This is a genomic window from Sphingobacterium sp. UBA7249 (assembly GCF_002472835.1).
Taxonomy (GTDB): domain Bacteria; phylum Bacteroidota; class Bacteroidia; order Sphingobacteriales; family Sphingobacteriaceae; genus Sphingobacterium; species Sphingobacterium prati.
Map to the genome: position 1 here is coordinate 1 of NZ_DKST01000004.1, position 57,671 is coordinate 57,671.

The window sequence follows — 57,671 nt, forward strand, 5'->3', positions numbered from 1 at the left end:
CGAACGCGTTTCTTTCTGAATATTAGTAAGCTTAAAACTATCATATTTTATGGTGGCATAATAGGTGGTATCGGATGTTGTATAGCTATATTTTCCCGTTGATTTAAAATAGGAATAGGCTAGCCAAAGATCGTCGTTTTCAATATCTACAAGACCGACGTGTAGCGCTCCATATTCTTTTGTGGCAAACGGCAAAATAATGGTGTTTTCTTTTACGATCTGCATCGCTTCAACATTGATTTGGTAGATGCGGGCTTGTTTTTTGCCACCTACAATATTTTCACGGCAGGCTGCAATGAGATTGCTATCGTCTTTCCATGTGATGGTTTCAAAATCACGGTTCTTTAATGGTATACTATCGATAAGAACTAATGATGACCCCTGTAACTGGTATTTGCTAAAGACATTTGTCTGGCTCGATAATCTATAAAAGAAGCCATTTTTATAAATATATTCTCTTTCCTGTATATGCGAGGTGGATAAGGGGATTTGAAGGGTAGTACCCCCGTCGTCATCTAAGCTTTCGGCAAACAATAAACTGCTCGGGCTTTCATCTTTGTTGAACAAACAAAGAACAAAATTCGGGTCGATTTTATTTGGGGAAATTTGCCTGCACGAAAAAATGAAAGTTACTAGAAAAGACAATAATAATAATCGCTTCATGCTTATTTTTTAAATGCTTTGAAATTGTTCTCTGATTTTAATTTGCATATTCGACGGTAAAAAAGCGAGGTCACTTTTTTGAAATGCAACGATTTTACCAAAATCTGGCGAATCAGATACAAAATATTCTTTTCCAGCCTTAAAGACCAAGATATTATGATTATTGTCCAAAAGCTCAAAATCCCTTTTAGGTTTGATGATAAAGTCTCCTGAGAAAGTTAGTTTTTTATTGATCAAATCAATATGGGCTGTACTATTTTTACTTAATTGCACATCATAGTGGTCTTCGGTGAAGAACTTACTGTTGTCCACAGACGTATTACTAAATGTTTGGTTATCTAAAGTAGGGTGAGAAAAATGGAAAATAGAACAGCCGAGCACAAAAACGACTGCTGCTGCTGCAGTAATTTTGATCCAGTTTATTTTGTGGTTGTGAGTAGCATCTGCTGTGATTTTATCCCATATAGCAGAGCCAACTTCTTCGTTTACTGGAGTGCTTTCAGCGATACTGTGCCAGGAATCATCGTTCAACCAGTTTTCGACTAAATGCCTATCAGCCTCAGAACATTGACCTGAAGCATATTTTTTTAGTATATCTTGGTTGATTTCCATTTTTTGATAATCCGTATACATTCAAAAGTACAAAAAAGTAATTAATAGGAATCGAGCAATATGGATATTACAATACTTTTTAAGTCTGATCTTGATCACTGATAATGCCTTGCTGATATGGTATTCGACCGCTCTTTCTGAAATCGATAGGTTTGTTGCGATTTCTTTATTGGTCAATCCCTCATCGCGGCTCAGTTTATATACGTTTTTACATTGCTTGGGTAAGGAATCAACAGCATCATCCAAATGATTCTTAAGTTCTTTGTAATAAAGGTTATTGTCTTCATAAAATTCAGTTTTGCTGTTTGAGATTAGGTCATGATGCCGTTGCTTGTTGCTTCTATTTCTAAGAAATTCCAGCGATTTCAATTTCACTGAGCGCAAAAGATAACGTTCAGCATCATTTAGCTGAAGATCAGATCTTCTTTCCCATAGGGATTTGAAAACATCTTGGACAATCTCCTTGGCATCATCTTCGTCCCCGATGCTTTTGAGCGCGAAAGCATACATCCTTTTCCAATACGTTTGGAAAAACTCTTCAAATTGTCGTTTGCTGATCGCTATTTTACGTATTGAGATTTTCAAAGCGAACAAATATACATTCTATTTAGACTTATTACAAATAAAGCTAACGGCAAATATCAATTCTTTGATCTTCTGAATACAAACAAGTTGTTATTTTCTTCTGATTTGAAATTTGATGCCCAATGCTAACCCAATGTAGTCGTCAAATTTTAGATATTTATTCTGTATACCACTGATTAGGTAAAGATCACTGGTATGCAGGTCATAATAAAATTTTAAGCCTTCGAAATAGGAGGTGCTTGATTTGAACTTATAGCTAAAATCCTGGCCAACAAAAATATTGATCCGTAACCTGGTGGAGAATTTATAATAACTACTTGGATATTTGTCCGGCTCCTTGTACCAGAACTGTTTGCCAAGTGTTGTATTGAGGTAAATGCCAGTGCGCAAGGGATGGTAGCTGAGCTGCTCATGAAGCTGCAGCGTCCAAGGGCTATAAGACTGCCGTATGGTCATGGTGAGCTTGGCACGGTCGGTATCGTATTTTGGTACATAACCCATCAAGAAGTCTGTTGACCATTGTTTTTGTCTACCATAATCCCATCCAGCACCCGCAGATAGTAAGCCGATGGAGCCAGCATATTGGATCATATAGCTGGAGGGGACAAGGCTGAGGGCTGCTCTTTTAAGTTCCTTGGTATTGCCCGCGCTGGACAGCGTATCGCGTTGCTGTTGATCGGATGACTGGGCTAGGCTGACTGTCGAAAGGAATAGAGAAACAAGCGCGATAAAAAGTTTTTGAGTGTTAATAAGAGACAAGTTCATGCGTATAGTGATCCTTGGTGATTGTAAAAATTAGATATTGACGTTTGCCGATATTGGGGGTACCGTAGTAAATAATCCCATCTTTAAAAATATCTTCCTGCTGATAGGTATGATCATGACCATTGCTGCAATAGAGTAGATTGGGGTATTGCCTGATACTATATTGAAAGACAGCAGCCACATTGTTGTTGAACTGGTCTGAAGTCGGCCTGGCGTGCATCACCACAACTGTTTGCTCAGAACGCCCTTTATCCGTTTGGCGTTCGTGCTCAATAAATGAAAAATCAGGCACCGGTGTCGAATAGTCCGATTCTAATGCATTGGTATTTAGACATAAAAATTTCGTTTTCCCAGCAATAAAACTATAATTAGGGCTGCCAAATACCTGTTCAAAAATCTCTTCGCCGTTGGCCAGGCAATCGTGGTTGCCTAGCAGCGCTACATAAGGTTGTTTTAGCTTTTCCAGGATGTCGCGTTGCCACAAAAATTCCTTGGTGAGACCAAAATCGCTGATATCACCCCCATGGATAATAAAATCAATATCACTACGTTTGTTGACTATTTTTACAAAATCGTCAAGATCGTCATGCCAGCGCTGCGAGTCACTGATAAACGCATACTTTATTGTGTCTCTGTCAGCATAATCACGTTCGATTTTTATAATGTTATCACGGTTGATGTCTTGTCTTCCTTCTATTTTACCAGAGTATGGGTGAATATCAAACATATTACAGCTATGAATAAGAAGTGAAATGGAAGCGAGTACAATATAAATCCAAAATTTTTTCATCTGAGCTCTTAGTTGTTGACTTTTTGAATCCAAAAGTAAGTTTTAAGAATAGATTGCTTCGTTTTTACAAATTATTATTACGCTTAAATGATATTATACAGACTGATTTTGACGCTATAACCTATATCAGTACATGATTATAACCCAAACGACTTTTTGTGGATTCATCTTGCAGGGAGATTGTTTTTCTATTGGAATTCTTAAATTATTTCCAGCTTGGGTGTTATTAATTATTATATTTGCTACATTGTCAAGACATGAAAGCGAAACAATTCATATGGATCTTATTACCTTTGATGCTCCTCCAGAGTTTCTCTAGTGTATGGATATGGTCTGTTTTTCAGATTAATAGAGATTACATTGCCAGGTATGAATGTATCAATCGCTTTAATGAAAAAGCGCTTTCCTGTCGAGGTCAATGTATATTGATGAAAAAGATGCGTGAGCATGAAGAAAAGGAGCAAAAAAATCTTGAAACACGTATTCTTGATGTTGTTTTTATCAATACTCCCCTGAATCTTAGCTTTGAAGCTTCTACTTTTGACGAAATAGCCGCTACACTGGCTTTTCCAGAAGTGAAAGAAGATTATGCTTACCGTCCCATCTTTTCTATTTTTCACCCACCGCTCGTTTAACGTTTCTAATAAAATTACTGGATACAGCGATTAGCATTTTATGCTAGTGGACTGCGCCGTATGTCTTATCCTTCACGGGATAACTATGCCCATACTGTCCTTTCGCTGATCAACTGCCTTGCGTATTCTTCGTCCGATAGAGGCTTGCCTATAGTGGGCTAGAAGGGCCGTCAGAAGAAGTTATTGAATCCTGAGCCGGCAGGAAGGACCTAGGAGCACTTCGTATTGTTTAAATGAAATTAATGAAGAGAGAAAAAAATGAAAAATAGATTCAATATTATTTTAACCTGTTTTGGTTTTATCGTATTTATAGCTTGCGCTGGCGATGGGAATAAAAAAGAGGCGTCGGAAAACAATGCTGCCGAACACATGAGTACGACATCAACGGTTGAAATGCTGGATTATAAAATAGATGGACCGAAAGGCGTCGGGGCCATCAAATCTTTTGCACATAAACCTTTTGATGCGCAGCTCGCAACTAAAGGGGTAGAGTTGTTTGTTTCGAAATGTGCTATGTGCCATGGCTTCGATCGGACATTGGTAGGTCCATCACTGAATGGCATCGTCACACGGCGTACACCGGAATGGATTATGAATATGATGCTCGATCCTGCGACAATGCTTGAAAAGGATCCAGATGCCAAAGCATTGAGCAAGGAGTTTGCATCGCCAATGATTAGTCTAGGCTTACAGGAAGAGGAGGCTCGCGCAATTTTGGAGTATCTCCGCGAGCGGAATAGCACAACGAAATAAGATATTGAATTGATCCAATGAAATCCTTTAAGGTGAAAACATTGTTTTGTGTACTTATTGCCTGGGTAATTTGTTTGCAAGCAACCAATTTATTGTGGGTGTTTGTCGCTTATGAGTGCAATCAGGACTATATTGAACAAAATCTATGTGTTTACCGGTATGAACCTGCTGCGACCTGTAAAGGTTTCTGCTACCTGAGTGAAAAGACTGTGGAACAGAAGGATGTTAGCGATGTACTTATCAAAGTGAAAAGTGCCGAAATATTGCTATTTGTCCAACTCGTCAATCCACTAACTTGGGAGCAACCATTTAGTTTATTTTTAAAGTTAAGCTGTCCTCCGACAAAAGGTAACAAGCTGTGCAAAGGCACGTTCATGCGGATTTTTAAACCCCCTATCGTATAACCGTTTCCCTTTAAATTTTTTATTGAAGAAAAGAATAAGATAATGGTAATACGAAAAGAAAAACTAGATTTTTTAAGACTAGAAGATATTGATTCGGCTTCCAACGGGATTGTTATTATGCCCATCGCCGAATATTTACATGCTAAAGGCAACCAGAATACACTGCATGCGCGCTCATTCTATAGTTTATTGTTGATTCAGGAGGGTAACCTCGTGATGATGGCCGATAAAAGAATGTATACCATGGGCCGGCATGATATCGTAAGTATAAGTTCTAATTGCGTTTGCAGTTTCCAGCATAATGTACCTGTGGAAGGATGCGTCATCCTTTTTACCGAAGCTTTTTTTATGCAGCGATACAATACCGAAGCGGTGCACTATTTTAACTTTTTAAAAAGCAACCGGATGAATGGCTTTGTACTGACTAGTGATGAAATCGAAAGATGCATCCACCTAATGGAACTGATGCAGGTAGAATACGATACAGCTAAACTGGGATCAAGGGAGGTCCTGCGTAATTATCTGAATATTTTGCTTCAGATGCTGGGTCGCCAAATTACAAAGAATTTTGGGTTTGTTCAGATGGACGAAAAAGAGGAAAGAATGGTCGCCTTTGAAACCTTAGTGGACGAAAATTATAAACAGCAGCGATTTCCATCCTTCTACGCCGGTCGATTGAATATTTCAGTCAATTACTTAAACCGTATATGCCGTGAAAAGCGGAGTATGAGCTGCGGTACACTCATTCGGGATCGGATTGTATTGGAAGCGGAGCGCTTACTATACCATACATTCAAAACAGTAAAGGAAATAGCCTTTGAACTTGGTTTTGAAAATGTGCCTTATTTTATCACATTTTTTAAAGCAAAGAAGGGACATAGTCCGGAAGAATTTAGAAAAAACCAATAGGATTAAACAAGTGCAAAAAAGCCTTTTCCCCGGAATGGAAAAGGCTTTTTTGTGCCTATGACCTAATAGGTACGAAAATGGAAACAAGCCGACTTTTTATCAAATGAGATCGGATAGAAACAGAAAGCATCCGAACTGTTATTTCTGCCTATCGGAGTGTTAGATGCAGATCTTTGTAAAAAAAGAATAGCGATGGATTTTCCAATGTTTCACTTAGATTGGTTGAACGACCGATTTTTGATCGCAGCGGTAGCGATTATACATGTAATGATCAATCACGGCCTTGCAGTAGGGTTTATCCCTTATATCACCTGGCTTGAGTTTAAGGGGGTACAACGTGCGGGTAAGGACCAGATTGCGGATTGGCAATGGGATGAGCTTATCCATAATAAGATGAAAGTAGGATTTATCATTACGACAACCATTGGCGCAATGACGGGTGTAGGAATCTGGTTTGCTGTCGCACTTGTAAGCCCCAGTTCGATAGGAAGTTTAATTCGGGTTTTTTATTGGGCTTGGTTTACGGAATGGTTGGTTTTCGTCACTGAGGTCGTGTTGATTTCGATCTACTACCTGACCTGGACGAGTGCGAATCGATCGCTCCGATCTAAATTAAAGCATATTCGATTTGGTGCATTTTTAAGTATTGCTTCCTGGATCACCATGGTCATCATTGTATCGATATTGAGCTTTATGATGGATCCGGGCAATTGGAATACACATAAGAGTCTGTTTAATGGCTTTACAAATCCGATTTATATCCCACAACTGTTTTTCAGGACACCTGTGGCCATGTTGATGGGGGGCGTATTCGGTATGCTGCTTACAACCTTGTTTACAAAAAAAGGGTCAATACTCCGGTCTCAAGTGATCAAATTGGGAGGTAAATGGGTTTTGGCCTGGACACCCTTCGCACTGGCTGGCGCAATCTATTATTGGAATGCCATGCCCAAAGCCATGAAGGCTAATATGAGTACCGCGGTGGGATCAATGGACTTTGCGCAGTATTATGATGTACTTAAATACGTTATTATCGGAGCAACGGCGCTTTCGATTCTGCTGGCTGGCTGGGCAATATGGAAACCCCAAAGGATAAATGTCGCGGTGGTCATCGTTCCTTGTTTATTCATCTTTGGTTTTCTGGGGATTTTCGAACGCGTGCGCGAGTTTGTCCGAAAACCTTATGTCATTGGTGGTTATATGTATTCGAACCTATTACGCGAAGAAGATTATCCTCTGTATAAGAAGGATGGAATTTTAAAACATGCAACCTATACATCTGTCCATGAGATTACGTCGGAAAATAAAGTCGAAGCTGGTCAAAATGTTTTTATGTTGACCTGTAGCCGTTGCCATACCAGTAATGGGATCAATTCCGTTGTGAATGTATTTGAAAAAATGTATGGAAGGGGTAAACCATTGGATGAAGAATCAATGACAGCGTATATCCCCAATATGCACCAAGGCCGTACATTTATGCCCCCATTTCCCGGAAATAAAAAAGAACTAGAAGCCTTAGTCGCCTATATCAAACACCTACAGGAGACTGGTGAATCCCTGTCAGGTGCGCAGGCCGATGGCATCGTGGTCAATCCGATGCAGAATAGTGAACAGTCCACTAAAATGTATGCGGATACCCTGTCAGTTTCAAAAAGATAATAACAGCGCTTTCAATTATGGATATAAATTTATTACAGGCATCTAATACGCCTGTTCCTAGGGATCTACCCTTGGATCTTCCTTTACCAGAATGGTTATTGGTTACTTTATTGGTGGTGTCATTTCTGCTCCACATTATATTTGTCAAACTGATGGTTGGAGGGAGCATACTTACCCTTTTTGCTGAGATCAAGGGATTGAGAAATAACGATTATGATGTTTTTGCTTATGAAATAGCTAAAACAGTGACCGTTAATAAAAGTATGGCGGTGGTATTGGGCGTAGCCCCTTTACTAAGTATCAATACCTTGTATACGGTCTATTTTTATTCAGCCAATGCACTTACGGGACTGGCTTGGTTTATGATCATTCCGCTGGTAACTATTGCTTTTTTGCTGACCTATTTACACAAATACACCTGGAAGGCGATGGTTAATTATAAGTATTTGCATATCAGTATTATCGCTTTGGCTGTGTTCATCTTTTTGATCGTCCCAACCATATTTCTGACCAATGTAAACTTGATGCTGTTTCCTGAACGTTGGGCATACATTAAAGGGTTTATGAGTGCATTGATATTACCTAATGTATTGCCTCGGTATATGGAGTTTCTTGGTGCTTGTCTGACAGTGACGGGTATATTTATCGTTTGGTACAATGGTCGAAAGTCGTATCCGGTGGGGCTACTGTATCAGACCTTTAATCGGAATACATTGAAAAGAATGGGTTATTATGTGACCACTTTTGGCCTTGGCCTGCAAATTATCTTTGGCATCGTTGTGATGATTAGTCTGCCTGCAAAGGGGATAAATTTTGAAGTCCTTGAGCTGATGGTATTTGGTGGTATCATGTTATTTGTGTCCTTGTGGTTTTCCTGGAAGGCTCTCTCTGCTGATAGTGAGCAAAAAAGGGATAACCAATTTTGGAAGGTAATGACTAGTATATTGTTTTTTATCCTGGTCTATGGCGGAAGTCGCCAGTTATATCGTGAACAAGCATTGCATAAACATCGCGATCTGATCGCTGCGAAGACAGAAGCGTTTGAGCGGCTGAGCAAAGCGGCCCGTGAGCATCAGGTCGGTGATGGTACATACGTGGAGATTGATCCGGAATTGGGCGATCTGGCGCAAGGCACTGCTCTATTCAAACAAAATTGTGCGAGCTGCCATAAGGAAAAACAACGTCTGGTAGGGCCACCTGTGCAGGAAATGGCAAAGATCTATAATGGCAATGAAGAAGGATTAAAAAATTGGATTAAAGTGCCGGGAAAGAAAAGAGCTGATTTTCCGCAAATGCCTGGTTTTCCACAATTGTCGGATGTGGAACTGACCGAAATAACGAAGTATGTACTGTCCGTAAAATAAAAAACGATGAAATTGAATGAATTAAACGGTAAAAAAGACCTCTTGTTGGATACGATGTTGATAACCATGGTATTGGGGCAAGTGATTTATATGATTTTGGAAATGGTAAAATAAACAGATTATGAGAACGTTTAACGTCACAAGAACCTATTTGTATTTTATGTACATGATGGATATCACTTTATTGGCCGTTTTTGCCTGGACATGGTACCAATACAAAGCGCCACTTGTCTGGATGGCCGTGCTGACAGGAATGTTTTCGATATTGATTGTGGCATTGCAGAGCATACACATCGCTAGCTTATATCTCTTTATACTAAAGGATAATACACTTCAGCATAGTGATGATCATCTTGAAGAGGACTATCAGTTTATTAAAGGACTCTATTAAATTTTTTTACATAACCCAGATTTGACAGTAGGCTAGAATTTAGCTCATTCGCCTACTGCTCAAATCCATTTCTAGTATGTGACCCTAATCAGCCAGCTCAATCTGTGACAGCAGATAGGCTTTTCAAAATTTTAGAGATTGGTCCGTACCTTTGATTTGCACATAACCATGACGTGGAGGTCTCCTACGGGGCTGTAATATTTGCGGTAAGTAGTATAATAAAGAACCCAGAATGAGCTGAAGGCATCCTGTCAATTTGCTGCCTATCGACTCACTGTTAGGTCGTTTGTGCAAGGTTTTAAACATTTTTACCCTTCTTTTAATTATTCGTCGCAAAGCTGTCTTCTCATAAACTATAGATTTGCTCTATAACCAATTGGCGAATTAGCTACAAAATTTAAATAGCAATAAATTTTAGGTCTGATGAAATCTCTTCCTAGTGATACGAATCGTTATCCGGTGCGTCTCCTTAGGAATTTCATAACTATAACGTGTTGAAAGAATAACCAATATTTTAAAATAACCAAGTATTTGCCATTTAAAGGCGAGTGCGACAATTTTATCTCAAAAAACGATTATGAACAAAAATTTTGCATCTTCTTTTTTTTGCATTGCCAAAGAAAGGAATAGGAAAGTGAAGTGGTTGTTGATGGTTTCCATGTTGATGGCCATTGGACGCCTATCTGCACAAGAGCGGGTAATCCATGGGAAGATCATAAGTGATCATGGAAAACCTATTATCGGCGCATCGATCAAAGTCAAGAATAAAGCAATCAGTACCTCGACAAATGAAAAAGGAGAATTTGAACTTAGGCTAAATCCGGGAGAGGTAATTATTGTGTCCAATGTAGGATATAATAATACGGAATATGTTATAGGCAATTCTGCTGAGATCAGTATCCCACTTGTTGCTGCTGAAATTGCTGTGGATGAAGTGGTGATCGTAGGATATGGTAAACAGAAGAAGGTAGATTTGACATCTTCTATTGCTGTTGTGGATACCAAAGATCTTGTGAAAGTACCTGGAGGTACAATTGCCACGCTTCAGAGTGCTGTGCCGGGAGTTCAGGTGACTAATGGAGCAATCCGTATTCGCGGCGTTGGATCCATTAATGGGACAGATCCTCTTTATGTGGTGGATGGGATGATTGGCGGAGCAATGCCTGACGAAAATAACATAGCCAGCATCCAGGTCTTGAAGGATGCTGCATCAAGTGCAATCTATGGCGCTCGTGGAGCCAATGGCGTTATTTTAGTGACTACCAAACGTGGTAAAGCTACGGATGTAAAGCTTGATTATAATGCATTTGGCGGAATTAAAGAGATAACGTATAATGTCCCCTTGCTCAATGGCCAGCAATTGGCCGAACTCATCAATGAAGAAATGTACAACAAGGATCCTAATCGTACGGATTATCTGCCAGCGCTTTCCAAACCCACGGAAATAGGACAGGGGTATAATATGATGGACGAGCTGCTACAGACTGGTAATTATCAGCGTCACAATCTCTCTGTTTCTGGTGGCTCCCAAAATGCTAATTTTAGACTTACTGGTCTTTATTCAACAGACAAGTCGATCATTATTCAAGATAAAAGTAAATATTATGGAACGCAGTTTATCTCTGATTTTACAAAAGGAAAACTCAAGATAGGGGAGACCTTATCGCTAGGGTATACTCGTCGGAACTGGAGTGATAAAAATATTATCGATGCTCAAAAATGGTCGTCAACATTACCCTTATTTGACGCCAATAGCAGCACTGGTTTTGCTGGCGCCGGGAATGGAACCGATGTGCAGAGTGCATTGGCAAATGCATATCTGAACAAGAATGTCAACGACAATTTCTTTGTAAATGGAAATGCTTGGGCCACTTATGAAATTGTAAAGGGGCTGGTTTACAAATTTAATATGGGAATAGATATTAGCCGTATTCGAAATGAGGGATATATAGGCAACTACTCGGTCGGCCAATATCAAAATCATAGTCCTGATGAACTCAATATTTCCAGTAGGCAAAATAATCGCTGGCTATTTGAAAATACCTTGACGTATGAAAATACTTTTGGCAAGCATGCGGTATCGGCGTTGGCAGGTATCACCTCGGAGGAGTCACGCTACAATGCCGTAAATGCCGGTGCTCGTGGTTTACCAAGTCCAGATGTATTGATCCTCAATTCGGCTTCTTTAGCAAGTTCCCGCTTGGTGGGGTCGGCTGTGGGACAATCCGCAATGTACTCCATGTTGGGGCGGATCAATTATAACTATGACAGTCGCTACCTACTGACATTTAATATGCGGCGGGATGGATCGGCCAACTTCAGCAATCAATATCGATACGGAAATTTTCCTTCGGTATCTGCCGGATGGCGGATTAGCCAAGAAGCATTTATGAAAGCATTTCCGTCTATTAGCGAACTGAAGCTGCGAGGTAGTTATGGTCTTCTTGGCAATTCGGATATTGCCCAATACCAATACCAACGGACTGTCAGCTTCGACCACGTATGGTATTATTTGAATAATGTAATGGTTACCGGTGCATTACCGCAGACTCCTTCCAATCCAAATGTAAAATGGGAAAGCCAATATTCTACTGACATTGGCCTCGACTTGGAATTGTTTGAGCACAAATTCGCTTTGACAGTTGACTACTACAATAAGAAAACCGAGGATATGCTGATCAATGTGCCAATTTCATTTACTGCTGGATATGTGAATAACTTTCCTGTGCTGAATGCTGGAAGTATACGGAACCGGGGCTGGGATATATTGGCGGCATACCGAGATAAATCGGGTAATTTTAGTTATAATTTTGGGGTAAACCTATCTTTGGTCAAGAACCGCGTATTAAGCCTGGGCAACAATAATGAAATTCTCTGGGGTAGTATCGCTCCGGGAGGGGAAAATGTAACAAGAACAGCGGTTGGCCGTTCTGTGGGTGAATTTTGGGGTTATACAACCAACGGATTATATACCGATCAGGCGCAACTGGATGCCGATAAAGCATTTGCACCGAATGCCGCTCTTGGTGATGTCAGGTTTAACGATCGGAACGGAGATAAGATTCTAAACGATCAGGATAAGGATTTTTTGGGAAGTCCAATACCTGACTTTAGCTACGGCTTTAACGCTGATTTAAGTTATGAAAGTGCTATCGGTACTTTTGACCTGTCGATGATGTGGCAGGGAAGTAAAGGCAATGAGATCTACAACAATAGTCGCTATTGGGGAGAGGGTATGTACCATTATTACAATAATTTTGCTTCTACTCTTGATCGATACCGATCAGAGGAACTCATCTTCAAAAACCCTGTATCAGGTGAAACGACGGTGTATCCAAAAAATACAGATACCAATATTCCACGCGCTGTACTGGGAGATCCCAATCAAAATCTAAGAGCATCAAATAGGTTTGTGGAAGATGGGTCTTATTTGAGATTGAAGGTGCTCAACATTGGGTATAGTATCTCAAGCCCCACGCTCCAGCGGTGGAAGATTGATCGCCTGCGATTTTATATTGGTGCAAAGAACCTGTTGACCTTTACCAAATATTCGGGCTATGATCCTGAAGTTGGCTCAGGGGATACGCGTTCTAACTTAAGCCGTGGAATCGACGGGCAGACTCCTTGGGGGCTGAGTTTTCCCAATTCGAGAGAATATTTTATCGGGATTCAATTTACATTCTAATTAATATAGGGTTACCATGAATAGACAATATATAAAACTAGGTGTCGTGGGTTTATTGTTACAGCTTTTGAGCTGCAAACCGAATCTGGATTTATCGAATCCACAGGAATTGTCGACAGATACCTATTATAAAACAGCCGATGAGTTGGAAAATTCGGTGATACCTGCCTATCAGGCATTGATTGGTCGCACGCAAGGGGGCTACGCCCGTAGTCTATACTACGAACTATTGGCTCCCGGAGATGACTATAACCATACCTTTAAGTGGGAACCGATGTACCAGGATACTTATAACACGCCTGCGAGCGATGGTATGGCAGCACTGACCTGGAAAGACTTTTGGAATGGCGTGTTTGCTGCAAACCTGGCCATCGAGCGCATAAATAATTTTTCTGGGGAGATAGACCAGAATAGAAAGAATAGACTTTTGGGGGAAGCGTATTTTCTGAGAGGACTGAACTATCTACATCTAGGGATGCTTTTTGGCGAGACAATTCCGCTGATCCAAAAGCCTGTTGAAACAAATGAAGACTATTATCCAAGTAATGCACAGGCCGGTGCAGTCTATGCATTGATCGTTGATGATTTTAAGAAAGCCGCCGAATTATTGCCCACTCGTGGAGCACTGTATGCCGACAATAAAATGATCGGTAGGGCAACAAAAGGCGCTGCTCAGGCGTATCTGGCTAAAACCTATATGTACAAGCCAATTTTAGCAAAAGGACAGGTAGCCGATTTTGCGAACGCCGAAGTCCAATTAAAAAATGTAATCGATAGCAAAGCGTATCAATTGATGTCTTCGTATCGCGATAATTTTTTGGAAGCGAAAGAGAATAATCAGGAATCTGTTTTTGAGGTACAGCTCTACAATGGACCAGGATGGTTAGGAGATGATATCTCAAGCTCATGGCGCTGGCAAGAAATCGGTATGTTTGATGGCACAGGTGGCGCATGGTGGAATCTGGCTCCCAACAAAATGGCACATGATGAATTTGAGGATGGGGACCCGAGAAAATACATGACGCTATGGTGTGAAAATGGAGCGAAGTTTACGCAACTGGATGGAAAAGTCACTTCTTATAGCGATTGGATGAAAAATCTAGCCACTAACAAAGATATGTATGGCACGAGAAAATATTGCCCAGATGTCCAGATAGCGGATTTTGATAATGGCAACAATGATCGTATTCTTCGTTATAGTGATGTCTTACTTCTATATGCGGAGTGTTTAAATGAACGTGGTGATATTACCGCTGCCAAACAATATATCAATCTTGTCCGCAAACGTGCCAATAACATTGTCCCAGATGAGCAGCCTCACCTTTGGTATCAAAAATCTAACGGCACAATTCCTGATGTAGACGGATTGATGGCACAAGGTCTCGTAAAAAACGGTATTCCATTGAATTCTGTCAAAAATATTATTGTGCATGAACGATTTGTCGAATTTTTGGGCGAATATCAGCGATATTTTGACCTGTTAAGATGGGGAATGGCCGATGCGTCTTGGTTGGCACCGCTAAAAAAAGCAGGTTGGTCTGCTAAAGCTATGTATTATCCTTTTCCACAGGCTGAACTGGACAACAATAAAAATTTGAAAGGAAATGATATGAACAATTGATTTCATAAATTAATGTTTTTTTATTCATAGTTAGTTTTAGGTGAAGGCGTCCGCTATTGGGCGTCTTTTTTGTTTCTGCCGATATGGCATACATTTTCTAAGCGGATCTAGTATTTCTTGTAGCTAATACAATTACTGGTGATATAAGAGTGAATCATAGACTACGCCGCATGACCGTGGTGCTCAATGCACGCCTAAAAAGATCGCTATAGCTTTGCAGTTGGTCAACATAAAGTTGCACTACGTCAAAATATTTCCGGCCACTGGGGCGCAAAGGCTTCCTTTGCTGAAAAAATATGAAGAAACAAGTTTTATGTGCCATTTTGTTCAATAGTTTGGCAACGCTGACAGCACATGCCCAAAATGCGGTATCAGGACAGGTTGTTGTCGACTACGTTCCCTTATCAAACTATATCCGACCAGAAGATAGTGTTAAGACTGGATCAAAAAGTGACTTTAGAAGGATCCAGTTCAATCTTGAAATACCGTTATCGACCAAAGTGGATTCCTTGGGTAATATCAAACGGTGGTCCTGGAAAGTAGGGGCTTCCTATGCGAAAATGGAAAATCGTGATTACGAGCTATCTCTCTTTCCAACTGAAATGTTAAATGCCGAAATCGGGCTTCAATACTTAACTTCCCTAAAGAAAAATTGGACGCTGTTGACCTTTGCATCGGTCGGTGTCTATTCGGATCTTGTCAAAGTAAATGGTAAAGATGTTTTAGGACAAGGGGGGGCACTTTTTATCAAACGGTTTAGACCTAATTTAGCTTTCGGCTTTGGACCTGTACTGAGCAATAGCTTTGGGGTGCCAATGATCCTGCCGGGATTATATTTTGACTGGAAAACAAATGGAAAAGTAAAGTTCAACGTGAATTTCCCACAGGGGATCTCCGCTGCTTATCAAGTAAATAAGTTGATGGATTTAAGGGCGGTGGTTAATCTGGATGGGATGACGGCCGAACGTGAAAAGAACGGAAAGTCTACGCTGGGCGGATTTATGCTGCTGACGGCGGGCATTCAGCCCCAATTTAATCTCGGCAAAAACCTCAAACTGCAGCTGACGGGAGGAAGCACACTCGCACGCATGTATGTCGAAAATGACCGTTCATTAAAGAGTCTCTTCAAAGAAAAGAAACAGGCAGATCCCAGGTTTTCGCCGACCTTCTATACATCAGTGGGAATTAAGTGGAATATGCCTTACTAACTGGTGATAAAAGCTGTCATTCAAAGCGGCTGAGGATGTTTTGAAATTTGCTTATGACGCTATCCAATAAAAAAAACGCTTGAACCGGGGAGATCCAAGCGTTTTAACCTAACCAATTATAAACCTAAATTATGAGTTTAATGTCTTGCACTTTTTGTGCCAAGTGAATTCCTGTGACAAATTGGCAGCGATTCATTTCAGTCAAAAGTATAACTGGTTCTTCGATCCAATTCCTGCGAATTTCTGGGACTGAACGACTGCGGAATGGTAATACATCCAATTAACGACTCAGAAGCTTCCTAAAAACAACGTTTTGGAGCAGTTCCTCCCTTTTTGTACGGGAGATCGGCAATTCTTGATCTGCAATATATACGCGCCCTCCGGAGATAATATCGATATGATTGACATTGACCAGGAAGGACTTATGTATGCGAAAGAAATGGTTGTTTGGTAAGGCTTCCTCCAGCGCCAACATGGTCTGGTGAATGGTAAGGATCCGCTCCTTAAAGTGTAGCTTGGTATAATTTTGCATACTCTCGGCATAAAGTATATCAGTCCAGGAAATTTTAACAAAAGCATCGCCTTGTCGGACAAAGAGCATGGTATCATTGGCACTGGATTCCAAGCGTGTCTTGTTGCGTTGCACAAACTGTTGATAGGCCTTGGTTGCTGCTTGAAAGAAACGTTGGAAGACAATAGGCTTTAGTAGATAATCGACCGCCTGTAGCCGAAACCCTTCTAAAGCATATTCTGAATAAGCCGTAATGAAAATGCATAAAGGTGGCGTTTCGAGTGACTCCAAAAAATCAATACCATTGAGGTAGGGCATATTGATATCTAGAAAAATAAGGTCTATATCGCCTTGCTGCAGTCTTGTTGCAGCCGACAGAGCCGATGGAAAAGTTTCTATAAGTTCCAGAAAGTTGACTTGCTCAGTCATCTCGGCAATATGCTGCCGTAATAGGGGTTCATCGTCCACGATGATACATCGCATCTTTTTTTGTTCCATTTCGCTTAGCAGTTAAGATCGATCGTCAACTCAACGCAAAAATCGCCATCTTGCTTTTTAATTTTTAGGGAGTAGAGCTTTTCATATTGCAAGTCTAGTCTCTTTTTGACATTTTCGAGTCCTATGCCAGAATGTCGCGATGAAATTTGCTGGGGATAATCTTGATAGCTGTTGCTGATCTGGAATTGTAAATGCCCGTCTACTTCAACACAGTTGAGGCTGATTTTACCTTTTTGATTCGGAAGCCGAGCTACATGTTTAAATGCATTTTCGACAAAACAGATTAGGAGTAATGGCGTGATGTGTAGATCTTCGGTTGATTGTGACCAGCTGCATTCGACCGTCAGCTCATCGCCCCAGCGCAATTGTCAATGCTGATGAAATTTTGTAAATATTGCAGCTCACGGCTCAATAGCACGAATGACTGATTACATTCGTATAATTGATAACGTAGAATGTCGGAAAATTTTAATAATAAATAATCGGCCATGTCTACATTTTTTTTCATCAGGATATGGATATGGTTCAATACGTTGAACATAAAGTGCGGATTGACCTGATCCTGTAAAATTTTGACCTGGCTCTCCAGAAAATTTTGTTGCAACTGGCTGTGATCATGTTGAATATTTGCATGCTCTTGATAGAACCGGATGCCACAAGCGGTACCATTGATTAGCAAGGAAGATGGGATAGCCTTATAGCTTTGAACGAACAAAAGCATGGAACGATCGCCGCTCGATACTTGCTGGTTTTGCAGAATAAAATAGGCGTCCACTGCACCGATCAGTATAGCTAAAATAAGGACAAAAAAGATGGCTTTGAAGACAAAAGGCTTCATTTTTTGTGTTTTAATAGCTTTTGGTAAAATGCTGTCACTCAAGAGTTGAGAGATGAAGATGGACGATATCATTACCCCGGAACTATGGAGAAGCGCAGCTCCTGCGCCTAGCTCCTGCTTCACCTGAATCCAAACCGCAAACCAGAGTACAAGCCAGAAGAGCATGAGGAAGAGATTCCGATAGAGATAGTTTTTTTTAAACATAGGACAAAAATAGCTAAATAGATTTGATGTTGAGTGGCCAATGGTGCGTAGTGGTAGCTTTTGGTCTTACACGTAGGTGTTTACTGATACCAATAGGTTATGGCTGTGATAAATCAATTTGCACAAATTGTGTAAAGCAATGTGCTGTTTGTTTTACAGTAAATACATATTTGTTTGCATAGTGTAGGTCCAGCCGTTTTGTGATCTGCTGAGATACCGCTTGCGTATACTTTTCAGTTGTGTCAACAGAGATCACCGGACCGCTATTCCTGATGGTAAAACGGAGCCATCCTTTTTCTTCCTGGAAGTCGATTGTCATCTCACCAAGTTGATCAGTATGGCGGGTTATGTGTTTGAATGCGTTTTCGACGAAAGGGACGAGAATCAATGGTACAATACGTAGCCCGGAAGTGCTAATCATGCAGTGGGTACGGATTGTTAACCAATCATCACATCGGGTTTTTTCCATAGCGATAAAATCTTCTAAGTATTGAAGTTCACGGGAAAGGAGCACATTGGACAGGTTGCTTTCATAAAGTTGATAACGCAACATATCTGAAAATTTTAATAAAAGATAATCGGCTTGTTTGATGTTCTTTTTCATCAGCTTTTGAATGTGGTTTAAGGCATTGAACATCAAGTGTGGATTGATCTGATCTTGTAGTGCTTTGATCTGATTTTCCAATACCAACTGCTGTAGCTGGTTGTGCTCCTGTTGTATGTCCGCATGCTCCTGATAAAATCGGATACCGCAGGCTGTTCCATTCATCAATAACGATGAAATAATCGCTTTATAAAATTGGACCAATAGCAGGGTGGTTCTTTCTTTTGTAGACAGATACTGATCTGAATAGATAAAAAAGAAATCAAGTGTCCCCATCCACAATGCCGATAGGAGGGTAAAGCAAATCGCTGGAAGGATAAAAGATTTCATTTGTTTCGTCTTAAGCGCTTTTGGTAGAACACTATCACTCAGGATTTTTGCAATGGCAATTGCTACGACCATCACGCTTGAAGTATATAGCAAAGCTACTGATGTGCCCAGGTCCTGCTTGATTTGGATCCATACGACAAACCAGAGCGCAGCCCAGAAAATAATGAAAAAAAGATGCCTGTATAGGTATTTGGTGCTCAGCATAGGTAAAAACAAAAGAACTTTGAAGGCGAATATGAAATTGCCTTCAAAGTTTGGCGTTAAAGAGTATGTTAGAATATGAAATAACCTACGCCAATGGAAAATGCTTGTGGCTTGGACTTGAAAGATTTGCTGAGATCAGAAAACCCCCGTTCGTAACGGACATCGATACTGAATTTTTGGATATCAACACCAAGGCCACCCGTAAACTGAATATTTGACTTATCGAAATGTTTGACACTCTCTTTGATCGCCTTGAGTGGTGATAAGTTGTCATTTAGCGTATAATTGTACACCGCCCCTGCAAATACGCGCAAATTCATGTCTTGCTGTTGAACGACTTTGTAGCCGAGCATGACCGGAATATCGATGGCATTCCATTTGAGTTTTGATTCGGTCTGCCCCTGTGGTTTGAGCGCAGCTTTACGTTTGCTGAAAAGTGCCTCACCCTGAACGTAAGCTCTTCCGAGATTGATACGTGCCATACCACCGATATGGAGGCCCAACGCATATTTGTCGTCTAAATCTGCCAGCTCCGTATTGAGCTTGTTAAGGCTGCTCCCACCTTTAATACCGATTTGAATGCGGGGCTGCTCCTGTGCAAACACCATTTTGCTTAACATCATCGCGAAGAGTACAACGCATGATAAAATTGCTTTTCTGTTCATTTTTATTGTTTTGATATGTGCAAAAAAACGTAGGAGTTGTTGCCTGCAGAAAAGTCTTTGACGAACGGCATGTCTATAGTGACGAAGGTAAAAGTGGTGGTGATTACGTCGATATTTTTTTAATTTAAGTCGATATAGCATAATTTTTATTCCACTTTACTTTGTAGTATTGACCATTTACTACAAAAACAGATAATGATACCGACAACAATCAAGAAATTGCCCTTAGTGCAACTTCCAAAGGTCATCTATGGGACGAGTAGTTTAGGTAACCTATACAATGAAATACCATTTTCAGACAAATTGGAAATTATACGAGCCTGTATTCAGCAAGCGAAAGGATTGGCCGTTTTCGATACGGCAGGTAAATATGGCGCTGGCCTATCGTTGGAATCGCTAGGTGCAGGACTCAAACAACTGGAAATTGATCCTTCTACTGTATTGATCAGTAATAAACTGGGCTGGTACCGGATTCCGCTGGAAGCAGATGAACCCACCTTTGAACCGGGGGTATGGCAAGGACTGAAATATGATGCAGAACAACGGATTAGCTATGAAGGGATCTTGCAATGCTTTTATCAGGGAAATGAAATGTTGGGGGATTATCCTGCACAATTGGTCTCAGTACATGATCCCGACGAATATCTGGCCAAAGCACTGAATCAGGCCGATGAAAGCCAACGTTATCAGGATATCCTGGAAGCCTATCGTGCACTGATCGAATTGAAAAATCAAGGTAAGGTGCTGGCAGTAGGGGTCGGGTCCAAAAGCTGGAACACCATCCAACGTCTTGTTCAGGACGTTGATTTGGATTGGGTGATGATTGCCAATAGCTTGACGATACACGATCATCCGGCTGAATTATTGACTTTTATAGCTGAGCTGGCAGCAGCAAATATTACTGTCATCAATTCGGCGGTATTCAATGGCGGATTTTTGGTCGGCAGTGATTATTACAATTATCAGCTGGTAGATCGAAACAGCGAGCAGGGCAAAGCATTATATGAATGGCGGGATCGATTCTGGAAAATCTGTCAGAAGTATGCTGTTACCCCCGCTGAAGCCTGCTTTGCTTATGGATTTGGAATTGATGGTGTCAAAGCTGTCGCCTTGAATACAAGCAAAGCTGAAAAAGTACAAGCTAATGTAGCCATGGCTACCCGAAAGATCTCGTCAGCATTTTGGAATGAACTGGCTACTGCAGGCTTGACTTAATCAAAAAGAGAAGGCTCCATTGGTTATTTTATCATGCTGCGTTTGTAACCAGTGGGGGTTTCGCCGGTTACTTTTTTAAATAACCTATTGAAGTAAGATATATTTTCAAAGCCTAACCTAAAGCTCAGCTCTTGGATGCTACTATCATCAGCTAGCATCATTAACTGGGCTTTTTCTATTTTCTTTCGGTTTATATAGCTCACTGGAGTTTCATTCAGGTGTTTTTTAAATAAACGGATAAGGTGATCCTTGGAAAGAAAGGTCAAATCGGCGAGCTGATCGATAGTAATGGGGTGCTGGATATGGTCGTCAATATAGTCAAGTACCCGGACGAGGCGTTTTTCGACCTGTGGCATTTTAGCGGTTGCCGCGGCTAAAAAACGGCTCATCAGCAATTGGATAATTGCTTGGCTTTCGGCCTCTAGGGCATATGGAGATGCTCCTTGTAGGGCGATACTTTTGATTATTGCAGCGGAGTTTTCGTAACTTTTAGGGTCGTAAATTGACAGGGCACTGCCAGGATTGATCTGATGAAGGCGAATGATGAGCTCATGCAATAACTGATTGACCTCGATGGTCTTTGGAAAAATGTAATGGTCAAAAATACTCGATCTGAGGGCAGGGTTTTCATAAATATGGATATAATACAACGAAAATTTACCGAGGCATTCGTAACCATGATGCACATGGGCTGGTGTCAGGTAAAGATGCCCCGGTTGCAATTTAATCACTTCGTTCTGTAAAATAATATGCGCCTCACCCTCACAAACATAGTGTAGCCGGGCAAAAGGACTTTTAATATTCTTAAAATTCCAGTCCGCATTGTGCTCAGCATAACCTATATTTAATAAAGTAAAATCAAGTCTGTTTTTTTGCCTATTTATCATGGTGGTCAGCGAAAATTAATTCAAGGCAATAATAACCATTATCGTTGAAAACATTGGGGTAATTGGATTCAGATCGATAATGTATCTTAAAAACAATTTGCAATTACGTGCCAGCTACTGTCGTACTTTTTTGATTTTTTAAATGTTCAGTTGGTACTTTGGATAGAAATTCCCGTACAAGGTCTCGAGGAATTGCTATGCAGGCTGTATGGCTAAAGCGCGCAATATTTATTCCGATAAAATTACCTTGATCGTCAACGATCGGGCTACCACACTCGTTGGCATGAATACGCGAATCATGTAAAAATACACTTGGAAAATTGTCTCTACGAATGGATTTGCCTCCGGGGATATTGTCCGCAGGATGTGGGTTTTCCCGAATTCGCCATTTAGACAAAATTACCTTTGTTTGGAGATCGGCTACCCCACGTCGATATTGAACAAGTAGTGTATCCCCGACAGAAAATTTTTGCATGGCAGCATTGATTTTTAGGGCACTGGATACATCATTGCCATTCAGCGCTGTAATCTGATCTCCGGATTGCAGGCCTGCGCGGCAAGCGGCTCCTAGGCTGTCTACTTTTGTTAAAGTCGGAAGACCATTCATTTCCTGCATCTGTGCATCGAAAGTCCCGGGAACAGGAATACGCGGAAAAGCTTGAGAAGACATGCCGAGCACACCTGTTTTACTTTGATTGGCCGTAAGCAAAGACCATAGATTTAGCCCGATCAAAGAGTCTGTTATCGCTTGGTCTGTCACCGTGTAAATAGCAAATGCTGGAAATAACTTGCTAGGTGCAGATAAGGCAATCAAATCGGTCTTTTCATCTCTCAGCAAGACTGTTAAGGGATAAGTGCTTTTCCCGATGTTCAACGTTGGATTTTCGGCTACTTCACTGCTTTTTGATACAATGATCTGTTTATTGTTTGATAGTTTAAATGCTGTGCCAAGAATGTGCAGGGTATCGCCATGGCTTATACTGTTTATTGGAAGCGACTGAATTGTGGTTTTTGGTTGTTCAGTCTGTTTTTTTAGGGCTATTTTTAAGAGCTTCGCTTTAGCGGGATCTCCCGCAATAGCATCTGTCGAGATAGGATAGGTATTGATCGCCACAGCGTGGGTCAAGCTGCTCCAATATTTGCGATAGCTGTCTACCGGAACTTCGAAATTGATGCCCTCTGGACGGTCTATGCGGCTATGAAGCCCGATCACTCGTCCCATTGCATCAAAGAGCGGACCGCCCGAATCGCCTGGTTCCATGATGCAACTACTCCACATAAAACCGTAATTATCCACTTTCTTTAAGATGCGGCCGGCGCGAAAAAAAGGAATGGTAAAAGGAACTGTTTCTGGATAAGATAGCCCAAAGCAAAGCTGTTTGTCACTTATGGAAGAGGACCAGCCCATTTCGGTAAAGGGCCATAGGCCCTGCCCCTGCATTTTCATCATGGCGATGTCGGGCAGGTTGCTCTGTTGGTCAACCACCAATCGCCCAAGCGCTTTGGCGATACCTTGTTTTCCGTCGGCAAATATTACCCGATAAAAGTTACCGGGTACTGTGGCGTGTGCCACCGTAAGAATATAACCGTCTTCTCGCACCACGACACCGCTGAATGGAGCACTATTTTGCTGTCTCGTCACACTGTCAATTCCAAACATCTTAATGGAGGCAGACCGAGCTTTATCGATAATGGTCTTGGGAATGTAATGGCTAGCGTTGCTTTGGCTTTGAGCCATGCTTTGGCTAAAGCAGGCAATTAAGCATAAAGTAATTGAGACGATAATAAGGTGGACTGCTTGGTTGTACGTGTTTGTTATGTAGATAGGTTTCATGTATTCTGCTGTTAAAGTAGATTTATATACGGTTAGGTATAAGCAGCGTTGCCGCTGTCCAAAGGTAGCAGATTTGCATGTAGAAAAACAAGTTGTAGATGTACTTCTGAATATATTACTGCCGCCCCAGTTATGCAAGGGGCATTCGCTGAAAAATTTATGGTGCAAACGGCCTATCAAGGTAAAAATAATAGGAAGAACTTATGCCTGTAACCGGAGTAGGAAGTATTGATTCTTTTTAATTATCTTTATGAACTGTAACTATCAACCTAGCTAAAGTAATCTATCCATGAATTATACGAGCGAAAAAGAACTGCTTGAAAACTTCCTAAAGGGGGAGGAGCAGGCTTGCGCGCATGTGTACAACCGTTATTTTAGTCGCATTTGTTTGTACGCATCCAGCTTTGTGGATGAAACCAAGGAAGCGGAGGATATCGCTGAGGAGGGTTTTATTCGGCTATGGCAGGGGAAACGTAACTTTGAGAGTTTGGCACACCTAAAAGCCGCACTTTATCAAACGACACGTCGTGTGGGACTCAACCATCAGATGGCACGTCAGCGCAGGTTGAATCGAGTAGATATGTATGCGACTCAGCAAGATCAAGATCAAAACTCCCATCTTCAAGAAATTATTTATGCTGAGACGATGGCCGAATTATATGAAGCGATTCAGAAGCTTCCGCCTAAAGCCCGTGAAATTATTCAGCTGGCCTACTTGCAAGGAAATAGCAACCAGGAAGTCGCAGATCTTTTACACATCAGTATCCAGACCGTAAAAAATCAAAAAATGCGTGCTTTGAGCCTTCTTCGCCAGCATTTGAATAGGGATTCTTTCAACTACCTCCTGTCGTTGCTTGTGCTTTTTGGGAAATTTTAATTTTTTTTAATTGTCTTTGGTACTTTTCTGAATCGGTGTTGTATCTATAATCGAAATAGCTCAATATGGACGCTCTAGAAGAAGAAAAATTTATCCGCATCAGTACACTGGTCTTAATGGAAATGCAGGGAACGTTAACAGACGAAGATCGGATTTCCTTGGACAGCTGGCTAAATGAATCGGAATTCAATAGACAAATCCATCAACGATGCATGGATGGACAAAAGCAGCGTGAGGCCTATAAAGGTCTTCAGTATTTTGAAACGCGACGTAGTTTTGATGCGCTGAAATCCAAAATCACATTCCATACCCCAAAGAAAAAGTCAATTGCATTGAAAAGGCTATTGCCTTATGTTGCCGCTGCAAGTATTATTTTCGCCATAAGTGGTGTATGGTATTGGAATAAGAAGGGAAATCAGCGAATGGATCTGCAGGTAGCAGCAGTCAACGATCGTCTGCCGGCTTCAAATCAAGCGGTCATTACACTTTCGGACGGCCGTCAATATCAGTTGAATAAGGCTGAAAGTCAGGTTGTGATCGATGGCAGTGGAATACGCTACAACGATGGCGGTGAAGTGGCGGAAATAAACGCGGCGGTTTCTGCTAAAATAGAAACCCCACGCGGTGGGACCTACGATGTAACATTGCCTGATGGTACGATGGTTAAGTTAAATGCGGGGACTGTACTAAGCTACCCGACAGTTTTTGCGAAAGACAAACGCGAAGTAACACTAGTGGGAGAAGCCTATTTTGAGGTTGTAAAGCGTAAAGGGCAACCCTTTGTTGTGCATGCTAAAAATCAGGATATCTTGGTGTTAGGGACACATTTCAACGTAAATGCCTATCGAACATCAGCTGAAATCAAGACAACATTGCTTGAGGGAAAGGTGACAGTAAAAGAATTACAGCAAGGACGTCAAGTAACTTTATTTCCTGGTGATCAAGCTGTTAATAGGGGTGTAAATCTATCCAAACACGCTGTCAATGTACAGCAGGAAATGGCTTGGGTGTATGGTAAATTTAATTTTGACGGAAAATCGCTGCGTGAGGTTATGGATGAACTGTCGCATTGGTATGCCATAGATGTGGTATATAAGGGAGATATTCCTGACGTCGAATTTTTTGGAGGAACATTCAGGACAAGTAAATTGTCCACGATATTGAAAATATTAAAAGATCAGGACTTGTCTTATCAGCTCACAGGCGATGGTAAACTTATTATTGAAAAAAATGAATCTAAAACGCAGAAAGGAGGACAATAACGAAGAAAACGAGACATAACACCGCATATGGATAAACAAATTGGACAGTAGATCCCACAATCTAACCTAACTAAACTAACTAGAATTAATGAAATTAAGTTGTTTTTCGCAAGCGACCAAACCCTTATTATGGCTATTTTTTGCTGCCTTACTCCAGCTCAGCCACCGGGTCAACGCACAAACTGTAACCTACTCTGGACATCATGTTCCGCTTGAGGATGTACTCCAGGCCATTAAGCTCCAGACAAACTATGAGGTTTTTGGAGCTAAAAAGATATTGGAGGTGGCTCGGCCAATTTCAATCAAGGCAGAGAAAATGCCTCTTAAATTATTTCTCGATAAAATTTTAACTAATCAGGAGATCGGGTATACCATTGAATCGAAAACGATCTTCCTGGAAAAGAAAACAAGGCCGCGCAAAACTGAACAGAGAGTTCGCCCTGCGGCTGAAAAATCATCTCAAATGCAAATCAGCGGGCAGATCTTCGGAAAGGATCGTAAGCCACTGTACGGCGTGAATATTGTTCAGGACGGGAATGCTATTGCTGTGGCCGACAAGGAGGGGCGATTTTCAGTCGTTGGAAACATGCAACCGCTTACAATGAGCATGGTCGGCTACAAGAATTTTATACTCACTTTGGCTGAAAACAAGGATGTGTATACGATACAGATGGAAGAAGAGGCGAATGCCTTGGATCAGGTTGTTGTGACTGGCTATCAAACACTGAAAAAGGACTCTTATACGGGAACTGCCATTACCAAAAGTGGTGATGAACTGCGTCAGGTCAATCCACAGAATGTGCTGCAAGCTATGCAAGTCTTTGATCCTTCTTTTAAGATATTACCTAATAATATAGCCGGTTCTAATCCCAACGCGTTACCCAATATCAATGTGCGTGGATCCTCTGCCTTGCCCAGTGGAAGTACAGATGTGCTGCGTCGGGATAATGTCACGACAACCATGAACTTACCCGCTTTTATCTTGGATGGTTTTGAAGTGAGCCTAGAGAAAGTCATGGATTTGGATATGACGCGTATTGAGAGTGTCACGACTTTAAAAGATGCTGCTGCGAGTGCCATCTACGGCTCGCGTGCAGCCAATGGGGTCATGGTAATCGTTACTAAGGCTCCCAAAGAGGGCAAATTGCAGGTGACATACACGCATGAAACTAATGTAAATATGCCAGATCTGTCTGGGTATAACCTATTGAATGCAGCGGATAAGTTGGCATATGAACAGCTTGCCGGACTTTATGATGGTACAAAACAACGTCAATCGCAGGACGTATTAGACGAATTATACTATCATAAATTGGCAAATGTGCTTGGAGGAATAGATACCTATTGGTTATCGCAACCGGTACGCACTGCAATTGGACAAAAACATGGCGTATTCTTGGAAGGCGGTGCACAAACTTTTCGCTATGGCGTGGATATGCGTTATCAAACACGCCCAGGTGTGATGAAAGGTTCTGGCAGAAACCAGTATTCCGGAGGATTAAATTTTAGTTACAATCCAAAAAATAAAATCCGTTTTCAAAATGAGCTATCCATTACGGTCGTCGATGGCAGGGAATCTCCTTACGGGAGTTTTGAGAATTTTGTTAAAATGAATCCTTATTATAGATTGAAAGATGATCAAGGTAATATCACGCAATTGTCGGATCGTTGGATCAGGGTAGATCCTTCAGGAAATAGAAACGAGGAGTATTTGCTTAACCCCGCATACGATGCGACATTGAGCAGCTACAATAAGTCTGGCTATACCGAATTATTGAATAACCTTTCTGCTGATCTTGATCTGGGGAAGGGACTGCGCCTTCGCGGATTGCTTTCCTTGCTGAAACGGATGAACACTGGTGACGATTTCCGATCCCCCTTGTCTAACGAGTTTTATTCCTACGAAACTTCAAGGGCGGATGAAAGAGGTAGCTACGGAAGTTATAGTAACAATGAATTGTATTGGGATGGAAATATACGTTTGAATTGGGACCGAAATATTGGCAAGCATTATTTTAATGTGATCGCCGGTGCCAATATAAGAACGGAGAGTTATGATGAACGTTACTTCAAGGCGATTGGTTTCCCCAATGACCGCTTTACAGATATTGGTTTTGCGAAAGGCTATGAAGAGGGTAAAAGTCCGGAAACGAATGTAGGCGCTTCGCGTTTATTTGGATCCTTCTTAAGTGGTAACTATAGCTATGACAACCGCTATCTGCTTGATGCGACCTTACGCATCGACGGATCGTCAAAGTTTGGAGCGAATAAGCGTACTGCACCTTTTTGGTCGACGGGAATTGGTTGGAATATGCACAATGAAAAATGGTTTTCTACAAAGGTGATTAGTCAGCTCCGTCTTCGTGCAACCGTGGGCTTGACAGGGTCGGTTCAATTTGATCCATATATGTCGCGCGTAACTTATTCTTATGATAAAAACAATTGGTACTCGTCGGGATTGGGAAGTACGGTGCGTAATTATGGGAATGAGGATCTCGCTTGGCAAAGGACGCAATCGGTGGACCTGGGTGTAGATGTCGGCTTTTGGAGCAACAAATTAACGTTTTCACTGCGTAGCTATAGTAAAATTACAAAAGATATCTTGGCGGATATTAATATCGCTCCTTCGACTGGATTTGGTTCATATAAAGAAAATCTAGGTGATATGGAGAATAAAGGAGTCGAGTTGGGCATAAATTGGCAGGCGATTAAAAATGAAAAATGGACATTGAGTTTGCTGGCTAATCTGGTGCAAAATCGCAATAAAATTGTGCGTATTTCCAATGCCTTGAAGAGTTATAATGAGCGTGCAGATGAAGAACAACAGAAAGATGAATTTAAAGCTGTACCCTTATTGCGCTATGAGGAGGGACAGTCTATGGATGCCATTTATGCGGTTCCTTCCTTGGGTATAGATCCAGAAAGTGGAAGGGAAGTCTTTGTGAAACGGGATGGGAGTCTGACTTATGATTGGAATGCTCGTGATATTGCAGTCGTTGGGGTAGCGACACCAAAAATGGAGGGATCTTTCGGCGGTACCTTACGTTATCAGCAATGGATGATGGTCGCCTATTTCCAAACGCGTTTGGGGGGGAAGACGTATAATCAAACCCTAGTTGATCGTGTGGAAAATGCAGATCCACGTTATAATGTGGACGCTAGGGTCCTCGAAGAACGATGGAAGAACCCGGGGGATCACACGTTTTTTAAAAGTATTGAGGATTTGGGGCGTAGCGAATTATCTTCTCGCTTTGTGATGCCAGATAATCTATTAACCTTGCAATCGCTTAATATTTCTTATGATGCTAATCAAGCTTTTGCCAATCGCTTGGCTCTGGCGAGTTTGCGTGTGGGCCTGATTGGCAACGATATCTTTCGCTGGTCAAATGTGAAGGAAGAGCGCGGCATCAAATATCCTTTCGCACGATCGCTTACCCTGACATTACAAGCTAGATTTAAATAGGCTTTGTTATGATTAAAAATGTATACTGATAGCGATTTTATTTGTGAAAATAACCTGACACAAACGAATTAACATATGAAAAAGAAAAATATATTTATCGTCTTGCTCTGCAGCATCTGTCTGCTATCCTGCCAGAAATGGCTGGATATACAACCCCAAAGTGAGGTGGAAAAAGACCGTCTCTTTACTACTGAGGATGGCTTTAAGGAAGCATTATTGGGAATTTATACCCGCTGTGCTAACGGTGATTTATACGGTAAGGAGCTGACAATTGGTACACCAGAAGTACTGGTACAGAATTATACAATTCCGAACAATGATCCGCTAGGTTATCAGAAGACTGCACGATTTGATTACGATGATGGCGCCTTTAAAGATCGCAAGGACAATATCTGGAAAGGCCTATACCATGGGATAGTGAATGCAAACCTCTTATTAGCGGAAATAGACAGCAAGAGAAATCTTTTTGTCGGGGACAATTACGCTTTGATCAAAGGAGAAGCGTTGGCTTTGCGTGCTTTCCTACATTTTGATGCCTTACGTTTGTTTGCTCCAGCACCTATCGTAAATGCACAGGCTGACGCTATTCCTTATGTAACCAAATATTCGAATAAAACGACTCCCTTGAGCAAAGTGTCAGCAGTGTTGGATTCGGTCATTGCAGACTTGGTGGTAGCGAAAGATCTATTGAAGGTGGATCCTATACGCTCTGCAGGTTATGTGGTTGGGTATCCGACGGTAAGTGATACACTGGAAAACTCGGAGCTGAACAATAACAGCCTCTTTTTGCAAAATAGAAGGCATAGACTGAATTATTATGCGGTGTGCGGTGTACTCGCGCGCGTCTACCTGTATAAGGGAGATAAACCTAAAGCTTTAGCAAATGCGATGGAAGTGATCGTTTCTAAAAAGTTCCCTTGGACAAATAATACTGATTTTCAATCCGTAAAAGAGGATAAAAAGGATCGAATTCTTTATAAGGAGCTCTTGTTTGCGTGGTATATTCCCGGAATGAGTAGAGAATACAATCAAGAATGGTTTGGCACAGGTCGGATGAATCTGGACAAAGAAGAAGGACGGACGATTTATGAAGTGGGGGGGAATGGTGGTGGCGATCTGCGTTATACCCAATGGTTTGGAGCGATAAGCGTGGGAACAACGGCTTTAAGTTCTTTGGTAAAATATAATAGAAATACGTTTAGTGACAATTTTGAAGCGAATTTACATTATCTCATGGCGCCAGCAATACGACTAAGCGAGCTCTACTATATAGCTGCGGAATGTAACTATGAAAGCAATCCGACTTTAGCGGCAGAATACCTCAATCAGGTGCGTATACAGCGGGGTATAGGGGAACCTGCTGATTTGTCGACGGCGACAAAATTCCGCGCAGAATTACTAAAGGAATACCGTAAGGAGATGTATGCCGAAGGCCAGCTTTTTTATGCTTATAAGCGGTTAAATGCTTCGATAATTGGAGAAAAAGGCACAGTCATACCGGCAAACCCAAAAATCTTTGTATGGCCATTGCCGAGTGATGAAATAACTTATGGACAACGCTAAGCTAATATAAAATAGGATGAAAAAAAATAGTTATATACTGCTGCCATTTGTTTTATTCCTGTTCTTTTCTTGTCAGAAAACAGAACTAAAAACATACGATGCCGCTGCCAATGTTTATTTCGATCTGAGTTCACAAGCACGCGATAGTATCGTATATACTTTTGCCTATGAAATGACCAGAGCATCGGATACACTTTATATTCCGGTTCGGCTGATGGGCAATCGGGTGGGGAATCAACGTTATTTTGAGGTGTACGTGGAGAAGGATTCCTCCACTGCACGCAGCAATGAACATTATCAGGCATTGTCCGCAGAATATCCCTTGGAAGCAGATCGCGGAATTGGCTATGTCCCATTAATTATCCATAATACCAGGGATTTAGAAGAAAAATCAGTGTCGCTTATCTTAAAATTGAAAGCGAGCCCAGATTTCGGTATTGATGATCCGCGGCTGATACGAACATATATCGTTCTTTCGGCACAACTGGAAAAACCAAATTGGTGGGATAATTGGTCGCCATTGGGTGAATATTCACGGGTAAGGCATCAATTGTTTTTTATAGCAACAGAACAGCGGCAACTGTCCACCGAAGGATTGGATGCTCCAAAGAACCTCTACTTTGCCAATTTGTTGACCATTATGCTTAATGATCCTTTTAAATGGGTAGCGGACCATCCTGAAAAAGGCTATGTATTGGAAAGCAGGGATAATGGTCAAAGCTATATTTTCTACCATAAGGATAATCCCAATCGACCAATTCAGTTGAAAAAAAATACTGGGGTGGGTAAATTTTTCTTTATTGATGAATCAGGAAAGGAGCTTAGATAAAATGAAAAAATTGATAATAAGCGTTGTGCTATTGACAATGTTAACAGCCTGTTATAAGGACAAAGGAAATTATGTTATTGATATGCCTGAGTCGCCGGTGTTACAAAATTTGGATACGCTCTACGAAGCAATGACTGGCGATAGTCTAATTGTGCAGCCTAAAATTACAGGTATAGCTGCCGAAAATCTGGAATGTGAATGGCGTATTGATGTCCCTGAGGCACTTGTGCCAGAATCCAATCATTACAAGGGGAATGCATTGCGGATTGTCTTTGGTTTAGAAGCAAAACGCTATACAGCTCGGCTTACCGTAACCAATAAAGCGAATGGGATGAAATATTTTTACCCATTTAAAATTCAGGGGGTGACGGAATTTTCTCGGGGTACTTTGGTCTTATCAGCGGATCAGGCTGGTGGTAAACTTTCTTTTATTAAACCGGACAACAGTGTTCAACCTAATATTTATGAGGTGATTAATGGCCAACCTTTACCGGTCGACCCTCTGCAGTTGCACTATGTAAAGAATCAATTCACGGGCAATACCCCGTTGGGTTATTGGATTATTTCGGAACAAGGTGGAGTGCGTTTGAATGTCAATACGTTAAAAAAGGAAAGTTTAAAGCCGGGGACTTTATTTGATAATTTCTTTTTAGCTCCTCCGACCATTAACGTAGGGAGCCTTCTGGCCCACCCACAAGGGGTTCTATTGGGGGTAATCAATAACAAATTTTATGGTGGGGCAACCACTACATGGGATCAATCGGCAACCTACGGGATGTTCGGTACTTATGCAGATGGAGAGTATGATTTAGCTTCGAAGTTTGTGCTGTCGACAGCCAACAATAATTATACTGTTATTGCTTTCGAAAAAAATAAGAAGCAATTCGTACGTATTAATCTATATGGATCTCCCATGTATTTTGGAACGCAGTATAGCGCTATTGATGCAGATATTTTCAATCCTGTGAATGTGGGTATGGACTTGTTGCAGATGGTGCAGATTAATAACGCAGATACTTATGCGTATGTGAAAAATCCAGAAGGTAAGATCTATGAATTGATGTTCAATGTGAACTTTGCTGGCCCTTTTAACTTCACTTCGGGCCATAAACGACTTTTTGTACGTCAAGAGTGGATCACAGCTGACACAAAAATGGTGGCTAGTCGTAGCGGTTATATTTACATTGCTGCACAAAATCAAGTTTTTCGCTACAATCCCTTGAGTGAGCAATTGCAGCTCTTGCGGGCCACTATAAAAGGAGATGTGACTATGCTAAAATTAGAAGATGATGAGAATACCCTGATCGTGGGATCGGCGGGAACACTCTATTATCTCGATATCCAGGTGGGTAAAAGTGGCGAGCTTGTCAAAAAAATCGATGGCATCCCGGGGAGCCCTGTAGACGTGACCTGGCGTAAATAAACATAAATAAAAATCAAATCTAATTATAAGAAAATATGAAAAATTTCAAAATAGTAGCTTTAGCCTTGGCTATGTCGCCAATACTGTCATTTGCGCAGCAGACCAACTTTGAGATCAAAGGGAATGCACCGAAAGCTTTCAATGGCAAAAAAGTGTATTTGGACTATACAAAGGATGGCTTCCAGGCATCTGATTCGTCAGCGATCGTAGATGGCAAATTTAGTTTTAAGGGAGTTGTGGAGGAACCATCTTATTCAAGAATGGTCTTTGATCAGGATGGAAAAGGCAAAATGGTTGCGCAGAATATCGGTGATCGCCTTTATTTTTATTTAGGTAATGAAAATTACACAATCACTATTAAGGATTCTTTAAGGACTGCATCGATCAAAGGATCTCCTTTGCATGATGGGTATGTTGCGTATTTGAACGAAATTGGGGGTGGCTTTATGGATATTATTGATGCTGGAAACAAGGCTTTTGCTGCGGTAGATAAAGACGCTCCGGACGCCAATGAACAATATAAAGCGATTCACGAAAAGTTTGAAGCTCGGTTTGAAGCACGCAGAGTAAAAGAGCTGGCTTTTGCAGCTAAAAATCCTAATTCGATCTTTGCTGTGGATGCACTTATTGATGCGGCCAATAAACGTAAGCTTAGTGAAATAGAACCTTTATTTTTAAAATTGTCCAAGGAGGTACGCCAATTAACAAATGCGAGACAACTGGAAGCACGCTTTTTGGCAGAGAAAAGTGTCAAGATCGGCAATAAGGCACCGGATTTTTCACAGCCTGATACGCAGGGTAAAATGGTTAAGGTATCTGATTTTAAGGGACAATATGTGCTGATCGACTTTTGGGCGAGCTGGTGTAGTCCTTGCCGTGCTGAAAATCCAAATCTCTTAAAAGCATACAACAAATATAAAAGCAGAGGATTGGAAGTACTTGCGGTATCATTGGACGACACCAAAGGGAAAAACGCGTGGCTGAAAGCAATTAAGGATGATGGTTTACCTTGGATTCATGTCGCTGACTTAAAAGGTTGGAGCAACGAGGCCGCGGTATTGTACGGAGTACGCGCGGTCCCACAAAACTATCTGGTGGATCCGCAGGGGAACATTGTTGCTATCAATATAAAAGGAGAACTCTTGCATCAGGAACTAGCCAAAGTGTTTGGTAATTGATCGGTATAACTAGCGCATTTATCTGGATGTTATGTACGAATAAAGTGATGAAATAAGTGGCTGTATTTTTAAGGTCAGGAATTGATTTCCTGACCTTTTTTTGAGCTAAGTCCTTCGATTGTTGTAAATTAATGTGTGCTGATAATTCAGTTAGAACGCTGCCGATAATTTGGTTGTCGATTTTGTACTACTTTTAATCGATAATGTGGACTCTTTCTTAAGTTAATACAATTATTTTTGATCGTATAGCGTATAACAAATTATAAACTGAATGTCTCGGGATACCCTTGGGCAACTCATTCTTACCTTAGATAAAATGATGATGGATAGAAGAACAGCAATCAAATTTTTGGGTACTAGCTTTCCAATGCTCTTTCTTAGCAAATTTAGTTCCGCTCATACCTATTTAGGAAAAGTGCCTTTCCATCCCGACTGGCGCTCCCTTGAAAATTATCGGGTTCCTGATTGGTTTCGCGATGCTAAGTTTGGGATATGGGCACATTGGGGACCACAATGTCAGCCAGAAAGAGGGGATTGGTATGCGCGGGGGATGTATCAGGAGGGGTCGGATCAGTATAACTACCACGTTGAAAAATACGGACACCCGTCGGTCTTTGGCTTTAAGGATGTGATTCATCAATGGAAAGCCGAAAATTGGAATCCAGAAGAGTTGATGGAGCTGTATAAAAAAGCTGGAGCGCAGTATTTTATGGCCCTGGCCAACCATCATGACAATTTGGACCTTTATCAGAGCAGCCACCATAAATGGAATAGTGTAAACCTGGGACCCAAAAAGGATATTGTGAAAGGCTGGGAGCGTGCTGCAAAAAAAAGAGGCCTTAAATTTGGTGTGAGTGTGCATGCAGCACATGCCTGGACGTGGTACGAAACAGCGCAGCGGAGCGATAAAGAAGGGAAATTGGCCGGCATTCCATATGATGGTAAGCTAAAGAAGGAAGATGGAAAAGGAAAATGGTGGGCCGAGTATGATCCACAGGAACTGTATGCCCAGGATCATAAACCGAGTCTAGATAGCAAAGACGATAGTACCGTTCATCGGCAATGGCATTGGGATGTAGCATCGGGTGTGAGCGTACCAACGGAAGCTTATTGTGAAAATTTTAAGGCACGTACATTGGAGCTGATTAATAACTATCATCCTGATATCGTTTACTTTGATGATACAGTATTGCCGCTTTGGCCAATCAGTAATGTCGGTTTGGAAATAGCATCCAAATTTTACAATAAAAGCATGCGAGCGAATCGGGGGAGGGTAGAGGTGGTGATCAATGGCAAAATCCTGAATGAAAGGCAGCGAAAATGTCTGGTTTGGGATATCGAACGAGGACAGAGCAATGCGATTGAACCCCAACCTTGGCAAACCTGTACCTGTATAGGTTCGTGGCACTACGACCGACGGATCTATGATCGTGATCAGTATAAGTCGGCTAAAACCGTAATCCATATGTTGATTGATGTCGTAAGCAAAAATGGAAATCTATTGCTTAGTGTGCCATTACGCGGCGACGGCGCTATCGACGATAAAGCCAAGGATGTCGTGCACGGAATAGGCGCCTGGATGGCAATTCATAGTGAAGCAATCATTGGTACAAGACCTTGGTATACTTTTGGGGAGGGGCCTGCGCAACAAGATGCTCCTTCATTAAATGTACAGGGATTCAATGAAGGAAAAGGGAAAGCCTTTACCAGCGATGATGTCCGTTTTACCACGAAAGGAAAGGTATTATACGCTTTTATTTTAGGCAAATCCGAGAATAGGCTTTTAAGCGTTAAATCATTGGGAACCGCTAGACCAAATATCCAATCGATTAAAGAGGTGCAAATACTAGGCTCTGATGACAAGATATCGTTTAATCAATTTGAACAGGCACTTGAAATCAGGCTACCAGATCATTTTATTCAAAATAACATAGCTACGGTCTTAAAAATTACATAGATTGTCGTTATCGTAGCTATGTTATCTCTTGTTTTTAAACAGGTCAACTGCTGCAAATCTTATTTTTTCTTCAGAAGTTCAAGCATACAGGTAGCATAATTTTTGCCAAGCTGTCGGTATCCGGCAGGACTAAAGTGCAATCCGTCACCAATCCCCTGACATCGGGCTGAGGATACAACATGTGCAGTAGCGAGTGTGGAAGGCAATGTCTGGATGGTGCTGTTCATAGACGCACATTTTCCGCCCTCTTCGGCTGATAGAAGTTCGCCTGCAAGCAATGGAACCGCATCGGCCTTCAAGTCCAAATCGTTCAATAGATTTTCGTACACCTTCTTCACTTTATCTGGCCATCCGCGATCGCCCGTATTGGACTCACCCTGGTGAAGTAAAATGCCTTTGATGACTCCTTTTTGTTGTGCAATTTTGGCTAAGGCGACAAGTCTTTTATAGGGATTGTTATCATAGGCGGCCAACATGGGTTTCATCCATGCTGGTGCTCTTGCGACATAGTTCGCCGCGCTATCCTGGTCAAATAACTGGATATGGCAACCTCCAATGGAAACATTAATCACGCCGATAGCAATAGTGTCTGGAAGATGCTCGACCAATGTTTTGCCAAAATAATCTACCGGCGTAAGACCTGTATGACAACGTGTGATTGGAGGCTTTGCCTGGTACCATTGGCCCGACTTGCGCCCAATTTCGGAGCAGTCAACAGCTTGTAAGGCATAGAATCTGCTAACGGAAATAGTGTCTTGGCTTTCAAATTGTCCATGTCCCTCCATGTTCGACTGCCCAAAACATAAATAAATATGGAAGTTTTTATTTTGTGCAAATGTCACTGTCACCGTTAAACAGCATAGCATAGTGAGAAGGAACAGCAGAAAGCTGTTATTTTTTTTGTGCATAATGTAGTTTTTAAAGTTTGTCTTTGTTTAGAAAAGTATTTCGCGATAGGTGAGACCTACCGCGAAAAGATGTAAGGGATTTGGAAAGATAAATGTTTCGTTATATGTACGTTTTTTTAAAACGCTTAATTCATGGCTATAAATTTAAACTTAAATAATTGACAAGACGTGCCGTAATAATCCCAAAGATGTAAGTTTGAATTACCATCCATAGCGCAGCTTGGCACATCCCAGCCGCGGGTTGCATCCACCTTTGACAGGATTTTATGGTAACCGTTGGCGACGGCGATTACTTGCCAGGCTTGGGCGTCGTTCCCGTAGTTCTGCCAGAGTCGGATTGAAGTTCCTAGTGTATTGCTGTTACTTGTTAGATCGATGCAACGATTGGATACACTTGCTTTAGAGACAAAACGCCAGTAGCCATTGCCAGCATCAATGGCAACCCAGCGCTGCGCAGTCGCACCATTCCTGGTCCAGGGTCTTAACACTGCACCATTGACATCCTCGCCTGATTTTAAATCAAGTACTTTGTTGGCGTCGGTTTGGAACTCGATCTCGTAGATACCATTATTGACAAGCCCGGTTACATTGCAATTGGAGACGGGATAATTGGAAGATGCGTATTGTTGGAACCATTGTTTGCTCGGTGCAGCACAGGCCTCCCAATCATTGTTATAGGCTGTACCCGCGTTGGGATCTCCTTTATGAATCAGATTATCGGGCGCTAAGAGATTCCAGCTGACATTACCGGCTTGATCTACAATATACTTTAAATTTGCGCCAAATCCGTTGCCTCCCGCCGTACCGGTTGTGCCTGTTCCGAAGGTACCGTATCCTTGGGGTGCCCAATCGGTTTCGGTAATTGCAATCGGTGCTATGTCAGCGATAGGTTTGACATTTGTGTTCCAGGCATTTTGAAAGGCTTGATAATTGTTGACACCACCCCAATAACCGGGATAGATATGGACAGCATAACCGATATTGCCTCCTGTAATCGGGTTATTTACATAACCTTGGTAATGGGACTGCCATCCTGTACCAGGTATCCAACAAACATTATTCGCGCCATTATTACGGATAATATTGACCAAAGGCTGGAAGAAATTTTTAAGTGCAGCAAAATGCTCGTTTCCTATAGTCCCCCATACACCATTTGTACCAAGGATTTCGACGGGTTCATTGGCCAATTCAAACATAACGTTGTCTGCGTTCTTCAGTCCCGGATGTTGAGACAAAAATGTCCATACAGTCTTAAGATAACTGTGGTAGGCATCATTGACAGCAATACGATGCGGACATACGCCTGGCGGACGCAGGATGACGTACATACCCCGGCTTCGCGCATGATTGATCAAAGGGACAATCACCTGGTCAGTGTAGGTTACCAAGCGATTATAATTGAACCTCGAAATATCATTTTCGGGAATAGGTGCGCCAGGATCATTGGTCCAATAAGGGTCAATATGTAAACGGATGTAGTTAAGATACCAGCCGTCAGAGGCATTGCTCAGCTTGTCCATTACGGATTTATTGTAATTGAGCGCTCCCTGAACATTGTAATTGTCCCAAGTACAATAACCAGAATTGGCACCATATTGACAACCATTGAACCATGGGCTTGGTGTAATGGCGACTCCATGTAAGACAACATTATTATCGCATGGATCTTTAAGGTGCTTGCCCCCAACATGCAATATTGGGGTAGGCCGAGGCCATGTTGTAACAGCCAGGATCGAGCTGTTAGCTTTAAGATTTCGTTCGGATTCTTCCGGTAATGTCTTCTCATCTAGCGTAGAGCAGCCAGCAAAAAGACTTAAGAAAAAGACCAGAAGTAACCACTTTTTGTTTGTTCTCATAATTTAACTATTTAAGGGTGATTAGTGTTCTATTTTTTTTTGCATCAATGCCTCGGCTACGGCCTGATAGGCTGGCTTGCGAACAAATGATTCGGTCCACAATCCAATGGGCTCCCCACGCCTCCAAAATGAGTTCTCTTGATCTGGACTGTCTAAAGGGCTCCATATCGTAATCCCATATTGTTTGTTTTTGGGTATGATCTCCATGTACTTTTCGACAACAAACTTGTATAGTTCGGCCTGCTTCTGATACATTTCAACTGTAGCATTGCTTGTTTTTATGCCATTTCCTAGACCAATATCGAGCTCAGACACTTTGATAAACTTGCCGGTAGCAGCCAGAAGCGTAAACATATTGACTATATTGTCTTTGCTTGTATTGATATCGATATGCATTTGGGTACCTATTCCATCGACTTTGGCGCCCTTGCTTTCAATATAATTGACATAAGCGATCAGTCCTTTACATTTGTTGCCATTGCCTTCTAAACCATAGTCATTGATGAATAGCAGATCATCCGCATTGCCATATTTGCGGGCAAATTGGATGGCTTTAACCGCATAATCTTTGCCAAGGTAATCCTGCCAGTAGAATTCGTCGTCGGCAAGATCTGTTTTTCCGGCTCCGGTTTTCAAGGCGTACTGATCTGGCCAGTCGGACATAGGCTCATTGACCACATCCCAGGCTTTAATGTAGCCTTTGGTCTTCTCTAGCATCCCTGCAATAAAGGTTTCGAGCGCGTTGGAGAGAATTGCTTCTTTCTCGGCAGCTGTCTTTTCAATGATGCTACCGCCCGGACTGCCGTAACCTTCGCCATCAGCAGACTGGGCTCTCGTCGAATTGTTTCCCCAGCCCCCCCAGCCATCAATATTGCTTTCAAAATCACCGTTTGCAATTAGGTTGACTGAACTGCCTGTTTTTGTGAGCGAGACCTTATCGATGAAAATAGTACCATCGTATTGGCCAAAATTGATGATGAAGTTATTTCGTTCATCAGTCGTTGTTACTTTAAGCTCGTAGGATTGATAGCCTGTGGTCAATGCCAATGACCCCATATTGTCTCCGGTATATTCGGGGGTGCGCTGCAGATCAATGCTAATATTACCTGCTTTACTGCCTCGGGCGACGATCTTCAATACATACTCTTTACCCACCTCGGTGGGATTAATGGCATAGGCTGTCTGTGCTTGCCAGGGATTGACAACAGAAGGGTTGCTCATCTTTAGTGCATGCCCAGCTAAGGCGGGACCATCAGAGCCTGGTATAACCACCGGTGCGATTAACTTATTGAGATAGGCGGCTTTTTGTCCCGAATGCCAACAGAGCGTGTGGCCATATAGTCCCATATTGTTTTCTTGCGCCGCAGTTAGTAGCTGCTCTACGCCTGCTAGATTAAGTGTACCGTCAGCCTTCACAATGGAGCCATGCTTCATTTCATAGCCCATCACCATTTCTTCAAAATTGCGGTTGGCAAGCCTATACAGTACTCCTTTGTTGAAATAGTCATTCATGTTGAGTGCAACACCAAGTTTAAACCCTGGATTTGCTTGCTTATCCAGATAGCTTTTCAATGGATTATAGGAATTTATATCTTCCTGAGCCAACACCCTTTCGGGTTTATCTACGGCGTATTCCAGTGGGGTATATTTAGAACAGGAGCTCCAGACGGTGCCGAGCGAAAGTAGGATGACAATAGTTTTATTGATTTTTTTCATCGTTGTTCGTTATTGAAGAGAGACTACTTTTTGATTGGCGTAAAAGTTTCCATTTTGACGGCTCTGTCCCGCATCACTAGGGTATCTTTGCTCGTAATGCTCATCTGCGTCATTTCAATTGCATAGGATAAATAGAGGGCATCGCGGTCGGCATTTCCCCAACTGTTTTTTTCGCCACGTTTTACAAATTTTCCACTTCCAGTAGCTGAAATCCCGGAACTTGCGGAGCTAATGCTGCAATTATTATCGTCATCAAAGGTTAAGTTTAGATTGACATTGATATTAACACCGTCTACCCCCTTAAAAGCGAGGGGCAAGATTGATCTCCTAAGTGTCGCTGTGCTCAGATTTTTGACTTCGTCTTTTTCTACATAAGCTTGGTGTCGGATAACGTTTTGGGTCAAACTGCTATTGCCACTTTTGCCTACAATCTGATCCGTACCCCGACGAAGGTAGTTGCCATGCCAAGGATTGATATACTTGAGGGCATAGAAGACAAAGTCTTTGGGAGCAACGTCCCAATCAGATACAATGGCTCTGTTGGCATTCTGAAAGGAGGCTTTACCCGAAAGGATGGAATCCGCATTGGTGACTTTTGTCATCTTTAGGGGTAAAACATAAAATGTTTCCAGCGATTTTGGGTCAGCAAAAAAAGCGTCAGTCAGCTGGACTTCTACGCCCCCTGTCAGGCTACCGCTCGGAATGTCTATCTGGTGGCTCGCAAGTTGATAATAGTTACTAGGTAAAGCAGTGATCGGCTGTCCATTTTGATAGCTCAGACCATTCGTGAGGCTGTTATCAACCACAAAATCAATACGAATGTCTTTGTTGTTATTGTAAACTCCACCCGTGGTAGCCATGACTTTAACCTTATGTTGGTTATCGAGGCTGTTGTCGAAGATGTCCTCGCCTAGTGTGACCGTTCTAATAGGGGTCTGATAGGCAAAGTATACGGATTGATAGTCAAAATCTGGAAACTCCCAGTCGTTATTTTTGCAAGACGCCAGACTTACCAAAGCCATAGCGTAAAGTAGATTGATCTTTTTCATCATGATCGATTTATTGTTAGTTCCATCCTATATTTTGTGCAAGATTGCTGTATTTGAGTACCTCACTGTACGGGATTGGACCGTAATTCATATAAGTTTCATAAAGCCTATTTTCTACAGGAATTTCTGTATAATTGTTATTGGTGATACTTATTCCTGTGGCGGCAACATTAATATCCATTTTCCAGCGGCGCAGATCCCAAAACCGAAATCCTTCGAAGCAAAGCTCCAACCTACGTTCGTTTCGAATCAGTTGACGCATTTGTTCCTTGTTATTTTTTATCTGCTCCAGATAGGGGTCTCCGTTGTTTGTGCCTACACCAGCCCGCTTACGAATAGCTTTAATGATGTCGTATGCCGAGAAAGTAAAATTTCCCGTTCCGGTAGGACCCCAGGCTTCATTCGCCGCTTCGGCATAAGCCATATACATTTCAGTCATCCGTATACGAGCATTGAAATGCATCTGTTGGGTAGAAGATGATGGATTTAAATTCACATCCTGGCGTAAGAGCTTTTTTAAATAATAGCCGGTTCGTGTAGATGTTTCGACTTTGTTCAAACCATCGTTCGTAGGGCTGTTTGCCGCCGTGTTTATCGCGGTATTGCTTACACCTGCCGTCGTTCCATTCACTATAATATAGGTTTTTAATCTAGGGTCCCTTTTATCATAAGGATTTGATTTATTATAGGCCGAATTTGCGTCACTAATTGGGTAGCCGTTTTCCATAGGGAAGGCATCTACCAGATTCTGGGTTGGATTAAGACGACCTCTGCCAAACAATGTAGGAGGAAAGTGATCCTGTTCCATGCTGTTGCTATTTCCCTTATCGGTACGCCATAGAATCTCCGTAGGATTAGATCCGGAGGTTAAGCCATCGACTACATCCTTGATGTACCAAGTAAACCCTTTTGGATCGATTCCAGTCGGCCCACCTTTTGCCTGGATGACCTGGCCTGCATAGTTTGCAGCTTGCTCCCAGGTCGTTTTACTGCCTTCACTATAGGCCGGACTTGCAGCAAGTAATGCCGCCTTGACACGAATAGCCTGTGCGATACGTTTGGTCATTCTTAACTTAAAAGTGGCACCGAACACACGGTTGTAGTCGTTGAAATTGATTGAACCTGCATATTTAGCTGGAACCTGACTATCGGCAGTGATATTTTCGTAATCCATGGGCAATAGATCTTCGGCTTTTTTGATATCATCGTATAGCTGCTGCATACAAGCTTCAAATGAAGCCCTCGTGTGGTTGAAATCCGAGTTAATGGTCTCGGGGGTCAAAAGAATTGGTACGCCCAGGATTTCTCCTGTACTTGCCTTGCCAGCATGCGCTTGTAAAAGATGGAACATAAACAACGCACGGAGTCCGTAAGCTTCGCCCTTCATACGGTCGTTGAATAGGACGCTAACTTTTGGTTCCATGGCCCATTCTACTTTATCGGTTAAGGACAGAAAGTTGTTCAGATACTGTATGGCTGCATAGCTGTTGCGCCATTGATCGAAGGGGTTGTTTATACTTGTCCACTGTCCAGTTGCCGATTTTAGAAAAGTATTGTTTTTATCGTTGCTCACCGCATTGTCTGTTGCGACGTCATCAAAGCTGTAGCTATTGCTGGGAATCCGGTTGTATCCGTTAAGAAGCAGTCCCTGTGCATATAAAGGACGGCTATTCGCTGTCTCGAGTTCGAGATTATTCTCTATCGCTGGCTCAAACATATCTTCACAGGAAGAAAACAGTAGGCTGCCCAGGATAGCTATGGTTAATATTCTTTTCATAATTGTCTTCTTAAATATTCATGATTAAAATAGGGCCTTGAGACCGACGTTGAAAAATCGTGTCTGTGGTGTTTGCCCAATATTTAGCAGCATAGTTTCTTTTTCCTTTGCGATAGTCAATAAGTTAGCTCCATTGGCATAAATCCCCAGTTCATGAATAAATTTCGAATTGAGCATGCGTTTGGGGAAATCGTAGGATAGCTGTACCTTAGACAGGTTGATGCGATCGGTCTTATAAAGCCAAAAGTCTGAACTTCGAAAGTTGTTATCACTATTGAAAGTCGTGAGGCGAGGATAGGTAGCAGTTTCCTTGGTAGATTCTGTCCAGCGGTCACGTACTACCACTGAATATTTGTCCTCCGCATCTACCCAAAAGTATGAGCTGTTTTTCATGGCTTTGGCACCGAACTGTCCAGTTGCAGCAGCAAATAGTGTGAAATTGTTCCACTTTACCGTCAGATTGAGACCCAGTGTAAGTGGCGCACCGGCCCATCCGCCTTTGCCCAAATAGACTTCGTCGCGCGTATCAATGGTGCCGTCGCCATTTTGGTCTTTATACTTGATATCACCGGGTTTTACTTCACCAAATGAAGACAAGGCTGAGTTGTCAATATCGGGTTGACTCCTATAAAAACCATCATGCTGTAAACCCCAGATCGCATCCAGCGGTTTTCCTGCCCTATTTTGATAGGCAAACTGATAGAGTTCGTCCCGTTGTACTGCCTTGGTTGAATAATACATCCCATTGAAGCCTAGCGATACAAAAGTTTTGTCGATCTGTTTGTTCAAGTTGATGCCAAAATCAACACCTTTTCGCTCGTCACTGCTATAATTGATATAGGGAAGATCCGAGTAAACTGGCCAACCTGTCATAAAGTACATTGGATATTGTGTTGTCGCTTGTACCAAACCGCCAGTCATACGATTGAAAAAGTAGGAGGTATTGAATGTGATCAGGTTATTGTATAACCCGCCTTCAAGGTTGATGTTGAATTCCTTGCGTTTTGGGAATTTCATATTTGGATTGTCGCCCCTGCGCCGATCAAAAGAGTGTACTAATGCGCCATCCGCCCAACTATACCAGGCTCCATTGTTGTATGTATAATATCCTTGATAAAGGAAATAATCGGTAATGTCCAAGTCGGTATTCAAGATACCTGCTGAAGCAGATACCCTGAGGTCGTTGACAACCTTGCTGTTTGCCATAAAATTTTCTTTTGAAAGACGCCAGGCAACAGCCAATGTAGGGGAGAGGGCCTGTCTGTTTCCTTTCGGTAATTTCGCAGAATGGCTATAAGCGCTGCTAAAGTCAACATAATATTTACCCAAATAATTATAGCCTAACTGAAGCCCCAAATTGGCATTACTGGTTTTGTGATAGCTGCCAGATGCTCCAATTTGGTAAGCATTGGCCAAGAGGATTGCTGACAGGTGATGCTTATTATCATATATGCGGTTAAAGTTTAAGGATCCATTAAAACCAATAGTTTGTCGATAGTTACTACCGCTGATATTTTGTACACCAGATATACGGTCATCGCCATATTTTGTTAAGCTGCTAATTAAATCATTGCCGTTATAGTTGTTCCAAGAAGCCTGATAGACCGCATAATTGTTGTTATAGGATTGACTGTAATTGGATAGGTAATCTACTGCGAGGTTGGTCTTGAAAACCAGACCTTCGAGTATATTTTTTAGGTCGAAACTTAAGCCTGTGTTAAATTGAAATTGCCGGTTGAGAAGACGCGTGGTACCACCGGCGTAAACATTCGCAAAGGCATTTGTCTGATCGAGCTGACTTCCCCCCAGCAGGTATTTGCCATCAATGAGAAAACTACTGTTATTGACATAGATCATCGAGTTGGTATCACCGTCTTCAATCATGTCAATCGGAATAAGCGGAGAGAAGCGATGGGGACGCATCGTAGCGGCAGCCCCCCAATAATCAGCATTAACGCCCTTGGAAATATAAAAACTGGCCGCTGCATCTACATTTAATGAGATGATATCGCTGACTTTGACATCAATATTACCCCGCATATTAAATCTATTGGCGCCGCCATTCTTTTTTGCCTGCCCAAAATTGAGCATTGATCCTTCAGACCAAAATCCAAAATTGGTATAGTATTGCGCCCGTTGGTTTCCACCCGATATTTCGGCAGTGGCATCGTAACGGCTATAATGATCTTTGATGTAATCTGAGGAATAGTAATCGACATTGGGATAGCGAAAGGGATTTGTCCCCGCTGCATGCTGATAGATGGTCTCGGTACTATATAGTGGGACCAAACCATCATTCTGGCGCGCCTCATTATAGAGTGTCATATATTCTGCGGAACCCAGGTATTTTGGATAACTGATTGCAGCATTGATGCCACTATTGGCCCTAATCTTTATCTGTTGGCCACCGGCATTGCCGCGTTTGGTGGTAATGCTGACAACGCCTTTGGCCGCCCGGCTGCCATAAAGTGCTATGGCATTGGCGCCCTTCAGTACGCTGATCTGATCGATCTCTGTTGGCATAACATTGTTGGCATCGCGCGGAAACCCATCCACTAAAACCAGATACCCGCTCATGCCCCAGATATTGCCGTTGTAACCGGGAATAAATGCGTCTAGGTTTTCCAGGCTGTAGGTGGTGTAATTCTTATCAAGCAATTGAGGAATATCGATGGACTGTACATTGCCCATAAGGTCTTTCTTTTGAACTTTCCGGAATGCGACTTGCACCACTGTCGTACTGTCTGTACCAATACTATCTTGGAGACGTTGTAGCGTGGAAGTTGGGAATATATTTTTATATGTTGCTAGCGTTGGATCAAAGGATTCTATGGCCATTCCTTCAAAGGTGGCGATCCAGCTTAATCCAAGACAAAGTGCTATTCTTAATTTTTTGTACTTCATTTTTTGAATGATTAAATGAAAAACTTGTTACCAACCCGGGTTTTGATAGTACTCGGAATACATATTGACATCTCGGACTTTTAGGGGCAACCAATAATGCTTGCTCGTAAATTTGCGTTCCAGGAGCACATTTTCTTTGAGATTGACAACACGGTTTTGGGAAGGATCTATCGTGTTAAATGTTCCGCTCCGGTCAAATGAGACTGATTTTTTTTGCGTATATGGAGCCTCGGTTAGCAAAAGCCAACGCCGTAAATCGTTAAAACGATGACCTTCGAAGGCGAGTTCCACTGCACGTTCCCTACGCAGTTCGGGTAATAATGATTCGGCAGAACCTAGGAATTTAGCGTTTATATGGTCTACACCAGCGCGGTCGCGTACGACATTGATGGCATCAACAGCAGTTTTGTTGTAATTGTCCGCTTTGCCTGTAGCCGAATTGGAAGCCATCATTGCTGACTCAGCATACATCAAGTAGACATCAGAAAGGCGCATATAGGGGACGTAAATATGAAGATTGGTACCGTAACTGTAGGCTTGATCATATTTATTGGCTGTTAAAGGAATAAATTTGCGTAGAACATAGCCTGTCTGACTACCGGTACGGATATCCCGATAGCTTCCACCTGTGTACAGATTGGCGTTGCGGTTTTTTTCTTCTGTAGCCGCCATATTTCCTTGAACCACTTTTGCACCGTCAAAAATAATATCCTTGTAAAAACGTGGATCCCGATCTTTCCAAGGGTATTCAGCATTATATCCCGACTCTGCATCGGACTGGGTAATGTCCTTAATCGGTAAGCCGTTTTTCATGCCATAGTAGTCGACATAATTTGCTGTTGGGTTAAACCTAAGGTCGCCATCACCTACTTCGAGGGGAATATATTGCTTGCTTGTTCCCCAGTTAGATACCCATGCATCGATATAAGGCCCTCTAAAAATAGCCTCAGTACTGCCTGGCATGGTCCAGTTTTGTCCCGTTGTGTAAAAATTTAAATGAATATTGGCCATGGGAACAAGGGCGTAGTTCGTCTGTCCACTCTCAACCAGAGATAGCAATTCGCCGAAGGCCTGTGCCGCTTTTTTACAATAATCAGTATGATAGGTTTTACTTCCCGTAGACTGAAAATTCATCAGTGGACTTCCGGCCCAAAGGTAGTTTTTGCCAAGATAGGCTAGCGCCATGACTTTGTTGATGCGCAATTGGTTTTTCCCAAGTGTACGCTTTCCAGCCGTTGTATTGTCCCAATCGATCGGCAACAGGTTAGCCGCTTCCCTGAAATCGGCAGCAGCAAGATCAGCACATTCGTGGTAACTAAGTCTGGGTAACCGAAGCTTTTCGTCACTAGGTAGTACATGATTAATGTAAGGCATACCACCAAAATATTCCATTAGTCGGTGGTGAAACCAGCCTCGGAAAAATAATAATTGCCCCTTGATCAGGTCCTTTTCTTCCTGCGTCGCTTCGGTCAATTTGTCGATATTCTCTAAGCCAAGGCTTATTTTTCGGAGGCCAAACCAGGATGCGCTCCATAGATCACGAAAGGCACGGTTGGCGAATACATCATTGTTGTTGGTGGTAAAATCCCCCTGATCCATCCAGCCCGCACCCCAGCCATCAAACTCCCTTTGCCAGCCCCAAAAATTGCCCTGGTCTATTTTGTTTACGAAATGAAAATTGTTCGCCGTGGAGGTGATTTCATCTTCACCCCAGTTCCAGGAATTGGTCCAGTAGTTGTTGCTGAAATTGACCACACAGTTATACAGCTCTTCGGTATAACCTTGGAAATTAATAAAGTTTTTAAATGCTTCTTTGGGAGATATATTGGACTGTTCTTCCTTGTCTAGATATTTATTGCATGAGAGTAGTGTTGTAGACGACCAGAACACACCAGTTATGAAGATTATCTTGAAATATTTTTTCATCTGTCTAAATTGCTTTAAAAAGTAATGTTTGCACCTAGATTAAATCGCTTTACCGTCGGATAAGCTCCTTGAGAAGCCCAACCCGTGCCGGCGTAATTGGATTCTCGGTCATCGGGCATTTTGGACCAGAAGACCAAGTTGTTGCCATTTAGGAAGAGGCGAAGATTTTGAAGACCCAAGCGTTTGATCATGCTGGATTCGCGGTTAAAATTGTAGGCAATTTCAGCGGTTTTCAATCGAATGTATGAACCATCAAACATATACCTGTTACCCGGGGCATAACTACTTGATTGAGACAGCCAACGTGGTAAAGGAACATCCGCATGAACGTTGTTTTTTGACCAATACGAACCTTCTTCGTAGGCCAGATTAAGCTGACCTGAGAAGCTATTGAAGACAACTTGACGTGTGACATTGTTGACCGCATACCACTGCGTCATTACACTAAAGTTATTCCAGTCGAACCCAATCGTACAATTGTATGTGTTTTGTGGAACAGAGGGAAAGGCATAAGGGATATTGTCTTTGGCATCAATAATACCATCACCATTATAATCCAGTATATGATAATTGCCGGGAAGCTTAGCGAGGTCATTGCTTTCATGCATGGTGCTGCCATAAAGTTCATCCCAGGTATTGTAATACCCGGAGCTAACATATGAATAGGTCTGACTCACCTGTTTATTGTCGGGTTTTTGATATGCGGGTAACAATTCAGGCGCATCGGCATTGATGACTTTATCTTTGGCATGGGTAAAATTGAGGTCAGCCCATATCCTCCAATCTTTGTTTAGCTGCCTATTGAACTTTAATTCGACCTCATAACCTTTATTTTTTACCTCTCCGAGGTTGGCCGTTGGAGCCTCTACACCAAAATATGACGGAATAGACCTGCCACCGCCAGTAATAAGCACATTCGTCCTATGATCTTTAAAGAAGTCTACCTTCCCAGAAATCTGTCCGTTGAATAGGCCAAAATCCACACCGAAATTTAACTTCTTGACTTTTTCCCAGCGGATATTTGGGTTTCCAAGCACATTTTCTTTATACCAGATGTATGGACTGGTATTTCCATCGGAGTAGGAAAATCGACCGTCAACACCCATCCCTGCCGTACCGCCGTAGGCCCATTGCGTTAAATAAAGAAATTGTCCACCACCGCTATCGTCACCAATATCTCCATAGGAGCCACGCAGCTTTAACGTATTCAAAAAGGATAAAGGTTTCATAAACTCTTCTTCCGAAACTAACCAGCCAATACCTCCGGAATTAAAAAAGGCAAATCTGTTTTCGGGTGCGAATTTCTCTGAGCCCGTATAGGCACCGTTATATTCGAGCATATACTTATTCTTGTAATTATAAGTTGTACGGAATACCCAGTCTTCCCGATAGGAGGGAATCGTGCTACCTCTTCCATATTGATTTCGGTTGACCAATCCCATGGCCGAAATATTGTGGTTTTTGGCAATAGTAGTTACATAATTTAATTGCAATTGATAAAATAATCTCCTGTACGTGAGTGCGTTGTTTACTGTTCCGGCTTCTGTCGTCCAATCAATGCCTTCGGCAAAATCGAATCTATTGGTTCCATCGAAAGGAATTTGGTAGGTTGGAAGTCCAGTATTGGGGTCTATCCACTTGCTTTGGGTGTTATTGTTGGCGTCATTAATACCACGTCTGCCTTCAACAAATGTATTATCCAGAGAGATTGTCCCACGTAGATTAAGGCCTTTTGTTAAAAATTTGAGGTCTTGTTCGAGCGTAAAATCTGTTGTAATGCGGCTCGTGGTAATGTACTCAGTTCCACTGATAGCCAGTACACGAGCAGAATTTATTCCGGCATTTGGGTTTGGCGCATTGAATCCCCAGGTGCCATCTGAATAACGTGGATAGATAACATCCGGTGCTACGGTGTAGGCTGCAATCCAATAGGAATAATCGTTGCCACCACCAAATGGGCTTTTTCGGACACCCCGAGAGCCTGCGAGATTTGTTGAGAATTTGGTTGTTGGTGTAAGTTGGAAATCCAAATTCGAACGGACATTGAGACGGTTAAATCCGTAGCCGGCTTTATAGCCCCTGGCGTTTTCAAACTGACGAAATAGATCACCTTCATACAGATAATCTGCGTTGGCAAAGTATTTGACAAATGGGGTGCCACCAGCAATATTAACACTGCTGTTTTGCGAAAATGCTTGGCTTCTAAATAGTTCTTTAGCCCAATCGGTATTTACATAGCGCTCACGTTCGGTTTGGTCGGCGGGGAAACGGTATTTATTGATAATATCTTGCGGCGAATAATCGGCCCAACTTGCGGGGTTGATGCCCAACTCATACTCAATCACTTTATTGCGTAGCATGAGCGCGTCGTATGAATCCATTTTACCTGGGAGCTGTGAAACGGTTTTAATGACATTATTAACGGTACCACGTATCAACATTTGACCTTCCTTACCACGTTTAGTGGTGATGAGAATGACACCATTGGCTCCTCTCACTCCATAAACAGCGGTCGCCGATGCATCCTTGAGTACTGAAATGGTTTCGATAGAACTGATATCTACCGCTGATAATGGTCGTTCGACACCGTCAACCATCACTAGTGGATCTGTATTGTTCCAAGTACTTCGTCCCCGGATCACAATACGGGGATCTTCTTCACCCGGCATCCCCGTACTTGCTGTCGTGATTACCCCAGGTACATTGCCCGTCAATGCAGCTCCTACACTAGATACCCCGCCTGCACGTTCCAGAATTTTGCCCGAAGTTTGAGCTATGGCACCAACAACGGTTTCCTTTTTTTGCCGGCCATATCCAACAACGATCGTTTCCTCTATTTCAATAGACTTATCTATAAGCCGAACCTCTACTGTGGTTTTATCGTCAATGGGAAGCTCGACTTGTCCGTAACCGAGTTTGGAAATGGTCAATAAATTTTTGTCTGCTGGCACTTGAAGGGTAAAAGCTCCATTTTCGTCGGTGGCAGTGCCTAATGATGTCCCCTTCACCTTGATGGAAGCGCCACTTATTTTTTTGTGGTTGCCATCGACAATAATGCCCTTAATTTGCCTTTTGGCTTGAGCTTTTAATGTTACCTGCCCGACAAGAAGCAAGAATAACAGTAAAGTGAATGGCCTAGCTATACCCCATAGCTTTCTCCAATGCCTTATAAATGTGATTGAGATTGTAATCATCATAGCATATGTGGATTATTAAAATAGGTTTAAAAATTTTTTTGGTTAATTTGTCTGTAATTGGTTGGCACGGTTGTACCAGCATTCCCTTAGGTCATTTTTGATCATAATAGGATCGCAGACTATGGATCATCTAGTGTTATCATGGCATTATAATAATTGGTTAAAAATTAGCTGTTTAGAAATGTAGGGCAACCGGTTGCATCGTTTGGTTATAGTTTTTCCCAAACGGAGATACCTTTCAAAGCAGTTTATAATTGTAGACCAAAGCTAGCTATAGCAAAATTTTAGTAATAGCAAGAATGTTTAAATGAAGGATAAGAATGTCAAATAGGGCCGATAATCCGGCAAAAAACATTTTTATGGACTGGTTTGATCGGATTAATTTAATAAATTAGTTGATAGTTCACGCCGCAATTGAAAGTGAAGATACACCTAAATATATGATACGAATTTTACTGGTAACAACCTTGGCAATGTTAACGTTTTTGTGTTATGGGCAAAATGAGCCTGTGACCTTTCAACGCTATTATTCGAAAGATGGACTTTCCTCCAATACAATCTATAGCATTTTTCGGGACAGTTATGGTTTCCTCTGGCTCGGAACAGAGGATGGACTGAACAGGTTTGATGGCCGTCGTTATCATGTGTATCGCTATGATGCCAATAAAGAAAATAGTCTAATGGCTAATCATATTTCGGCGCTCTGTGAAGACAAGAAGGGAAGGGTGTGGATAGGAACAAACGGAGGCGGCTTGAGCTATTTCGATCGACAGGCTGACCGCATTCGAACTTATAATCTTACTCCGGATGGAAAGTGGCTCAGTGCAGCTATAAATGCGATCGATAAAGATTTAAACGGAAATATTTGGGTTGCTTCTTACGGTGCATTATTTATTTTGAATGTCGATGATTTGCAAAAGAAAGTTGATCAGAAATATAGACCTGTCGTAGAGACCTTTGCAGGTAAAGTGACCAACTGCGTCTTTCGTGATCGACAAAACAACATGTGGGTATCATCGGAGCGTGCTGTGTTCCGCATTTCAAGTGATTTAAAGACCATAAAACGCTTCGAAGTTTTGTCTGAAGGGGAAGGGTATGAAAATGGGGTTGAAATAACTTCCATTGTCGAGGATGATAAAGGCCGAATCTGGATCGGTTCGATGCTCGGACTAAAATACCTAAATCAAGGTGCGTCACAATTTAACAAATTCATAGTCGGGCCCGGAAAAGGGAATTTGAGCAGCCCACGCATTTATGCCTTAAGTTATAATCTCAAACACTGTATATGGATTGGAACGGACAACGGTCTTGATGTGTTAAATACCAATGATTTTAGTGTGCATACCTTTAAACCTGATCCTAGTAATATTCATAGTCTTTCACATAAATCTATCCGGTCTATATGTATCGATAACAGCGGTATTTATTGGGTGGGAACCTTTCGGGGAGGATTGAATAAATATGATACCAATTTAAGTCAATTTCGATTAAAAAGTTTGGATTTCTTAGCGGGAATGACTGGGGATCCAGCTGTGGTAACATCTTTTGCGGAGTACCAGCATAAAATATTCCTAGGTGTTGATGGTGCTGGTGTCTGGAAGTATGAAAGGGACAGTGATCGACTGCTTCCGGTCAAGCTGGCGGCTAACCTGCCCTCTGATCTGACCGTATTGGCTTTAGAAAGACAGCGCGATCAACTTTGGATCGGTACATACCAACATGGGGTACTTTGTCATGATCTGATTAGTGGAGATCTCAAAAGATATACGGCGGGCAACAAAGAAGATAATTTAAACAATAATGATGTTTTTTGTTTGAAAACTGATTTTCAAGGTAATATATGGGTAGGGACGAATGGCGGCGGCATTAATGTTATTCAAAAGGGAGGTGCAATAGTAAAGAAATACAGACGGACAGAAGGCGATAGCGCTGATCTTCGGCTACCGGGAAATTTTATCCGCGCGCTAGAGGAAGACCAGGATCATCATATGTGGATTGGCACTTATGGCTCTGGGCTTGCCAGGTATGATCCTGGAACAAAACGTACTGCAATTTTTAATATGGAGAACAATAAGCTGCCCAGTAATTATGTGTTGGCCGTGCACAGTGATAAAACAGGGAATTTGTGGGTAGGAACGAATGGGAATGGCGTTGGAGTACTCGAAAAAGGAAAAACACAATTTATTACTCTTTCTGAAAAAGATGGTTTAGCTAATGGCGCAATACAGAGTATAATAGAAGACGATAAAGGGCGCATGTGGTTTGCGACCAACAAAGGATTAAGTTGTTATTTTCCGAAAGAAAGGCTATTTAAGAACTATTCGAAAGCTGCAGGATTACAGGAAGGAGCTTTTATGTTGGGGGCGACGCTAAAAATGACGGATGGAGAAATGTATTTTGGAGGACAGAAGGGGTTTAACCATTTTTATCCCGCCAATCTAAAAATAAACATTAATCCAGCTAAGGTAGCGCTAACTGATCTGAAAATTGACAATGTCGTCATTCAACCTACGGATAAAGGAGCTATACAACAGTCTCTATTAACAGCAGATCGTATTTACTTAAAGTATAAACAGAATTTCTCCATTTCTTTTGCAGCGCTAAACCTTACGGTGCCGGAGGATAACGAATACGAGTATAGACTTGTCGGATTCGATAAAAATTGGATTCGGAATGGCAAAGAAAATAATGCCTATTATACAAATTTGGATCCCGGAGATTATTTATTTCAGGTACGTGCCAGCAATAACGATGGAATTTGGAACAAGGAAATAAAATCCATTGCCATACATGTTGCTCCACCATTTTGGCGAACAATATATGCATATATATTTTATGTGATAGCAGTTGCGGGAGCCTTGCTATGGATCAGGCATCGCGGAATCCAAAAGCTAAAACAAAAATTTGCACTTGAACAGGAACGTATCCAAGCGAAACAGCTTATTGAGCAGCAAAAAAGAGACGCTGAAACCAAGCATCAACTGGATGCAATGAAAATTAGGTTTTTAACGAATTTAAGCCATGAATTCCGCACACCAATTTCATTGATAATGGGGCCTATAGACGCTCTGATAACAAAAAATAAAGATCGTAAACTGGCTGATTCGCTGAATCTGATTAGCCGGAACGCGCGAAGATTGTTAAATCTGGTCAACCAACTGCTCGACTTTAGAAAGATGGAATATCATGAGTTGAAATTGCAGGACGACGATGGTGATTTAGTGTCTTTCGTACAGGAGGTATTTCGGTCATTTCAGGACATGGCCTTGCAGAAGGGGATAGACTATTCTTTTTTACCTTGCCAAGAAAAAATATATTGCCGTTTTGATCGAAATAAAATCGAGCGCATTTTATTTAATCTTATCTATAATGCCTTTAAATTTACTAATAAAGAGGGGGATATTGCGGTAAGTATAGCATCGGTCAGTATGAAAGACAAGAAGCTGCAGGTCTGTCTAGAGGTGAGGGATACAGGAATTGGTATTCCTGAACAATTGCAACAATCCATATTTGAAAGTTTTTTCCAGCACGACAACGATGGCGCAATTGCTAGCCAAGGTTCTGGCATCGGCTTATCGATTGCTCAGTCATTTGTTCAGATGTATAACGGAAAGATTTCAGTATACAGTGAACCGGAAAAAGGGAGTGTTTTTAAATTTGATCTATGGTTAGATCCAGCTGAACCGAGTTATGAAAATATGCCCGAGCAGGAAATAATGCCTACAGATGCGCCTGTAGAGGTTAGACAGTGCCCTCTCGTGCTGATTATCGAAGATGATGAAGACTTTAGGTATTACCTCAAAGAATCTTTAAAAGAATACTATCAGATCATCGAGGCTACCAATGGAAAGGATGGCTGGCAGAAAGCACTTTTTCATCATCCCGATCTTGTGGTGAGTGATGTGCAGATGCCCTACCTAAACGGCATGGAATTTTCGCAAAAACTTGTGCAGGATAAAAGGACAAAACACATCCCAGTTGTGTTGTTGACGGCTTCTCAAGTGGATAATGGACTCGTTTGTGGACTGGAGTCGGGGGCCGTGGATTACCTCACCAAACCTTTTGACATGCATGTGCTGGTAGCGAAGATCAATAGCTTGCTCCATCTAAATCAAGCATTTAAGGAAGTGTACAGCAAGCAGGTATCCATTGTTTTGCCCGAAGTTGCGGTTGTATCAGAAAAGGATAAATTTTTGCAAAAAGTGCTGAATTATGTGCACGAAAATATTGATAACCCGCAATTATCTGTGGAAACCTTGAGTGCCCACACCTCGATGAGTAGAGCTTCCCTGTACAATAAACTGTTGGAACTTACAGGAATGTCGCCGGTAGATTTCATTCGGTCTGTGAAACTGGAAAAGGCTGCTAGCTTGTTGGAGAAAAGCGATAAGTCTATTTCTGAAATAGCGTACCAAACAGGATTTGCGAATCCCAATTATTTTACAAAGGTCTTCAAAGCAAAATATCAAATGACTCCAAGTGAGTTTATACAGTGCCAAAAGATTACTTCCGAGTAAAAGGAGTTAAATTGTTTTTTAGGCGCAATTTTACAAAAGGGTAATTTGTTTTAGACATTTTTACCCTTCTTTTTTTTATTTGTTGCAATGCTGTCCTCTGGAAACCTATAGTTTTGTGTTATACCAAATCGCCAAAATCTGGCGAATAATAAACTTATCAACTAAATAAGAGATATGAAATTTTTTATCGATACAGCTAGTCTCAGTGAGATTCGTATGGCTCAAAATTTAGGCGTATTGGATGGGGTGACGACCAATCCCTCCCTGATGGCCAAAGAGGGTGTGACAGGAACAGAAAATGTGCATGGTCACTATAAAGCTATCTGTGCAATTGTCGACGGTGACGTGAGTGCGGAAGTGATTTCGACCGATTATAAAACCATGATCAAAGAGGGCTTGCAGTTGGCTGCTTTGGATAGCAAAATCGTTGTTAAGGTACCCATGACTGAAGATGGTATTAAAGCGATCAAATATTTTAGTACTCAACAGATCAAAACCAATTGTACGCTGGTTTTCTCTGCCGGACAGGCGCTGCTCGCGGCAAAAGCCGGAGCGACTTATGTATCACCTTTTGTCGGCAGACTTGATGACATATCCGTCGACGGGCTAGCACTGATCCGGGAAATACGCACAATTTACGATAATTATGCTTTTGGAACACAGATTTTGGCAGCTTCGGTACGCCATAGTGCCCATATCTTGGGTTGTGCCAAGATCGGGGCAGATGTCATGACGGGGCCACTGCAGGCGATATTCTCCTTGTTAAAACATCCTTTGACGGATAGTGGATTAGCTCAATTTCTCGCTGATCATAAACGTGTTGCTACACAGAGCTTTAATTGATATGGTAATGACTAAAAATAGTATACATAATCTAGAAGCAATTGTTCAACAAGTACGAAGGGATATACTTCGTATGGTGCATGGATGCCAATCTGGACATCCCGGTGGATCTTTGGGCTGTGCGGAATTATTAGTCGGTCTGTATTTTGAACTGATGCAGCGAAATGAACACTTTGATGTCAATGGCGAAGGAGAAGATCTATTTTTTCTTTCCAATGGACATATTTCCCCTGTATTTTACAGTGTACTGGCTCGAGCAGGATATTTTCCGATAAGTGAACTTGCCACCTTTAGAAAGCTCAATTCACGTCTACAGGGCCATCCAACGACCCATGAAGGATTGCCGGGGATCCGCGTGGCCTCAGGTTCGTTGGGGCAAGGTCTCTCTGTTGCGATTGGCGCTGCTCAGGCCAAAAGATTAAATAAGGATAACCATTTAGTTTACGTCCTGATGGGAGATGGTGAATTGCAGGAAGGACAGGTCTGGGAAGCGGCCATGTATGCGAGCCATAACAAAATGGACAATTTAATTGTTATTGTGGATTACAATGGAGCTCAGATTGATGGGGCTACAAATGATGTCCTGTCATTA

41 protein-coding genes (1 of these 41 running past the window's edge) are annotated in these 57,671 nt (G+C 41.9%); 21 read left to right on the forward strand and 20 right to left on the reverse strand.

Annotation, left to right across the window (positions count from 1 at the left end; all coding sequences use genetic code 11):
* From B4A24_RS02610 to B4A24_RS02630, 5 genes are all read right to left on the reverse strand, one after another.
* The coding region (locus B4A24_RS02610) for a hypothetical protein (RefSeq protein WP_293942341.1) at window positions 1-663 on the reverse strand (663 nt) is incomplete at its 3' end.
* A gap of 9 nt (window positions 664-672) precedes the next feature.
* On the reverse strand, window positions 673-1,275 hold the full coding sequence (locus B4A24_RS02615; protein WP_293942344.1) for a hypothetical protein: 603 nt from the start codon (window positions 1,273-1,275) through the stop codon (window positions 673-675).
* Between the two features lie 21 nt (window positions 1,276-1,296).
* Window positions 1,297-1,860, reverse strand: a complete 564-nt coding sequence (locus B4A24_RS02620) for an RNA polymerase sigma-70 factor (RefSeq protein ID WP_293942347.1) — start codon at window positions 1,858-1,860, stop codon at window positions 1,297-1,299.
* A 90-nt stretch (window positions 1,861-1,950) separates the two neighbouring features.
* A complete protein-coding gene (locus B4A24_RS02625) occupies window positions 1,951-2,625 on the reverse strand; it encodes a hypothetical protein (RefSeq protein ID WP_293942350.1) in 675 nt (224 codons plus the stop codon).
* Complete coding sequence (locus B4A24_RS02630; protein ID WP_293942353.1) at window positions 2,606-3,415, reverse strand: metallophosphoesterase family protein; 810 nt, start codon at window positions 3,413-3,415, stop codon at window positions 2,606-2,608. The genes B4A24_RS02625 and B4A24_RS02630 overlap by 20 nt, the downstream gene beginning before the upstream one ends.
* A gap of 257 nt (window positions 3,416-3,672) precedes the next feature.
* Between B4A24_RS02630 and B4A24_RS02635 the strand changes: the two genes are divergently transcribed.
* The 9 genes from B4A24_RS02635 to B4A24_RS02675 all read left to right on the forward strand — a co-directional run bounded on the left by B4A24_RS02635 (window position 3,673) and on the right by B4A24_RS02675 (window position 16,044).
* A complete protein-coding gene (locus B4A24_RS02635) occupies window positions 3,673-4,050 on the forward strand; it encodes a hypothetical protein (protein ID WP_293942356.1) in 378 nt (125 codons plus the stop codon).
* A gap of 258 nt (window positions 4,051-4,308) precedes the next feature.
* Window positions 4,309-4,803, forward strand: coding sequence for a c-type cytochrome (locus B4A24_RS02640; RefSeq protein ID WP_293942359.1), 495 nt, complete (start codon window positions 4,309-4,311; stop codon window positions 4,801-4,803).
* 446 nt (window positions 4,804-5,249) lie between these two features.
* Window positions 5,250-6,116, forward strand: coding sequence for a helix-turn-helix domain-containing protein (locus tag B4A24_RS02645; RefSeq protein ID WP_293942362.1), 867 nt, complete (start codon window positions 5,250-5,252; stop codon window positions 6,114-6,116).
* 192 nt (window positions 6,117-6,308) lie between these two features.
* A complete protein-coding gene (locus tag B4A24_RS02650; RefSeq protein WP_293942365.1) occupies window positions 6,309-7,775 on the forward strand; it encodes a cytochrome c in 1,467 nt (488 codons plus the stop codon).
* Between the two features lie 17 nt (window positions 7,776-7,792).
* Window positions 7,793-9,139 (forward strand): c-type cytochrome, encoded by a 1,347-nt coding sequence (locus B4A24_RS02655; protein WP_293942367.1) that lies wholly within the window; start codon window positions 7,793-7,795, stop codon window positions 9,137-9,139.
* Between the two features lie 121 nt (window positions 9,140-9,260).
* A complete protein-coding gene (locus B4A24_RS02660; protein ID WP_293942370.1) occupies window positions 9,261-9,530 on the forward strand; it encodes a hypothetical protein in 270 nt (89 codons plus the stop codon).
* A gap of 577 nt (window positions 9,531-10,107) precedes the next feature.
* The gene (locus tag B4A24_RS02665) at window positions 10,108-13,215 is read left to right on the forward strand and encodes a SusC/RagA family TonB-linked outer membrane protein (RefSeq protein ID WP_293942371.1); all 3,108 of its coding nucleotides are present in this window, start codon (window positions 10,108-10,110) and stop codon (window positions 13,213-13,215) included.
* Between the two features lie 16 nt (window positions 13,216-13,231).
* On the forward strand, window positions 13,232-14,836 hold the full coding sequence (locus B4A24_RS02670) for a RagB/SusD family nutrient uptake outer membrane protein (RefSeq protein ID WP_293942373.1): 1,605 nt from the start codon (window positions 13,232-13,234) through the stop codon (window positions 14,834-14,836).
* 296 nt (window positions 14,837-15,132) lie between these two features.
* Window positions 15,133-16,044 carry a DUF6268 family outer membrane beta-barrel protein gene (locus B4A24_RS02675; protein ID WP_293942375.1) on the forward strand — a complete coding sequence of 304 codons (912 nt, stop codon included), beginning with the start codon at window positions 15,133-15,135 and terminating at the stop codon, window positions 16,042-16,044.
* Window positions 16,045-16,324: 280 nt separating this feature from the next.
* Here the strand turns inward: B4A24_RS02675 and B4A24_RS02680 are convergent, their stop codons facing one another.
* The 5 genes from B4A24_RS02680 to B4A24_RS02695 all read right to left on the reverse strand — a co-directional run bounded on the left by B4A24_RS02680 (window position 16,325) and on the right by B4A24_RS02695 (window position 19,898).
* Window positions 16,325-17,053 (reverse strand): LytR/AlgR family response regulator transcription factor, encoded by a 729-nt coding sequence (locus B4A24_RS02680; RefSeq protein ID WP_293942378.1) that lies wholly within the window; start codon window positions 17,051-17,053, stop codon window positions 16,325-16,327.
* A 5-nt stretch (window positions 17,054-17,058) separates the two neighbouring features.
* The gene (locus tag B4A24_RS23830) at window positions 17,059-17,418 is read right to left on the reverse strand and encodes a GHKL domain-containing protein (RefSeq protein ID WP_409456457.1); all 360 of its coding nucleotides are present in this window, start codon (window positions 17,416-17,418) and stop codon (window positions 17,059-17,061) included.
* Complete coding sequence (locus B4A24_RS02685) at window positions 17,397-18,095, reverse strand: histidine kinase (protein ID WP_293942381.1); 699 nt, start codon at window positions 18,093-18,095, stop codon at window positions 17,397-17,399. Before B4A24_RS02685 ends, B4A24_RS23830 begins: the two co-directional genes overlap by 22 nt.
* A 97-nt stretch (window positions 18,096-18,192) precedes the next feature.
* Window positions 18,193-19,233, reverse strand: a complete 1,041-nt coding sequence (locus B4A24_RS02690) for a sensor histidine kinase (RefSeq protein WP_293942384.1) — start codon at window positions 19,231-19,233, stop codon at window positions 18,193-18,195.
* A 68-nt stretch (window positions 19,234-19,301) separates the two neighbouring features.
* Window positions 19,302-19,898, reverse strand: a complete 597-nt coding sequence (locus tag B4A24_RS02695) for a porin family protein (RefSeq protein ID WP_293942387.1) — start codon at window positions 19,896-19,898, stop codon at window positions 19,302-19,304.
* Window positions 19,899-20,093: 195 nt separating this feature from the next.
* Between B4A24_RS02695 and B4A24_RS02700 the strand changes: the two genes are divergently transcribed.
* On the forward strand, window positions 20,094-21,113 hold the full coding sequence (locus B4A24_RS02700; protein WP_293942390.1) for an aldo/keto reductase: 1,020 nt from the start codon (window positions 20,094-20,096) through the stop codon (window positions 21,111-21,113).
* A 23-nt stretch (window positions 21,114-21,136) separates the two neighbouring features.
* Here the strand turns inward: B4A24_RS02700 and B4A24_RS02705 are convergent, their stop codons facing one another.
* Complete coding sequence (locus B4A24_RS02705) at window positions 21,137-22,000, reverse strand: helix-turn-helix domain-containing protein (protein WP_293942393.1); 864 nt, start codon at window positions 21,998-22,000, stop codon at window positions 21,137-21,139.
* 103 nt (window positions 22,001-22,103) lie between these two features.
* Complete coding sequence (locus B4A24_RS02710) at window positions 22,104-23,738, reverse strand: trypsin-like peptidase domain-containing protein (RefSeq protein WP_293942396.1); 1,635 nt, start codon at window positions 23,736-23,738, stop codon at window positions 22,104-22,106.
* Between the two features lie 385 nt (window positions 23,739-24,123).
* On the opposite strand from B4A24_RS02710, the gene B4A24_RS02715 reads away from it, so the two are divergent.
* From B4A24_RS02715 to B4A24_RS02750, 8 genes are all read left to right on the forward strand, one after another.
* A complete protein-coding gene (locus B4A24_RS02715; protein WP_293942399.1) occupies window positions 24,124-24,711 on the forward strand; it encodes an RNA polymerase sigma factor in 588 nt (195 codons plus the stop codon).
* 65 nt (window positions 24,712-24,776) lie between these two features.
* Window positions 24,777-25,973, forward strand: a complete 1,197-nt coding sequence (locus tag B4A24_RS02720; RefSeq protein WP_293942402.1) for a FecR family protein — start codon at window positions 24,777-24,779, stop codon at window positions 25,971-25,973.
* 88 nt (window positions 25,974-26,061) lie between these two features.
* Complete coding sequence (locus B4A24_RS02725; protein ID WP_293942405.1) at window positions 26,062-29,436, forward strand: SusC/RagA family TonB-linked outer membrane protein; 3,375 nt, start codon at window positions 26,062-26,064, stop codon at window positions 29,434-29,436.
* Between the two features lie 75 nt (window positions 29,437-29,511).
* On the forward strand, window positions 29,512-30,999 hold the full coding sequence (locus B4A24_RS02730) for a RagB/SusD family nutrient uptake outer membrane protein (RefSeq protein ID WP_293942408.1): 1,488 nt from the start codon (window positions 29,512-29,514) through the stop codon (window positions 30,997-30,999).
* Window positions 31,000-31,015: 16 nt separating this feature from the next.
* Window positions 31,016-31,828: a DUF4843 domain-containing protein gene (locus B4A24_RS02735; protein WP_293942411.1), complete on the forward strand. Its 813-nt coding sequence runs from the start codon at window positions 31,016-31,018 to the stop codon at window positions 31,826-31,828.
* Between the two features lies 1 nt (window position 31,829).
* Window positions 31,830-33,251 (forward strand): PKD-like family lipoprotein, encoded by a 1,422-nt coding sequence (locus B4A24_RS02740; RefSeq protein WP_293942413.1) that lies wholly within the window; start codon window positions 31,830-31,832, stop codon window positions 33,249-33,251.
* A 35-nt stretch (window positions 33,252-33,286) separates the two neighbouring features.
* Entirely contained in the window at window positions 33,287-34,429 is a 1,143-nt protein-coding gene (locus B4A24_RS02745; protein ID WP_293942416.1) for a TlpA disulfide reductase family protein, read from the forward strand.
* Between the two features lie 322 nt (window positions 34,430-34,751).
* Window positions 34,752-36,386 (forward strand): alpha-L-fucosidase, encoded by a 1,635-nt coding sequence (locus B4A24_RS02750; protein WP_293942418.1) that lies wholly within the window; start codon window positions 34,752-34,754, stop codon window positions 36,384-36,386.
* Between the two features lie 59 nt (window positions 36,387-36,445).
* Here B4A24_RS02750 and B4A24_RS02755 read toward each other — a convergent pair whose 3' ends face one another.
* The 8 genes from B4A24_RS02755 to B4A24_RS02790 form a co-directional block, all read right to left on the reverse strand.
* Window positions 36,446-37,294 (reverse strand): sialate O-acetylesterase, encoded by an 849-nt coding sequence (locus B4A24_RS02755; protein ID WP_293942421.1) that lies wholly within the window; start codon window positions 37,292-37,294, stop codon window positions 36,446-36,448.
* A gap of 125 nt (window positions 37,295-37,419) precedes the next feature.
* Window positions 37,420-39,150 (reverse strand): cellulase family glycosylhydrolase, encoded by a 1,731-nt coding sequence (locus B4A24_RS02760; protein ID WP_293942424.1) that lies wholly within the window; start codon window positions 39,148-39,150, stop codon window positions 37,420-37,422.
* 21 nt (window positions 39,151-39,171) lie between these two features.
* Window positions 39,172-40,866 carry an endo-1,4-beta-xylanase gene (locus B4A24_RS02765; RefSeq protein ID WP_293942427.1) on the reverse strand — a complete coding sequence of 565 codons (1,695 nt, stop codon included), beginning with the start codon at window positions 40,864-40,866 and terminating at the stop codon, window positions 39,172-39,174.
* A 23-nt stretch (window positions 40,867-40,889) separates the two neighbouring features.
* Window positions 40,890-41,918 (reverse strand): DUF5627 domain-containing protein, encoded by a 1,029-nt coding sequence (locus B4A24_RS02770; RefSeq protein ID WP_293942429.1) that lies wholly within the window; start codon window positions 41,916-41,918, stop codon window positions 40,890-40,892.
* A gap of 13 nt (window positions 41,919-41,931) precedes the next feature.
* Window positions 41,932-43,692: a RagB/SusD family nutrient uptake outer membrane protein gene (locus tag B4A24_RS02775; RefSeq protein ID WP_293942431.1), complete on the reverse strand. Its 1,761-nt coding sequence runs from the start codon at window positions 43,690-43,692 to the stop codon at window positions 41,932-41,934.
* A gap of 24 nt (window positions 43,693-43,716) precedes the next feature.
* Window positions 43,717-46,596, reverse strand: a complete 2,880-nt coding sequence (locus B4A24_RS02780; RefSeq protein WP_293942433.1) for a SusC/RagA family TonB-linked outer membrane protein — start codon at window positions 46,594-46,596, stop codon at window positions 43,717-43,719.
* Between the two features lie 27 nt (window positions 46,597-46,623).
* Window positions 46,624-48,522, reverse strand: coding sequence for a RagB/SusD family nutrient uptake outer membrane protein (locus B4A24_RS02785; protein ID WP_293942435.1), 1,899 nt, complete (start codon window positions 48,520-48,522; stop codon window positions 46,624-46,626).
* A gap of 14 nt (window positions 48,523-48,536) precedes the next feature.
* Entirely contained in the window at window positions 48,537-51,719 is a 3,183-nt protein-coding gene (locus B4A24_RS02790; RefSeq protein WP_293942437.1) for a SusC/RagA family TonB-linked outer membrane protein, read from the reverse strand.
* A gap of 440 nt (window positions 51,720-52,159) precedes the next feature.
* On the opposite strand from B4A24_RS02790, the gene B4A24_RS02795 reads away from it, so the two are divergent.
* The 3 genes from B4A24_RS02795 to B4A24_RS02805 all read left to right on the forward strand — a co-directional run.
* A complete protein-coding gene (locus B4A24_RS02795; protein WP_293942439.1) occupies window positions 52,160-56,236 on the forward strand; it encodes a two-component regulator propeller domain-containing protein in 4,077 nt (1,358 codons plus the stop codon).
* A gap of 174 nt (window positions 56,237-56,410) precedes the next feature.
* Window positions 56,411-57,079 carry a fructose-6-phosphate aldolase gene (gene fsa / locus B4A24_RS02800; protein ID WP_293942441.1) on the forward strand — a complete coding sequence of 223 codons (669 nt, stop codon included), beginning with the start codon at window positions 56,411-56,413 and terminating at the stop codon, window positions 57,077-57,079.
* 7 nt (window positions 57,080-57,086) lie between these two features.
* Window positions 57,087-57,671, forward strand: partial view of a transketolase gene (locus B4A24_RS02805; RefSeq protein ID WP_293942443.1) — the 5' portion only. Its footprint extends 267 nt past the window's final position; 585 of the gene's 852 nt are visible here — the first part of the coding sequence; the start codon lies at window positions 57,087-57,089; its stop codon lies beyond the right edge, outside the window.

What these genes read in the sequence shown, in the direction of transcription:
- B4A24_RS02755 (WP_293942421.1), bottom strand. Translation starts at nt 37,294, where the DNA reads ATGCACAAAAAAAATAACAGCTTTCTGCTGTTCCTTCTCACTATGCTA.
- B4A24_RS02630 (WP_293942353.1), bottom strand. Translation starts at nt 3,415, where the DNA reads ATGAAAAAATTTTGGATTTATATTGTACTCGCTTCCATTTCACTTCTT.
- B4A24_RS02640 (WP_293942359.1), top strand. Translation starts at nt 4,309, where the DNA reads ATGAAAAATAGATTCAATATTATTTTAACCTGTTTTGGTTTTATCGTA.
- B4A24_RS02780 (WP_293942433.1), bottom strand. Translation starts at nt 46,596, where the DNA reads ATGAAGTACAAAAAATTAAGAATAGCACTTTGTCTTGGATTAAGCTGG.
- B4A24_RS02715 (WP_293942399.1), top strand. Translation starts at nt 24,124, where the DNA reads ATGAATTATACGAGCGAAAAAGAACTGCTTGAAAACTTCCTAAAGGGG.
- B4A24_RS02790 (WP_293942437.1), bottom strand. Translation starts at nt 51,719, where the DNA reads ATGATGATTACAATCTCAATCACATTTATAAGGCATTGGAGAAAGCTA.
- B4A24_RS02770 (WP_293942429.1), bottom strand. Translation starts at nt 41,918, where the DNA reads ATGATGAAAAAGATCAATCTACTTTACGCTATGGCTTTGGTAAGTCTG.
- B4A24_RS02685 (WP_293942381.1), bottom strand. Translation starts at nt 18,095, where the DNA reads ATGTTTAAAAAAAACTATCTCTATCGGAATCTCTTCCTCATGCTCTTC.
- B4A24_RS02675 (WP_293942375.1), top strand. Translation starts at nt 15,133, where the DNA reads ATGAAGAAACAAGTTTTATGTGCCATTTTGTTCAATAGTTTGGCAACG.
- B4A24_RS02725 (WP_293942405.1), top strand. Translation starts at nt 26,062, where the DNA reads ATGAAATTAAGTTGTTTTTCGCAAGCGACCAAACCCTTATTATGGCTA.
- B4A24_RS02700 (WP_293942390.1), top strand. Translation starts at nt 20,094, where the DNA reads ATGATACCGACAACAATCAAGAAATTGCCCTTAGTGCAACTTCCAAAG.
- B4A24_RS02670 (WP_293942373.1), top strand. Translation starts at nt 13,232, where the DNA reads ATGAATAGACAATATATAAAACTAGGTGTCGTGGGTTTATTGTTACAG.
- B4A24_RS02615 (WP_293942344.1), bottom strand. Translation starts at nt 1,275, where the DNA reads ATGGAAATCAACCAAGATATACTAAAAAAATATGCTTCAGGTCAATGT.
- B4A24_RS02795 (WP_293942439.1), top strand. Translation starts at nt 52,160, where the DNA reads ATGATACGAATTTTACTGGTAACAACCTTGGCAATGTTAACGTTTTTG.
- B4A24_RS02635 (WP_293942356.1), top strand. Translation starts at nt 3,673, where the DNA reads ATGAAAGCGAAACAATTCATATGGATCTTATTACCTTTGATGCTCCTC.
- B4A24_RS02760 (WP_293942424.1), bottom strand. Translation starts at nt 39,150, where the DNA reads ATGAGAACAAACAAAAAGTGGTTACTTCTGGTCTTTTTCTTAAGTCTT.
- B4A24_RS02690 (WP_293942384.1), bottom strand. Translation starts at nt 19,233, where the DNA reads ATGCTGAGCACCAAATACCTATACAGGCATCTTTTTTTCATTATTTTC.
- B4A24_RS02695 (WP_293942387.1), bottom strand. Translation starts at nt 19,898, where the DNA reads ATGAACAGAAAAGCAATTTTATCATGCGTTGTACTCTTCGCGATGATG.
- B4A24_RS02775 (WP_293942431.1), bottom strand. Translation starts at nt 43,692, where the DNA reads ATGAAAAGAATATTAACCATAGCTATCCTGGGCAGCCTACTGTTTTCT.
- B4A24_RS02660 (WP_293942370.1), top strand. Translation starts at nt 9,261, where the DNA reads ATGAGAACGTTTAACGTCACAAGAACCTATTTGTATTTTATGTACATG.
- B4A24_RS02785 (WP_293942435.1), bottom strand. Translation starts at nt 48,522, where the DNA reads ATGAAAAAATATTTCAAGATAATCTTCATAACTGGTGTGTTCTGGTCG.
- B4A24_RS02665 (WP_293942371.1), top strand. Translation starts at nt 10,108, where the DNA reads ATGAACAAAAATTTTGCATCTTCTTTTTTTTGCATTGCCAAAGAAAGG.
- B4A24_RS02645 (WP_293942362.1), top strand. Translation starts at nt 5,250, where the DNA reads ATGGTAATACGAAAAGAAAAACTAGATTTTTTAAGACTAGAAGATATT.
- B4A24_RS02680 (WP_293942378.1), bottom strand. Translation starts at nt 17,053, where the DNA reads ATGGAACAAAAAAAGATGCGATGTATCATCGTGGACGATGAACCCCTA.
- B4A24_RS02705 (WP_293942393.1), bottom strand. Translation starts at nt 22,000, where the DNA reads ATGATAAATAGGCAAAAAAACAGACTTGATTTTACTTTATTAAATATA.
- B4A24_RS02625 (WP_293942350.1), bottom strand. Translation starts at nt 2,625, where the DNA reads ATGAACTTGTCTCTTATTAACACTCAAAAACTTTTTATCGCGCTTGTT.
- B4A24_RS02765 (WP_293942427.1), bottom strand. Translation starts at nt 40,866, where the DNA reads ATGAAAAAAATCAATAAAACTATTGTCATCCTACTTTCGCTCGGCACC.
- fsa (WP_293942441.1), top strand. Translation starts at nt 56,411, where the DNA reads ATGAAATTTTTTATCGATACAGCTAGTCTCAGTGAGATTCGTATGGCT.
- B4A24_RS02750 (WP_293942418.1), top strand. Translation starts at nt 34,752, where the DNA reads ATGGATAGAAGAACAGCAATCAAATTTTTGGGTACTAGCTTTCCAATG.
- B4A24_RS02740 (WP_293942413.1), top strand. Translation starts at nt 31,830, where the DNA reads ATGAAAAAATTGATAATAAGCGTTGTGCTATTGACAATGTTAACAGCC.
- B4A24_RS02710 (WP_293942396.1), bottom strand. Translation starts at nt 23,738, where the DNA reads ATGGCTCAAAGCCAAAGCAACGCTAGCCATTACATTCCCAAGACCATT.
- B4A24_RS02655 (WP_293942367.1), top strand. Translation starts at nt 7,793, where the DNA reads ATGGATATAAATTTATTACAGGCATCTAATACGCCTGTTCCTAGGGAT.
- B4A24_RS02730 (WP_293942408.1), top strand. Translation starts at nt 29,512, where the DNA reads ATGAAAAAGAAAAATATATTTATCGTCTTGCTCTGCAGCATCTGTCTG.
- B4A24_RS02745 (WP_293942416.1), top strand. Translation starts at nt 33,287, where the DNA reads ATGAAAAATTTCAAAATAGTAGCTTTAGCCTTGGCTATGTCGCCAATA.
- B4A24_RS02735 (WP_293942411.1), top strand. Translation starts at nt 31,016, where the DNA reads ATGAAAAAAAATAGTTATATACTGCTGCCATTTGTTTTATTCCTGTTC.
- B4A24_RS02720 (WP_293942402.1), top strand. Translation starts at nt 24,777, where the DNA reads ATGGACGCTCTAGAAGAAGAAAAATTTATCCGCATCAGTACACTGGTC.
- B4A24_RS02650 (WP_293942365.1), top strand. Translation starts at nt 6,309, where the DNA reads ATGGATTTTCCAATGTTTCACTTAGATTGGTTGAACGACCGATTTTTG.